A 57,671-nucleotide genomic window follows, 5' to 3' on the forward strand; every position below is an offset into this window, starting at 1 on the left:
AACAAAATCAGGAGGAATAAGAAATGAAAGACAGACCTGTATTAGATAAAAAGCTGGATAGCAAAACATTTCGGGAGTTTTACTATTTAAAGGAAGAACTAGTGGATTTTTGCAGAAAAAACGGATTGCCCGCTTCAGGAGGGAAGATAGAAATCACGGACAGGATTGCTTACTTTCTTGATACAGGAAAAGCGATGCCGGTTTCGGCTGTACGGAAAAAAGTTTCGGCTATGGGGGAAATTGATGAGGATACAGAAATAGAACCGGACTTTGTCTGCAGTGAAAGGCATCGGGCTTTTTTTAAAGAGCACATTGGGGAGAGCTTTTCTTTTAATGTGGCATTTCAAAAGTGGCTAAAGAACAATACAGGAAAAACCTACAGACAGGCGATTGAAAGCTATTATCAGATCTTGGAAGATAAGAAAAAGGGTAAAACTGTTATAGATAAACAATTTGAATATAATACATATATTCGTGACTTTTTCGCGGATAATAAGGGAAAATCATTGGACCAGGCAATTAAGTGCTGGAATTATAAAAAACAGCTGCAGGGACATAATCGATATGAAAAGTCGGACCTGGCAGCATTGGAATGACAAGTTGGGATACCTGGGGTGGGGAATATTAAGAATGAGACCGTGGGGAAATACTGCATAATCTGAAAAAGGAGATGCTCCTATGGGAACATCTCCGCCGAAGGTACTCTTTTTAGGGATTATAATGGTCAAAATCTGTGATTTCCCGGTATCGGGCAGCGATGGCATCCGTGATGGGAATCAGCCGGCAGTCCTCAATGGTATAGATCTGGTCGCAGAGCTGCTCAATATCCTGAAAACGGTGAGAGGTCAGAAAAATAGTTTTCCCCTCTGCTTTTAACATACGGATAATGGCTTTGACATCCTCATAGGTTTTATAGTCCAAAGCGTTGAAGGGTTCGTCCAGAACCAGGATATCCTGGTTCTCCATAATTGCCTGTGCCAGTCCCAGTTTTTGTTTCATGCCCAGAGAATAGTTGTCTGTCTTCGTGGTATTATCAGGGTCAAGGCCCACCTTGACCATAGCGTCTCGGATTTCACGGTCACCGATTTTTCCCTGAATGTCAGCAAGAAATTTTAAATTACGGAACCCGCTGTAGATGCCGATAAATCCCGGCGAGTTAATAAATACCCCCATATTTTCAGGAAAATCCATGCCGCCTTCTCCAAGCTGTTTTCCCCGCACGAATACGTTTCCCGTGTCCGGCCTTTCAAATCCGCATAATATCTTGAATAATACTGACTTTCCGCTTCCGTTGGCGCCTATAAGCCCAACGGTTTTTCCTTGTTCCACGCACAGAGAAACATTTTTAATGATTTCATGTTTGCCGAAGCTTTTTGATATATTCTGAAGTTCAATATATGGTTTCACATTACATCCTCCTGATTCCATTATTTTTTATATCCATATTTTAATAACCATCCAAGCATAAGTACAAGTGCGAAGACCAGAATACCTATTGCAGTAAGGGCTGGAATTCCGGCTTCTGTTTCAAAAAGGCCGGTTCGGGCTGTGCAGGAAAGTCCCAGCGGGAGATAGGCGGTACACGATATGGGTATCACGCAGAGCAGATTTCCGGCAAGCAGCACCAGGAATCCCGCGGTGATCTGTCTGCACAGCAGGTATACGGCAAACATGATCAGGAACTGCAGCATGGTGTCAAGAAATTTCATAGTCAGGGCAAACAGCAGTATTTTTCCTGAAATTATGTGGATTCCTCCGCCAAAGACACAGGAACTTATGACTGCGCCCAGAAACCAAATGACAGTGTACAGAAAAAGGAATTGCCCGCAGACTGATAAGATACCACCCATCAGCTTTTTTCGGCTTTTTACGCGAGTCAGCAAAAAGAGAGATTTTCCGTTTACTGTCTGCTCTATAAATATCGCCAGTAAATAAAGAGGCGCGCCGTTTACGATCAGCATTTCAAGAAATGGAAGAATCTGAAAATAGCCTGTTCCATGTCCCGAAAATAAATAGTTTATCCATTCCTCATCCGGCATAGAACCGGAAATTCTCAATCTTTTGTACAGGATAACGACTGCGGCAGTAATACACAGGATAAGGAAATTCCTGGACGTCATGAGCTGCCGGCGGTAGTACGGTGCGATTCCGTGACATTTCTTCGGAAACGTGATATTGAAACCCCACCAAAAGCCCCTGACAGAAACCAGGATCACAGAAATCATTGCACATACCGTAAAGCAGGTGATCAGAAAACGATGTGGTGTACCTATGTTATGATGCAAAATCAACAGATGGTTTAACCCTGTAAAGGGCATATCCTGCAGGATTGGGGCTTTTATCCAAAGAGCTGCAAACAGGTATAGCACAATAATGATTTTGGCAACACATCTCCGCTTCCAAAAGTGACCCATCCAAAGGAAAAGCCCAAACACCATCCATGTTCCAAAGAATTGATAGACAGAGCAGAGGAGAAAGGCCTGCAGGGGAGATGAAAAGCAGTGCTGCAGGTATTCAAACAATTCCGCCTGTCCGCTGCTCCCCTTGATCGCCCACTGATTCCCGCCTAAAAGCCCAATGCCGGATGAGAGAACTGCCGCTGTCTGTACACAGAGCAGGACTGCGGCGATGACACCGAGGGCCAGCCATTTTTGGGAGAAATAGGCGTGGTAACTGCCAAACCTTGATATGGTAAGCGGGCTGTCATCCTCTATGAATGGAAAAACACTTAACAGCACAAGCGGCAGCATAAAGTAGGTCAGATAATAGTGGTCGGATACAGCGGATAGAAGGTGCTGTTCAAAGCTCAGGGGAGTGTTTACACGTTCACTGAGGGAGAAGACCAGACATCCGAGAAACAGCGCAAATGCCTTTCCGAATCCCCATATATGAACGTTTTTCCGTATCAGCGCTCTCATAATGGCCTCCTATACTGTGACAACGGTGTATTTCCTTACCTTTTTCAAGAAAAATACAGTGAGAAAAATTGCGGCAGCCAGCAATGCAGGCCCTGCAAAAAAGCTTCCGGCAGATACGGCATCACTTGAAATACAGGTTGGTTCAAAGGCCACAACCAGGCGGTACTGCGCCAACTGGAGAATGGAGAGTACGAAGTTTTCCAGCATAACATAGACAAAGGGCCCGGTCAGGATCACAAAAATGTTCTTTAAATACATAGAAAAGACAAACCCTAAACTCATGACCAGGATGCCAATAATTCCCTTCCAACAGGAGAGCAGAAGGGCATAGAGAAGAGGGTTTTGCGTAAAAGTATTTAGAAATACATGGTCAAATGCAGCGCTGCCGGCTGAAGCATTTAAGTGAACAGGGGGATTGATGTACAGCGCACATAAGGCGGAAAGCAGGTAGGGAACAAACAGGATAAAAAACGCACTTAAAGCGTAGACCAGCCATTTTGCACCCAGATATTTTTTCGCCGGTACGCGGGGCAGCACATATAGCATAAAATTGTTCCTTCGCTCGTAATACAGGTTCCAGCACAGGGGCATTACAACAAATAAAGGAAACAGCAGACTGAATATCTCAGTTCCGATTTCCCAGGCGTCCAGGCTGTACTGCAAAGTATAGCTTTTATATAGGGTAGTGGACAACACGCAGGCTGCTGTTGTCAAAAGAAATGCGGATGCAAGTACCGGCAGGCGGATTTTTTTCCACTCTGATTTTATAAGATTCCACATGGATTCCAGCTCCTTTCTGCAGCTTTTTTCTATCATAACACTACTTTTTCGTCGGTTCAATCCTCCGGAAACGAGAGAGGGCTTTAAGGGAACGAAAATAAGTTCATTCCCTTAAAGCCCTCATTGGTACCCGTAGGTATGTGACATTATGGCATCAGGACACCAAATACCACATAGTTTCGGCCATCAACAGATTCATTGCGTGTGATGATCCTGCCGTGGTAACGCTCCGTTATACGCATAAGATTGTACAGGCCGAAGCCATGCAGTGCAGAATCCTTTTTTGTTGTGGTCCCTTTGCGGAACAATTCCATAAATTCTGTATTTGACAGAGCTGCGGAAGGATTGGAAACCAGCAGTTCCGTATACTTTTCACACTGCCGGCTTTTGATATAGATCACATCTTTCCCGGAAGAAGCTTCAATTGCATTATCCAACAGGATTCCAAGGAGTTCGATCCATTCTGTTTCCGGTACTGATCCTTTTTTAAAGAGGGCATGAAGTTCCATCTCCATACGGACACCGGAGGCTTCGGCCTGCTTCATTTTGCCGAAAAGCATTCCAGCAATGATCTTGCTGTCGCATAATAACAGCTCCTGGTCATTTGGATTTATGCCGAGACCTTGGGTGAGCAGATATATATTTTCCTTTGCTTCTTCCAGTGTGTTTGCGGAATCAATGGCTGTTTCAATGGCAAGCAGACGGTTATTAAATTCATGCTGTCTTGCCCGGACCTGAGAGATCAATTCTTCTACGATTGGTACATACTGCTCTATCATGTGGATATGTCTGCGCTCCTGTGCTCTGCGCTGGTCGAAAATAAGCAAGATGCTGTCTGCCGTTAGAAGGATCAAAAGAAGAGCAGCGGTTATTCCCATGTGTGCCGAAAAAGCTGTGACATCAAAGGAAAAAACAGTGAGTGTCATGATCATGAAAATGGCAATACTTGCAGAAATAAGCCGGACAGTGAAGCTGCCTGATCGGAGCGCGCGCTGTAACCAGGAGAAAACCGGGGTAAAGAGTAATATAAAAATAAATAGAAGAGACCCAATGCGGCTTCCCATAGAAAGCAGAGGGCCGTCTGCTCCCAAAAGGGCAAAAAAGGCTACATTTATGCTGCGCACAGACAGGTAAACAGAGAAAGCTGTCATGGTTCCACAAAAAACGAAGCCGTTATCCTCTGCGCCATAGAATAAGCTGTTAAGTAAGAGTACGCCAAGCATGAGAAACAGTAATATCACGGTACTGTCTGCAGGAGCCAGTTCAAAGCCTGATAAAGGAAATAGGATATGGAATTCGTTCCCTGCTGTGATTACGGACCTGGATGCCATGCAGAGCACCAGAAGGACAGGAAAGAGAAAGAAGTCTTTCATTTTTGCCGTATTCCGTGTGCGGAAAACAGACTCACAGCAGAGGGTAAGCATAGCGGCATCCAGACAAAGCTGCAGAACGATTATGATGGTTTCCATGATCCCTCCCATAATACAGACTGATATTTATTTCCGATGGGGATCGTTTCGGGAAAGTGCCTTAGTATAATTTCCCGTTTGGTCTTGTCTATTTTCTGGATGTATGCGGTATTTACCACATAACTTCTATGACACTGGACAAAGAAGGGATCCTCCAGGAGCGACAATATTCCGGCCAGTGTGTAACCGGAAATAGTGTCGGATTTTATTCCAAGCGAGGGGCTGTTGGTGTGGATAATAACCTTTTTTCCAAATGCTTCTATATAAGCAATCTCCGGCACACGGTATTCCAGGATGAACTGCTTCTGCTGAAGCCGAATGGTTTTTGCAGAAGGGCTGATCCGGTCAGACAGTCCCAGGGCATCACAAAAGACAGACTGAAACTCAGTCTCATGAAAAGGCTTTATAAGGAATCCGTAACATTTCACATCCCGGTATGCAGACAATTCTTCCCCGGCTAAGGCAGTTTCAAAAATAATGGGTGTATATTTGTATTCCGGCAGTTCCCGAAGCTGTTTTGCAAGATGGGTTCCTTTATAATCTTCCAACTGTATATCAATGATGAATAAAGTGACGGGGTTGGACCTGGCGTATCCCAGCGCTTCCCCTGCTTCGGAAAACGCAGTAACGTCTAAGTCAGCCGAAATATTTTTAATGTACTGCCGTATACGTTTGACAGCAGATTCATTGTCTTCAACTAATAATATTTTCTTCATCTGCTTAATCCCTTCTCAGGCTTTGGAGTATTAATATTATTATTTAATATACTTTGTTTCTTGGGAGAAATCAAGAAATATAGTGGTAACAAAGGAAAACGGCGTTATGTATCTTTAAAGGAACAAAGAAATGGCGCAGTAAACAAGCAAAAGAGCCATAATCATATTTACCGTTTTTGTGTGTTTAGAGAAGAATTTACAAAATGCCGATCCGAACAACGCCCACACAAAAGAACCGGAGGCGCCTATTAAAGATAATATAACAGTAAACCCTGCTAATGCCGAAACGGAATGACAGACCGGCAGGATATAAAGTGACATAGCAGTAATTGCATATATGTAAATTTTAGGATTGGCAAACTGCAATACCATGCCGGAAATGAAGCTGGCCTCTTTGCCTCCGCCTGCATTTAATTCAGAAGAACTTTTCCAGACTTTCCACGCAAGGTACAGCATATAGGCAGCGCCTAATATCTGCATGACAATTTTTACTTTGGGGAGATACGAATAAAGCGTTGCACTAAAAGCGGTGCATGCAGACATAACTACTGTAAATCCGGCCAGTATGCCCAGATTAAAGCATACACTCCGCCGGAACCCCAACCGTATTGCGTTGCTCATGGAAAGCAGATTATTTGCACCTGGAGTATAAGCTGTAATAAAACAATAAATCAGAAAATCATATAAATGTAGCATAGCAGCCTCCTTTCTTCTTTACAAACTTAAATTGAAATTGTATAATAATACAAAATGGTTATTATATTGCACTAGTACGATATAATAATACAACTAGTGCAATATGATGTCAAGAGGAGGCGGAAAATTTTTGGATTCAATGAATATGATTGTCGCTAAAAATATTAAGCGGCTGCGTGAAGAGAATAAATTAAGCATGGATGAGCTTGCAAAGCTGAGCGGTGTCAGTAAGAGTATGCTTGCACAAATAGAACGCGGTGACGGGAATCCGACTATATCTACATTATGGAAAATCTCAAATGGAATGAAAGTACCATTTGATGCTTTAACCGTTCGCCCCAAGAGTCCCTATGAGATCGTAAAGACATCAGAAATTCAGCCTTTACTTGAAGATGGCGGGAAAGTAAAAAATTATTCCATTTTCCCGGATGATGAAAACCGAAGATTTGCAGTTTATTATCTGGAATTAGACGAGGGCAGTTATTGGGAATCTGAACCACACTTAAAGGGGACCACTGAATTTATCACAATCTTCACGGGGAAAATTGAGATTTATGCTGATGGGCAAAGCTTCGTGATCGGAAAGGGCGAGAGCATACGATTTAAAGCTGATACGGTTCATTCGTACAAAAATGCCGGCAATGGATCGGCAACCTTGCACATGATTCTTTTTAATCCCTGATAGTATCATTTGAAAATCAGTGTTTTGACACCTAAAAACACTGCCGGTGTTATATCCTTCAAGAAATGTTTCCATTTGTATGATAAGATGGTATTTATAGCAGAAGCAGAAGGGGCTAAAAATAAATGATGATACATGAAATAAATGATAAAATATGGGAACATATGAAGTCGGACTGTTCAAAATGTTCAGGATTGTGCTGTACTGCTCTGTTTTTTTCAAAAACAGACGGCTTTCCAAAAGATAAAGCATCAGGGCAGCCATGTATAAATTTATTAAAGGATTACCGGTGTAAAATACATTCGCAACTTGAAAAGCAGAAGATGAAAGGTTGTATTGGCTATGACTGCTTCGGTGCCGGGCAGCAGGTGACACAAGTTATTTATCAAGGTCAGACCTGGAATGATATACCAAACCAGTCAACAGAAATTTTTGACGTTTTTGTAATTGTGTTTAAGCTTTATCAGATCAGATATTATCTGATAGAAGCATCGTCACTTATTTCAGCGCAGCCACTTAAAAAATCCATTCAGTATTTGATTGAGGAAAATATAAAAATGTGCCATTACCGCCCTGATAGTATCTTATCTTTAGATTTAGAGGAATACAGGCACAGGGCGAATCAGAGTTTAAAGCAAGTGTGTAAGCTGCTTCAGCAAAGTATTCATAGTGAGAGTAAAAAAGTTCCAGCTAATTTTCTTGGAGGCAATTTCAGGGGACAGGACATGAGCGGAGCAGACCTTAGCACAAAACTTTTAATAGCTGCAAATTTTGAAAAGAGCCTATTTAAAGGAACAATATTTTTAGGAGCTGACACAAGAGACACTAACTTTAGTGATGCGGATTTAAGTGAAGCTGTATTTTTGACTCAAGGACAGGTTAATGCTGCAAAAGGAAACCGTAATACAAAATTACCCTATCAATTGGATTATCCGCCTACATGGAAGTAGAGAACAGATTCCGGGTGCAGAGGATAGATATGGGCATGGTAGAAAACAGATGACTGCCGGAGGAGAATATTGTATGAATAAAACCAGAGGGTGGAATTATATGTGTCTTGCATTGTATGCATTTGCAGGGCTGGGATTAGAAGCGCTTCTTGCATTTCTTATAGAACCCTTTTTGTACAGAAGTGCGATGAGTGAGTGGACCGTTTTACAAAATATTGTTCATTGGATCATAACATGTGTTCTTTGGGGAATTGTTATTATCCTTCTAATCAAACAGGCAAAACATAAATATGGTTTTGACGTATTTGCAAAAAGCGGGAAAATGAAACCCTGGCAGTGGGCCGTTGCCGTTGCATGTCTGATATTTACATTGTCAGTGTCATACATTGACTGGGGTGGGTTTAAAATTGTAAAAGAATTTTATTACAACGGGGTGCTTAAATTTATATTTCAATATATTTATTATGTTTTTGAAACAGGTTTATTTACCCTCATTATTGTCTTTGGACAAAAGGCATTTGAGAAGTGGTTTGGGAATTCCCAAATTCCATATGGCGGAATCGTGGTTGCGTTGACATGGGGGATGGGACATATACTGACAAAAGGGTCACTTTCCGCAGGATTATTAGCGGCGCTTAGCGGCTTTATATACGGGGTCACATATCTGCTGGCTAATAGAAATATTAAGAAAACATATCTGCTTTTATTTGTGATGTTTGTGCTTTGAACCAATACATAAGGTGCTGTCATTCCGATAAAAATCTATAGGATTTCATGGGCAGGCGATGACTGAGAATATCACAGGATACTTTGGAGATTTGGCATCAATATGATTATCACAGACTTTTTTAAATTTAATATATGGATTGATCGGGAGACATGATACGTCACCATTATAAGAGCGCAGCTGTGGGAAAAGCTCTGTTAATGTGATGCTGAGTGTGTCCCTTTTTTGACGTTCCTTCCCATATATTAAGGTTTTTTTCTGCTTTTTTCATCTCAGCGCACATTTTCCCTGCTCATCCGTTATACTTAGTGAAAGGAGGTTTCCAGATGGCCATCGATTTAGAAGAAGAATATGACAAGATATACCGGTACTGCTATTTTCACGTGAGGGAGCAGTATCTGGCGGAGGATATTACTCAGGAAACTTTCCTTCGCTATTTTAAAAGGGCGCCCCAGATAAACCATGGAAGCAGGACAGCCTATCTGTATACCATAGCCCGGAATCTGTGCACAGACTATTTCCGCCGAACGGGGACGGAGGAACTGACTGAGGAAAAAGCGGAGGCAGTGTCCGGGACGGAGAGGCCCATGGAGGGACTGGAAGACAGTATGGATCTGAAGGAAGCCCTTAAGACGCTGACGGTGGAACAGCAGGAGCTGCTGATGCTGCGCTATGCCCAGGAATTGAATGTGTCTGAGGCGGCCCGGATTCTTGGAATATCAAGATTTGCATTTTACCGCAGGGAAAAAGAAGCGCTTAAGGTATTAAAATTAAAACTGGAAGGAGGGGATGCTCAGTGAGACAACTGAAAAAAGAGTTAAAAAAAGCATTTGAGGCCCCGCAGCCGCAAAGAAAGGAAGAATTTCTGCGCCAGCACGGGAATGGGGGCGGCAGTCTCACGGGATTTCTGATGGTACAGCTGTCTTATATAGGAAAAGGCACCTGGGGGATGATGGCGCTAATATTTATCATCTCAATGCTGGCAGGCAGATGTATGTACTTTCAGGACGCCAGCCAGGCTCTGGGGATATTGGGAGCCATTATGCCCTTTTGGGCAGGATTATTTATGAGTGAAGGCCTGAAGTCTAAGAGAAACGGGATGGCGGAACTGGAGCTTTCATGCAGGCACAGCATACTTCAGGTGACTATGGCAAGATTTATCATACTGGGGATTGTGGAGCTGGCGGCACTGCTGGCAGTAGGGGCAGGAATAGGAAATGCCTGGCGGGCAGGGTTTGTGAGAGGGACTGTATATATTCTTGTGCCGTGGATGGCCACCAGCTTTTTGTCCCTGTGCCTGATCAAAAGATCAGGTCGGGAAAATGAAGCCTGGTATTGTCTTGGCGCTGCGGTTCTGGTGAGCATTACATTAATGTCCTGCGGAAACATTTGGAAAGAGATGTACAGCCCTGTGTTTTTCGGCTGCTGGCTGCTTCTCTTTGCACTTCTGCTGGCAGGGAACGGATATAAAATAAAATGGTTCAGACAACATATGGAGGATTATTTATGGAACTTGAATTAGACTGTATTAAGAAGCAGTTTAAAAATAAGATTGCCGTGGACAGGGTTTCTTTCAGGATGCGTCCTGGAATATACGGACTGCTGGGCGCAAACGGTGCAGGAAAGACAACATTGATGCGGATGATGGCGGGAATCTTAAGGCCTGATGAGGGGCGGATACATTTGGATGGAATTGATGTGTCTGAAGAAGCCTACAGGGATAAGCTTGGATATCTGCCCCAGGAGTTCGGTTACTATCCGAATTTTAAGACAGAGGATTTTATGATGTATCTGGCCTCGCTCAAGGGGCTTACAAAAACCAGGGCGAGAGCGGTGACACGGGAACTTCTGGAACTGGTGGGTTTGTCAGATGTATCAGAAAAGAAAATAAAGACATTTTCAGGGGGGATGAAGCAGAGGCTTGGCATCGCACAGGCCATGCTGAATAATCCCCGTCTGCTCATACTGGATGAACCCACGGCGGGCCTTGACCCAAAAGAGAGGGTTAAGTTCCGCAATATGATATCCAGGCTGGGAAGAGACAGGATAATCCTGCTCTCCACTCATATCGTATCCGACGTGGAATATATTGCGGATCAGATACTTATTATGAAGGACGGCAGGATACTGCACGCAGGAACCCTGAAGGAAATCCTGTCTGAGATAGAGGGAAGAGTCTGGGAATGTGTTGTCCCAAGAGAGGAGCTGACCCGCCTGGCTGAAGAATTTGCCGTCATTAATGTGAGAGAAGAGAAAGACGGGATATTCCTGCGGCTGGCGGGTGACAGGAAGCCTTACCCTGCGGCGTGGCCTGTTGAGGCTGCATTGGAGGATCTGTATCTGTTTTACTTCAGACAGGAAGGGGAGATGTACGTATGAGGATACTGGAATTAATGGGGTATGAATATAAAAAAATGTTTAACAGGAGGAGTTTCTGGCTGAATATTATAGCCGGATTTTTGCTCATGGGTACATCAGGGTTTTTGATGCTGACAGGTAAAGTTTACCTGGAGGGAGAGTTTGCCTATACACATATGGAATATATAAATGCTGAGAAGGAGGCGGGAAGTTCCATAAATGGGATCAGGCTGGATGAAAAGACTCTTACAGAGGCACAGAAGAAATGGAATGAGAGACAGAAGCTTGTGCCGGGGAAGGATATTACAAAGGATAATTTTCTGGAGATCCAGAGGGAGTATCTGCCTTATGTATTTATTTCCAGACTTGGACGGTGGGAGGAGGATGAACAGAATGCGCAGATGTTCTATGAAGACAGGGCAGAGAGGCAGATGGCTTTATGGAACAGCGGGAAGCTCAGCGACGAAGAGATAAAATATCTTAAGGAACAGGACAGCAGGATAGAGAGGCCGTGGAAATATGCGTATAATGATGCATATGGACAGTTTCAAAGCCTGAATTTTACAAATATCATGATTCTGTCAATCCTTATAGTTATTTGCCTGTCACCGGTCTTTGCGGAAGAGTATACCACACATGTAGATGCCCTGATGCTTTCGGCTAAAAACGGCAGGAAAAGAGTGATTACAGCTAAGATACTCACAGGCCTCAGCTTTGCGGCTGTACTATCCCTTACAGGATATCTTGCAATGCTGGCAGAGCAGGTCATTATCTACGGAAAAGGTGATCTGTCAGCGCCAATGCAGGTGATTCTGGAACTGGAGGACTATGCATATCCTTTTTCCACGGGTAAAATGCTTTTGATCACATTGGCATGCAGTGTACTTGCTTCTCTGCTTTCGGCTGTGATCGTGATGATGTGTTCAGCCAGGATGAAATCATCCTTCGGGCCTGCTGTGACGGGGATTCTGATGGCTTTTTTGCCGGTTTTCTCAGGAATCGTTCCGGAATCCTTCAGAGGAATCCATATGTTTGTGCAGGCATTTCCGGGAAACTTCGGCACCTACAAGTCCATATTCTCAAACCAGCTGATGGGAATTGGAAATCTGCTGTTTCCGGCATATATCTATGTGCCTGTCTTTTATGCAGCAGCGGCGGCTGTAATGATCGCTCTGGCAGCCAGGGGGTATTTAAGGAGGCAGTTATAAGAACATATTCCATTGACATCCTTCCTGCTCTGAGTTAAAATTAGTACAAATGTTTGGCTGCACAGAAGATGGAGGAAAAAGGATGGAAAAACAGGATCTGATTATCTGTGACAGGACTATTCCGGCAAGGGAAGGCAGGTATGTGCCTTTCCCGGCAGGACTGAACAGGGATATTGCGGAATATCTGATATCCAGGGGTATTGAAAAGCTCTACTGCCATCAGGCGGAGATGTTTGAGGAGGCGTCAGAGGGTAAGAATGTGGTGATAACCACGCCTACAGCCAGCGGGAAGACTTTGGCCTTCCTGCTTCCTGTGCTGCAGGAGATACTGGCTGATCCCCTCACCAGGGCAGTCTTTATTTATCCGACAAAAGCTCTGGCAGGCGATCAGTACAGAGCGATGAAGCCCTGGATCGATTATTTCGGGGAGGGCAGGATAGAGGCCGGCGTCTATGATGGTGATACACCGGCCAGTGAGAGAAGCAGGATCAGACGGGGGGCAAATATTATCCTGACAAATCCGGAGATGCTTAATGGCTCCTTTCTGCCCAATCACAGCAAGTATGGCTTTGATTTTATTTTTTCGCATCTGAAATTTGTGGTGATCGACGAGCTGCACACTTACCGGGGGGCTTTTGGATCGCATCTGGCAAATGTTTTCCGCAGATTGTCCAGAATCTGCAGATATTACCACTCTATGCCGCAGTTTCTCTGCAGTTCGGCCACGATTGCAAATCCTGTGGAGCTGGCTGAGGGGATCTGTGGCAGGAGTTTTGTGAAGGTGGATGAGGATGGTTCGCCTGCATCGGCCAGAAGGTATATGCTTGTTCAGCCACCGAAGATCATGGGATCGGATAAGAACTATTATGGGCAGGTCCAGGCTGTGACAGTAGCGGCAGAGATGCTGCCGGGGCTTGTAGAAGCGGACAGAAGCTTCATCGCCTTTGCCAAATCCAGGAGGACCGTTGAGATCGTTCTTAAGGAGGCCAGAGACAGGCTGGAGGCTGCGGGATTTCTGGGAAGATCTGAGAGTGACAGGATATCAGGTTACAGAGGAGGATACACGCCCCAGGAGCGCAAAGAGATCGAGTCAAGGATGATAAGCGGCAGCCTGTGCGGGCTGGTTTCCACGAATGCACTTGAACTGGGGATTGATATCGGTAAGATCGACACTACCGTGCTGATCGGATATCCGGGAACAAGGGCTTCCTTCTGGCAGCAGACAGGGCGGGCCGGCAGAAATCTGAGGGAGTGCACGAATTACCTGATACTGGATAATCTGCCCTTTGACCAGTATATAGCGCTGGAACCGGGCTGGCTGTTTGATGGGAGCAGTGAGAACGCTGTAATAGATAAGAACAATCTTCTGATAGAGCTGGCTCATATCCGGGCCGCTGCTGCAGAGATTCCCCTTACCCTGGATGATATCTCATTATTTCCAGACCTGGGGGAGGCTATTCCTGTCCTCCTGGGAGCCGGGGAGCTGGCGGGACAGGGCGGCAAGTTTGCGTGGTCAGGCGGGGAATATCCGGCGGGGGACTACAGCCTGCGAAATATTGACAAGTCAAGATACAAGCTTTTGAATCAGGAGAACAGCAGAGTGATCACAGAGATGGATGAGATGCAGGCCTTCAGGGAGCTTCATGACGGGGCCGTCTATATGCATGATGGTGATTCTTATCAGATAGTCAGGCTGGAGCTGGAGACAAAAACTGCATTCGCACTTCCTTTTAACGGAAATTATTATACTGTGCCGGGAGGGGAGACAAATATCCAGGTCATACACTCTGACAGGCAGCAGGAGCTGGGCAGGGTGGAAATCCAGTTTGGTGATGTAAATGTGAATGATTATATCTATATGTATAAGAAGCTTCAGTTCCACAACCACCAGAATCTGGGATTTACCCAGCTGGAGAGGCCTTTGGCGAAGGAGTATGACACGGAGAGCACATGGATCAGGCTGCCTGCGGATGTCACCAGGACATTCCGCTCTTATCTTCAGAAGGGGCCGGACGGACAGAGCGTGAGGAATGACCATTTTGAGGGCTTGTGTTTTGCACTGCAGAATTCAGCCAGAATGGTGACAATGACAGAGCAGGATGATATTGGTGTGACTACCTCCAATCTTTCAACAGAACTGGCAGAATATTTTTCGGACAGTGTCTTTGTGTATATCTATGATAAATACGTGGGAGGCCTGGGATTTTCGGAAAAGATATACGAGCTTATGGAGGAAGTTATCAGTAATGCAGTTAAAATGGTGGGAGGTTGCAAGTGCCAGGATGGCTGTGCTGCCTGCGTGGGGGACTACAGGCTGGATAAGGGTCTCATCCTCTGGGGGCTTAAGAGTCTTTTGGTAGAAGCCGACCCGCCAAAAGGGATCAAAAAGGCCGCCTTCTCCCCGTCTACATTTACAGCCAAAAAGTTTAAATTCAGTGAGCTGCCTGACAGGTGGGGCGAGTTCTGCAGTTATGTAAAGGAAAATGGCGATCCATTTGCCGCATTTTTAAATTCAGTGCCGAGAGCTGCAGTGGACGGCAGCAGGCTTGTATTGTTTATGGACGGTATATTTTTCAGGGAGTGGGTGCAGGAAGAGAATAACCAGAGGGCGCTTAAGAATATTATCAGCTATTACGCAGAGGCGCCGGCGGGGCTGACTGTGTCCGTCCGGGCGGAGGAGTCCGGGGCAGATGCAGAAGGAAGAAAGGAAAAGCTGAGACGCAGATATGACAATCTCAAAAATAAAGGAACTGAATGAATACCAGAAGGCTGCTGTACAAAATGAGAGCAGGGCATGCCTTGTCAATGCAAATGTAGGGAGCGGCAAGACTACAGTCCTTATTGAAAAGATCCTGCACCTTCATAATAAAAAGAATATAAGATTGCAGGATATGGTAGTGCTCACATTCACAAATAAGGCGGCGGATGAGATCAGAGAGCGCCTGAAGGGTGAGACTGCAGAAAGCTCTGAGCCGGTGGGGTCAGATGAGCTCTGGGGGTTCGGCACCTTTCACAGCGTAGCTCTCAGACTTCTGAAAGAGAAGCTTTCAGTGGAAGAGCTGGGGTATACGAAGGATTTTTTTGTCATCGAGCCGGATGAAGAGCTGGAGATAGCCGAAAGCCTTATAAGTGAAAACAAACTGAAGATAAAGTATAAGAACAGGCTTAAAAAGCGGCTTGAGGAAGAAATGTCCGGCAGCAGCCAGGGAAGACGGAAAACGGGCCCTCAGGACGATCTTTCAGAACTGGCAGGCCTGCTTCGGGAGGAAAAGAGAAGGCAGGATAAGATGACCTTCCAGGACCTGCTGGCAAATGCATGCGCCCTGCTGAGGAAAGAGCGGCGAAAGCCCGCCTGGATCATCGTTGATGAAGTTCAGGACTGCGATGAATGGCAGCTGGAGATGATAGACTGCCTTATGGGAGAAAAGACCTGCCTGTTTGCAGTGGGAGACCCGAATCAGGTGATATACAGCTGGAGGGGCAGCGCCTTTCAGGTATTCTATACACTGAAGACAAAGTACCAGGCAGATGAGCTTTCCCTGCCTGTCAACTACAGGTCAGGAGGCATTATCCTGGAGGCGGCCAGGCGCTTTTTGCAGAGCAGCCAGGAGCTTACAGGCGTCAGGGAGGCAGGGGAAAAGATTGCCGTAAGGAACCATTACGATCCGTTTCAGGAGGCTGACTACCTGTCAGATAAGATTGCAGAGCTAAACAGCAGGGGTATTCCATACAGTGATATCGCGGTTTTTTACAGGCTGCAGAGCCAGTCCGGAATACTGGAAGATATGATGGCCAGAAAAGGGATCCCTTATGAGGTCTCATTGAAAAAGACTATTAAAGATATACCTGTTCTGAACTGGCTGGTAAAACTTCTGCGATTTTCTTTAAATCCCCGGGATGTGCAGGCAGGAGTCTGCGTTCTTTGTGACAGGGATTACGGAGCAGGTATCACTGTAAAAGAGGCGGACAGATATATCAGGGCAGGATTGGAGGAAGCAGCTGACCAGGGCTTAGACGGCCCGGTGTTGGCCGGGACGGGAGAAGAGAGGAAATTATCAGGAAAAGCGGGAATTCTTCTTAAGGCTATGCTTGGATTTAGGAACAGGTGGAAAGAGTACAGTAAAGCAGGACCGGAGGACTTTGCGGACAGAGTGATGGAATATTTTGACCTGGATACATATCTGCGGCCTTCCTTTGCCAGCTTTGCCGCCGACAGGGAATCGGTGCGGGAGCTGCTGAAGATCACAGGGGATTATATATGCGAAGAGGGGGCGGAGGAACTGGCAGGAATGGGTGAATTCCTCAATTCTTCAGCGCTCTATGGCATAAATATCTTAAAGAAGGAAATCCACAGTGAGACAGACAGCGTAAAGCTCATGACTCTTCATGCATCCAAAGGCCTGGAATTTTCATATGTCTTTATCATAGGAGTGAATTATGGACTGATCCCTCTCAGAACGAAAAGCTTTGAGGAGGAGGAAGAGGAGCGCAGGCTCTTTTTTGTGGGTATGACAAGAGCAAAGGACCATCTGGAGATCTCCTGGTATACAAGCCCTGGCCAGCCAAATGTCATGCCAGGCCCCGGCAGATATCTGAACATGATCCCTGCACATCTGAAAGAGGGGGGAGGTATTGGCCCCGGACAGGCTGCGGCCTCCGGTGAGGTGAGGCTTCAGGAATTAAAGAGAGAGATTTTGAAAAACAGGGAGAAAAAAGAGGAACCCAACATCAAAGAAGAGAGCAGCAAAGAGGAGAGCAGCAGCACGAAGCGCGTGTCCCACAAAAAATATGGCCCGGGCACCGTGGAAAAAGAGGATGACACTATGATCACGGTGTTATTTGATGATTACGGGAGAAAGGAATTTATGAAGATGTTTTCTGAACTGGAAAGTATATGATGCTGCTTCAGGAGTTTCAGCCATGGGATATAGAAAATATTTCTGTATCTCATGGCTGAAGTTATTTATGCAAGCCATAGTCAGGCCAGCTTTTGGAACATTGTTTTTATATGGGCCAGAAGCTCTTCTTCTGGAACCATGAATACAATGGCGGCGAGGCAGAGAGTGATGTCAGGAACCTGTGAAGATTTTCTGGTCACTTTTTCTTCTGTCACAGAATACATCTCGGCCCGGTGGATATCAAGAGATGCTTTGATATGTCCAATTATGCCGCCATGGGCGTTGATCTTAGATGCCAGCTCTTCAAGAAGCTCTGTGAGTCTTATCCCCAGCGCCTCTGCATCCATACATGTATGATACTGGGCGGAAACAATACATGCCCCATCCTGGAGATGTGAGGATATTGAAGGGTTTTTATTTTCAGTTTCGTGCCGGCATTCATTGCAGGCACATCCATCTTCATGTGTATGGGCATGTCCGCTGTGGTCATGTCCTGTATGGATATGGTCATTCATTCTTCCACCCCCAGTACCTTTTGCCAGATCCTGCTGTCTATTTTATCCAGAGCTGATGTGCGGATGATCTGTGCATCCTGATTCATTTCACGGAGTTCTGCCTCCATTTGGGACAGTGCGTCCTCTGATGCCAGATCTGTCTTGTTGATCAGGATAATGTCCGCCCTTTCCGCCTGGCCCTCCAGAAGAGCATGCATTGGTATGCGCAGGCGGCTCCAGCGGGAAGCATCTGTGACAGTGCAGATCCGGGAATACATCCCTATTCCGCCCGCCAGATTATCCTGGATCAGTTCGGGATAAGCAAGCCCTGTAGTTTCTATGACCAGCCAGTCAGGATGGCAGCTTTCTGCTATGCCGGCAGCTGCGGCCACCAGCTCTCCCGAGAGGGTGCAGCATGCGCAGCCATTGAAGAGATTCTCCACATTGAATCCATTCCCGCGCAGCAATTTATCATCAATTCCCTCTTTACCCACCTCGTTTTCCAGGATAACCACTTTATAAGCGGAATCGGAATCTGAGGAATCTGTCATATAGCGGGCCAGCTGCATCAGAAGAGAAGTCTTTCCCGAGCCGAGGAAACCGCCGAGAATTAAAACTTTCATTAATATCACATCCTACTATTTATAAAAGGAATCCCCATATTTGTATACTTCATCAAATAGGATCCCATTTTTGCGGATCATGTCCTGGTCATCCATGGCTCCCAGATATCCTCCGCACCAGCAGAAGCCGCCGCCTTTGGCATACATATCCATAGTGTCCCTCACAGACTGGCGTATTTCTTCTTCTGTGACGTCAGGGGCGCCCAGACGGTCTCTGGCATCCCAGCAGCCCATAAGTACGATCTTATTGCCGTACTTTTCTTTGATCCCCTTCAGGTCATTGCAGGTCTGGGCAGGATCCCAGGCATTGATGCCGATGGAGAGCCAGTCGTCGATCAGCCCCTCTGCCCTGCCGCAGTTGTGCATAGTCATGGGGATGCCTGCGTCACGTCCGAATTTGGCCTGCCGGTCGTGGAATGGGAGGACCAGGTCGCGGTACATCTGTTCAGATATAAACGGAGCCTGCCAGGCTGCTGTGTCGTCCATGAGTGTCAGCACATCAGGCTGGACATAGGGCATTATATTTCTTGTAACCTCTGTATAAAAGTCACACATATAATCAAAAAGTGCATAGACCTCCTCAGGCTCTTCATACATGGCGCACAGTCCTTCTGTGAACCCCATAAATGCCATAAGATTCTGGAAATATCCAAAATGGAGGTTTAGTGCGATGGCAGTGTCCTCTCTGTTTACGCCCATTTTGAAGAAGCCTTCCAGCTGCCTTTTTGCCATAGCCTCCCAGTCAATACCATCCAGGGAGGGGGCCTTGATGACATCGCGCCAGCGGCGGATGTCATCAAGAATGTAGTTGCCGGGTTCAGGGAGCAGAGCTCCGCCTGTTTCTTTGGTTGGGACAAAAGTAGTGCCCCAGACGTCTTTTCCGCCGCCCTTAAACCGGAAATCCGCCAGTATCTCAGGCTCCAGCATGCATGAAGTGCAGGGCCTTTCCATTCCGGGCATGGGGCCGAAGCTGTATACAGGGATCCAGTCAGGCTGTTCGCCCCGGAGAGTCTTCAGATAATTTGTTTTTTCTGTTGGTTTAGCCATTGCAGTACCTCCTATTTTCCGGCAGCTTTTTTGGCATTTTCAGCTGCATAGAATTCAGCATCTTTATCAGTGATCTTATATCCTGCCTGCATGATCAGAGCGCCAATGAGAACAAGCGCGGCGGGGATCAGCGAGAGAAGGATCATAAACTGGTTCTGGAAGGTCTCGGTGATCTCAATGCCATAGTGATAGCCTATAATGGACAGCCCGTAAGTGGCGATGGCGCCTCCGAGGGCCATACCGATCTTCATAGGAACAGAGTACATGGAGATGGCAATATCTCTTGTATCCTTTCCAGTCTTATAGAGATGATACTCCCCGCAGTCGATAAAATAATTAGCTCCAAAGCTGCTGAACAGATAGACGGCACCTCCGCCGATGGCTCCGATGATCATATAAAGGATCCAGTTGCCTCCGATGAAGTAGACAAAAGCGTAGGCGATACCGTATATCAGCAGGGCAGTGACAAAGGATTTCTTTTTGCCGAGTTTTCCGCCCAGCTTGGGAATGAACAGAGAGGCGGCAAAACCTGTGATCGTGCCTATTGTCATGGAGTAGCTCATCTTCATATAATCGCCCACGATATAGCTGAAGTAATAGGCGCCTAGGCCTGAGATGATATATAATCCTACATAATAGATTGTGTAAGCCATAAAGAGCACAAGCAGCTGTTTATTCTGTACAACAGATTTAATCATATCAGCCAGGGTGACTGTTGATCTGGGCGTGCCCCCATGGCCGGCTTTGCCTGAAGGGTCACATTCCTTACAAAGGTTTGATACCATCTGGCAACCGAAGATATAAGGGATAGCAAATATAACTGCTACTATCAGGTATGCAAATCCGCCGCCCACGATAGGTGTCAGCCAGGTTACGAGGGGGATCGTGAGGGCTGATGTGAGAAGCATGGCGACACACATAAACTGTGCTCCTCTGGTGCTCAGGCGGAAACGGTCTGTAAGGTTAGCCCCTGCCAGCGCAGGTCCAAGGCCGTAATATGCGTTTGTTGTAAAGCTCATTCCTACGTTGAGAAGGATATATCCGATAAAAGATACACCGATCCTAAATGCCATAGGCCAGCCCGAGGTGTCAAAGAATGAACATACGATCGCAAATACGATCACCCAGCGGAGAACGAGCAGCCAGGAACGGTATTTGCCCCAGGGCATGCGCACCTTTTCAATAATGCCTCCGCAGATGACTCCTATGACAAAATCAATGATACGGGCAACCAGCAGGGTAGTGGCAACTACAGCCGGGTCGATCATCAGCTGGTCTGTCATGAAAATGGTCAGATATGTCATCTGTATCATAGCGGCCAGTGATGAAGTGAAGAGATAAAAACCATATTTATTAACTTGTTTTCCGGTCAGATCGCCTTTTGGCATAGCCGGTTTAGCAGTCTTATCTGACATAATAACCCCTCCTTTATCTGCTTAAGACCTCGCGGCTGTAAGCATATAATTCTTCTTCTCCATTTACTTTTCTGTTCATGTTCATATCACCAAACCATGCGATATAACGTCCTGTGGCTCCCAATGTATCTACCTTGCGGCGGATCTCATCTATGAGCTCCTCATCAGTGAGGGACGGGTCTGGCAGGAACATGCTGGTCTGGCCAAGGCTGCTTCCGTATTTTTCCATAAGAGCCGTTTTATCATTGCAGGTGTCCTGGCCTTCCCAGAAATCAAAGCCTGCCTTGATGAAGTTTGGAAGCTGTACACCCACATTTCCGCAGGAGTGGAAATTGATGTACATGCCCTCTGCATGGATAGCGTCATTCATCCTCTTGTAGTGGGGGAGCAGTACTTCCTCAAAAGTGGAGGGCGACATAAATGCATTCTGCTGTGAGCCCATATCATCGTGGAAGGTGATACAGTCAGCATGATAATACTTTTTGGCTATCCTGATCAGATCAATGTGGAAATCACAGAGCTTTGTGTAGAATTCATTTAAGGCCTCCTGTTCTTCCAGGAGATAATAAAAGGTGTCCTCGAAGCTGGTCAGATCTGCCGTCCTTTCAAAAAAACCGTTTACGATCACAAAAAGAGTGGGACGGTCGGGATCCATGACAGCTTCATAATTTTTTTTGTAGTCCGCCTCCCAGTCGATGCTGCTCAGATCCGGCCATACAAGCTCTTCTTTCCATTTAGTAATGTCAGAAAGTCTCCTGGTCCCCGGTTCTACCATAGCAGCTGCGGAGAGCGGTTCGTATTTCCACTTGATCCCAAACCAGTCAGTTCCTCCATAGCTTCTGGCAGTGGCATCCGGCATGACTTCGGGCTGAAGGACATTGAAATCAGACCCCATATTTGGTACCCAGACCGGTTTTTCGCCCCGGCACATCCGGAAAAAGTTTTCTTTTGGCGTGATGGGAGTGTGGAACCTCCTTGTTGGGAAAGCTGGCATTCCATAGATGCCTGGGACCGCCTGACGGAATTCTACAGGAAATAATTCTTTTTCGCGGTCAAATGGATAAGCTGTTGTCATAATACATTCCTCCTGGATTTTAAATTTCCGAACTATTAATTGTATTAATTATAACTTTTCGGTTTTTTGTATACTACGTATAGTTGATACAAAAAAGAATTGAAAAAATCGGGCATAATTTGTACGATTTGTACTTCTAAGGAAAAGAGGATTGTGATAAAATGTTAAAGAATGGATCTGAACAATAAAATTTCTGTTGTATTTACATGAAGGAGCGACGTGAATTGAAATTAAGCATGTGGATGATTGCAAACCGCCTGTCTTCCCTGGACCTGGATCTGGATATCCGGGAGGAGGCAGGACCTGTATTGAAAAGTGCCAGGAGAGTTTATGCTACAAATTGTGTCCATGTATACCAGTCTGGAAAAGATGTGATATGCAACGGTGAGGGCGACTGTATCAGGATAAAAGATACAAGGATAACGGAAGCATTTGAGATTGTGCAGTGTGTGTTTGATTTTTATGAGGACTGGATGTCGGACATCATGGACCTTATAAAAGCAAAGAACTACCGGGAGCTGGTAAACAGCTGCTGGTCAGTCTTCCACAATCCAATGGTGTTATTTGACGGCAACTGCAGGGTCCTGGGGCTGAGTGAGCAGTATGCTGCGGATGATCTGGATGAAGAGTGGAGGTATCTGTCTACATATGGCTATACTTCTGTCAAGGCGATCGACTGCATGAAATATAACGGCCAGAATAAAGATTTTACAAAAATGGGGATGCAGAGGTTTGAGTTTGATGAGGGGCTTATGTACCCGGGGATCACTTACAGCCTCTATTTTCAGGATGTGCTCTGCGGAAGGATCAATCTGCTTGAAAAAGAGAGGCGGCTGAATAAAGGCGATTATCAGATCCTGGAGCTGCTGGCTGACCTTTTAAAGACAGGGATGATGGAGCATGAGGCAGGATATCTTGTGAGCATGAATGAGAACCTGTTTTACAGCCTTTTAGACGGGGGAAAAGTGGACGAGAGCCAGATGAAGATACAGCTGGACTATCACCACTGGGATCCTCTGGATGTGTTTCAGCTGTATCTGATAGAAATGGGGGAAGAACAGAAGGATAAGATGGCGATCCTGGCCCATACTATATTGCAGCAGCTTCCGTCCTGCTGTATAATACAGAGGTTTCCTGAAATAGTCGTCATATGTGACGTGACGAAATATAATGGGAAAGACGCGAAGCAGACTCTCAGGCTGCTGGCAGGAGAGAGCGGCGTCCACGTATCCTGCGGAATACAGAGCAAAGGAATCTATAATGTACATTACCTGCTCAATCAGGCCAGAGCAGCCATCACTTACGGCAGAATGCAGAATCCTGATGAGGTATTTTACCCTTTCTACAGACATGCCATGGATTACATTATAGAGTCGTCCAGCCTGGAGGACAGTGTCATGGCCTGCCATGCGGATGTGAGGGAGCTGTGGAGAAGAAAGCAGCAGGGGGATGATATGTTTGAGACGCTGAAGTGTTATCTGAACAATGAAAGATCTCTTGTGAATACTGCCCAGGCCATGTATCTGCACCGCAATACCCTTGTCTACAGGGTGAGAAAATTGACAGAGTTTTTAAATGATGAGCTCAATGATGTCTATTCCAGAGACTATATGAAGCTTTCGATCAGGACGCTTGAGCTCTATGAATGGAAAATGAAAAGGAGATATGATGGAAAAAATATTGAAACGGGAAGAAGCAAAGACGGAGGATACATGGGCTCTGGAGGATCTGTATCCCTCTGTTGAAACATTCAGGGCGGACGCAGCCAGGTTAGAGGAACTGTACAGGGCTTTTGAAGGATATAAAGGAAAGCTGGGTGAAGGCGGGGCCTTATTTCTGAAGATGCTGGATGACTACTGCGAAATGAACCAGCTCTTTGAAAGGCTGTATGTATACGCAAATCAGAAGCTGCATGAGGACCTGGGAAACAGTGAGTCGCAGCAGCTGGCAGGGGAGACGCAGGTAATGATGAACATCCTGAACGGCGCCTCTGCATTTATGGTTCCTGAGATCCTCAGCCTTCCGGCAGAGAAGCTGGAGGAGTATTTTCAGGAGGAGGCAGGACTGTCAAAATACAGGTGTTTTCTGGATGATATCATGAGGCAGAAAGCCCATACGCTTCCGCTGGCCATGGAGGAGCTGCTTGCAAGGGCTGATGAGCTGGGACAGGGGCCGTCCAATATCTACTCCATGTTTAATAACGCTGATATCAGATTCGAAGACGTGAGAAATGATAAGGGCGAGGTTATGCCGCTGACACAGGGCAGATATATCATGTATCTGGAGAGCGCCGACAGAGAGCTGAGGAAGCAGGCCTTCCAGAACCTGTATAAGAGCTATTCAGGTTTTCAGAACACTATGGGAGCGCTCTTTGACGCAAACGCCAGACAGGCTGATTTTTTTGCTAAAGAGAAGAAATATGCAAATGCCCTGGAAGCAGCCCTGGATGCCTCAAATGTGCCTCTTTCTGTATATGAGAAGCTGATAGAAAGCGTACACAGGCACCAGCCTGTGCTGCACCGTTATATGCGTCTGAGAAAAAGGGTGCTGGGTGTGGAAGAACTTCACATGTACGATATGTATGTGCCCATAGCCAGACAGGCAGATAAGAAGTTCACGTTTGGGGAAGCAAAGGATATGGTTTTAAAAGCTCTGGAGCCCCTTGGAAGTGATTATGGGGACAGGCTGAGAGAAGGCTTTGAGGGCCGCTGGATCGATGTATATGAGAATCAGGGGAAGAGAACAGGCGCTTATTCCTGGGGCGCTTACGGTGTCCATCCGTATGTGCTGCTCAATTACCAGGGGAATTTGAATAATGTCTTCACACTTGCCCATGAGATGGGGCATGCCCTGCATTCCTACTATTCTGACGAGGCCCAGCCATATATATATGCAGGATACAAGATATTTGTGGCGGAGGTGGCGTCTACCTGCAATGAAGCCCTGATGATCGACTATTGTATAAAGAATGCAGAAAGCATGGAAGAGAAAGCTTATTTTATCAATTACTTTCTGGAACAGGTCAGAACCACTCTGTTCAGGCAGACAATGTTTGCGGAGTTTGAAAAAGCCGCCCACAGTGTGGTAGAGAAGGGAGGAACACTGAATGCCCAGGTTCTCTGCGATACCTATTATAATATGAATAAGAATTATTTTGGGGAAGATGTGGTGTGTGACGACGAGATCAGGTATGAGTGGGAGAGGATACCGCATTTTTATACACCGTTTTATGTGTATCAGTATGCCACGGGATTTTCAGCTGCTGTGGCAATTAGCAGAAAGATCCTGGCCCATGAACCGGGGATCGTGGAGAAGTATAAGGAATTTTTGAGCGGCGGCTCTTCCAGGGATCCCATCGAGCTTCTGAAAATCTGCGGTGTGGATATGACATCTCCCCAGCCGGTGGATGATGCCCTCAGGATGTTTGGGGATTATCTTGGTGAACTGGAGCGTTTGGTTTAGGCTGAAAGAAAAAAAGAATAGCACTGGAAAAACGCCGTACTGTATGTTACAATAGTGTTACAAAATAGTTAAAGGTGATAAAGATGACTTTATATGAAGCGATATATGTACGGCGTTCTATCCGGTCATTCAGGATGGAGCCTGTCACTGATGATATATTAAAAGGGATCATGGATCTGGTGGCGGAGATGACACCTCTGTTTCCCCAGATAAAGTTCAGGGTTGACATTGTAGACTGTCTGAGCAGGAAGGGGAAGGTAGGAGGAGTCTTCACTAAGACGGCCCCTTATTATCTGGCTGTATTTTCAGAGCCTAAAGAAAAATATGATATGAATGCCGGCTATGTGATGCAGCAGATATCCCTCTATCTCACTACAAAAGGAGTGGGGACCTGCTTTCAGGGCATGGGAAAGATGAAGGAGAGTCCGGCGGACGGGATGAAGTTTGTCATGCTGATGGCCTTCGGGCTTCCCAAGGGCGCTCTCATACGCCACGAATATGAGGCAAAACGGCTCAGCCTGGAGGAGCTTTGTGTGTACAAAGAGAGGCCCAGGACATGGGTAAAGGAAATGCTGGAGGCTGCCAGGCTTGCGCCTTCCAGTTTTAACAGCCAGCCGTGGAGATTCGTTGTGTACGAAAACAGGGTGCATGTATTTTCGAAGAATCCTACCACAACAGCCAGCAAGAAGGGAAAATTCAATGAATTCAACTTCGGGGTGATGCTGGGGAATGTGATGGTGGCTGCGGAAGAGATATGGGTTGATCTGGACTTGATCAAGCTCAATAATATTACCCATAAATCAATTCCCAACAACCAGTATATGCTGAGTATTTTACTTAAAGCGTAAACAACAGAAAAAATTTAAAATAAAAATTGAAAAAAAGTATTGACAAAATAAAGTGTTTGAGGTATAGTATCTATTGTCTTTGTGAGATAGAAAATATCCCGAAAGACAGAGAGATGCACGAGTGGCTCAGTGGTGGAGTATCGCCTTGCCAAGGCGAGGGTCGCGGGTTCGAATCCCGTCTCGTGCTTTTGCAACAAATGTGTTGACAAAATAAATAATATAGTGTATAGTATTTTGTATCGCAGTAATACATAATATATACAGCATGCACGAGTGGCTCAGTGGTGGAGTATCGCCTTGCCAAGGCGAGGGTCGCGGGTTCGAATCCCGTCTCGTGCTTTTTTTGTACCTAAAATTCAAATTCTTTTAACATCCAAAACTTTTCTGTTCATTCTCTTAAGATTTCCAAAAGTGGCTGTACAAATGAAAATCTCCTTTGTATAATGGTGGAGATGGATTAAATTACCTGGAAAAAAGTTAATTATTTTTCAGGTTGATAATTTATTGATTATTATATGGAAGAATACTATATATAAAATAATAATTAACCAAAGAATATGAGGCGATAAAATGGCAGACGGATCTAACCGGGGCCTGACCAAAGCAGAAGTAGAAAAAAGGATACATTTAGGCCAGGTCAATATTATCAATAACAGTATCTCCAAATCTAAAAAAGAGATTGTTATGACACATACCCTGACATATTTCAACTTCCTGAATTTATTTCTGGGAGTGCTTGTTATTATATCAGGACAATTTAAGAATATCACGTTTATGGGCGTTATCATAGTCAATTCGCTGATAGGCATAGCCCAGGAGTTTAAGGTAAAGAAGCTGATCGACAAGCTGTCAGTGATCACAGCGTCAAAGGCCAAGGTGATCAGGGACGGAGCGCTGTTCCAGATTCCCATAACCCAGGTGGTCATGGATGATTTGATGATAGTGGAAAACGGCGACCAGGTCTGCTCCGACGCTGTTGTACTTCAGTCTGACGGCATGGAAGTAAATGAATCCATGCTCACAGGAGAATCCAAGCCTGTAAAAAAGAAACCGGGAGACCAGCTGATGTCGGGAAGTTTCCTGGTGGCAGGAAGCGGTGTTGGACGGGTAGTGAACGTGGGCGAAGACAATTATGCGGCTGTCCTGGCCAGAAAAGCCAAGACTAAGAAGCGTGCCACGTCTGAAATGCAGCAGACGATCAAAAAAATAATCCAGGTTATCGGTGTGGCGCTGATACCTATCGGAATACTGCTCTATCTCTCCCAGAGCAGAGTGGAAGGCAGCACATTTTCAGATTCACTTGTCACCACTGTGGCAGGCGTGATCGGAATGATCCCGGAAGGACTTGTACTTCTGACGAGCGTCTCGTTTATTCTGGGTGTGGGGCGTCTGGCCAGAAAGAGGGCTCTTGTCCAGGAAATGGAAGCTATAGAGGCTCTGGCAAGGGTGAACGTACTCTGTCTTGACAAGACAGGCACTATCACCACGGGCAAGCTGGAGGTCGTGGAAGTAGAAGGCCTGGGTGATGTGGAGAGTTCTCAGGTGGAGACTGTCATGAATGAGGTGGCTTTTGCTTTTGATGATGTGAACAACACCCAGGAAGCCCTGATGAAGAGATTTAAAAAGACCGGAGCATGGTCTGTCTCAGAGAAGATTCCATTTTCTTCAGACAGAAAATACAGAGCGATCCGTTTTGCGGACAAGGGCTGCTATGTGCTGGGGGCTCCGGAATTTTTAAATAAAGATGATGAAGAACTCTCATTGAAGGTAGAAGGATATTCTAAGGAAGGCTTGAGGGTGCTGCTGCTGGGCAGCTGTGAGGATATGGATACGGAAGACGGCAGCGTGTCAGGTGTGAAGCCAATGGGGCTGATAGTGATATCAGACTGTATTCGCCCGGAAGCCCCGGCCGTGTTTGAATATTTCAGGGACCAGCATGTGGATATTAAAGTTATCTCAGGCGATAACCCTGTGACTGTCTCCCAGATAGCCGTCAAGGCGGGCCTGGAGGGCGGAGAGCACTTTATAGATGCATCCACTCTTCCGGAAAATTTTGAGGAACTCAAGAGCATGGTGGAGGGCTATTCTGTATTCGGCCGCGTGAAGCCGGAGCAGAAGGAGCAGATCATCAGGGCATACCAGGCAAACAATAATGTAGTGGGTATGGTAGGTGACGGTGTCAATGACGTGCTCGCTTTAAAGGATGCGGACTGCGGCATTGCCATGGCGGCAGGAAGCGATGCTGCCAAGCAGGTGGCACATATCGTGCTGCTGGATTCAAATTTTGCTTGCCTGAAGAATATTGTAAGTGAAGGCCGTATGATCATAAGCAATATAGAAAGGGTAAGCTCTCTGTATCTGACAAAAACTATCTATTCGGTATTCCTGTGCATCATATTTATATTGCTGGAGCGGTCTTATCCATTTATACCAATACAGCTGTCGTGGATCAGTACGGCGGCGATAGGGCTGCCAAGCTTTATCCTGACACTGGAGCAGTCAGAATCAGTGAACAGCAACGGGTTCCTGCGGCATGTGTTAAGAGTCGCGCTTCCCTGTGCTCTGACAATGGTACTGAGCATGTGTATGATACAGGGGCTTGTACCGTTCTGGGGCGGTGATGAGATGCTCACTTATACGCTGAACATGCTGATCGGCGGTATGGTAAGTATCATGGTAGTTTACAGGGTGTGTATGCCGATGAACTGGATGAGAAGGTCACTATTTGCGGCAGTACTCATAATCTTTGCGGCAGGAGTACTGATAGCGCCGGGATTCCTGGGGATCTATCCTGTATTCCGCTGGGAGATGCTTCTGGCCATCCCCCTGGCATGTATGGTGATAGTCTGTGAAGGCATCCTTTCCAGACTGGTGAAGGAATGTTTTGTCATGAAGGAAAAGTTTGTTAAGAAGATCAAGGCAAAGCGTGCTGAGAGGGCAGGAAACCCTGCCTGAAGGCATCAAACAAAATAGAAAATAAAAGATAAGAAAAACCTGGCTCTTGGGGGAAATGCCCTGCGGAGCCAGGTTTTTTGCCGGATGGATGCACAGAGCGCACTTTTGGTAACAGTTGGGCCTTTGTTCTTAACAGAATCTTTATACAGAGGGCGGAATCTTTATGGTTTCCTAATGCGTAAAAGATCAATATTAGCACGGCCTTAACGCCTGTTTTTTTATAATAGAGACAGGAAGAGAGAAAGGCGGTGGATATTATGCTGCAGGTATTATTAGTGATAGCAGGAGCACTTATTGTTTTGTTCGGAGGCATGTATATCATGTCAGGGATAGATAAGTGGCTGAGGGAGGATGGATTTATAAAGGAGGAGGCTGCTCCGGCTGAAAAAAAGAAGGCGGGTGGCAGGGCAGAAGACAGATATGAGATGCTTGTTTTCGGAAGCACAAGGGAGGCTGAAGAAATCTGCAGGTGTGCGCGGGAATCGAAGCTGAGTGCTGTATTCTCAGACGAGGTTCTCTTCAGAAAAGAGTGGGAGGACATCAGATATATTGTGGCTGTATCAGATTCAGATCTGGATAATCTTCTTTTATGCAATATAGGGAAGAAGCTGTATAATCTCCAGGGAGCTTTTGGTATCTGTTCTTTAAAAGAGAACAGGAAGCTTTTTAAGAATTCCGGGATAAAGATCATTGAGAAAAGGGAAGATATGGGAGAATATATCCTGGGACTTCTGGGCAGAAGGGAGTCTTTGGCATGAAGATGTTCTATAAGAAACTGACCCAGACCCAGATGATAGCTATAGGGTTCTTTTTGATCATAATAACCGGGACACTGCTTCTTACATTGCCGGCAGCCAGCAGGAGCGGGCAGTCAGCAGGCTTTCTGAATGCGCTGTTTACAGCTACGTCAGCTTCCTGCGTGACAGGGCTGGTAGTGGGGGATACATTTCAGACTTGGACACTTTTTGGGCAGATCGTGATCATTGTCATGATCCAGATAGGCGGTCTGGGATTTATGACAGTGGGAGTGTTTTTCTCAATCCTCCTGCGCAGAAAGATCGGGCTGCGCACCAGGGGGATCCTCCAGGAGAGTGTCAATACTCTTCAGATAGGCGGTATTGTGAGGCTGGTGAAGAGGATAGTCATAGGAACGGCTGTCTTTGAGGTCACAGGGGCTGTACTTCTATGTACCAGGTTCATACCCCGGTTTGGATGGGGCAGAGGGATCTATTATGGTATCTTCCACTCCATTTCGGCTTTCTGCAATGCAGGGTTTGACCTGATGGGAGAGGGGGCGCCGTATGTCTCATTTACTGGATATGCGGATGACTGGGTGATCAATATAACTATCATGGCTCTGATCGTCGTAGGCGGAATCGGATTCCTGGTCTGGGACGATATTTATACTAATAAATGGAAAATCAGGAAATACAGGCTACATACAAAGATCGTGCTCAGCGCGACAGGTGTTCTTATTTTTGGCGGGGCCGCCCTGTTTTTATTATTTGAGAACAGTCATCTGATGGATGGCATGAGTGTGCACGGAAAGGTCTTAAGCTCCCTGTTCAGCTCTGTAACGGCCAGGACAGCAGGTTTTAACACGATTGATACGGCAGCTCTGCAGGAGAGCAGTAAAATGCTGACGATCATACTGATGTTCATAGGAGGCAGCCCCGGTTCTACAGCCGGAGGTGTAAAGACCACCACAATGGTGGTGCTTCTCATGTATCTGAAAGCAAATGTAAAAAAGGAGAACAGCTGCAACATATTTAAAAGAAGCCTGGAGGCAGAGACGATAAAAAAGGCAAGCGCAGTATTCTGTACGAACCTGTTCCTGGCAATAGCTGCGGTAGTGGCGATAACCGCGATCCAGCCCATAAGCCTGACAGATACAGCATTTGAGGTATTTTCCGCCATAGGCACGGTTGGGATGTCCACCGGGATCACAAGGGAGCTGACAGCTGTATCCAGGTGTATCATCATTTTCCTGATGTACTGCGGTAGGATAGGGAGCCTTTCATTTGCACTCTCCTTCAGGAGCAATAAAATAATAACACCTGTTTCACAGCCTGTAGAGCGTATAACAATTGGCTGACAAAGAGAGGAGATTAAATATGAAGACAATACTTATAATAGGCATGGGGAGATTTGGCCATCATCTGTGCAAGGACTTTTATAAGCTGGGCAATGAAGTGATGATAATAGACAAATGCCAGGAAAAGGTGGAGGACCTTCTGGCATATTCCACAGCCGCAAAAGTAGGCGACTGTACAAATGAAGAAGTGCTCAGAAGCCTTGGGATCGGGAATTTTGACTTGTGTTTTGTATGTATAGGTTCGAATTTCCAGAGCAGCCTGGAGATTACCAGCATGGTAAAGGAGATGGGCGGCAAGTATGTCATCAGCAAAGCCAGCAGGGATATACACGCCAAATTTCTTTTAAGAAACGGAGCGGATGAGGTGATCTATCCTGACAGGGATATTGCAGAGAAGCTGGCTGTGCGCCATAGCGCCGACCATGTATTTGACTATATAGAGCTGACAAAGGGATATTCTATTTTCGAGATCCCTCCCATGCACAGCTGGCTGGGAAAAAGCATAAGGCAGGTAGATATCCGGGCTAAATTCCATGTGAGCATCCTGGGGATCAAGAGAGATGGAAATCTTGAGCTTATGCCCCATGCTGACTATATCCTGCGTGATAAAGAGCATCTTATGGTTATCGGGAAGAAGGAAGATATTGACAGAATATTGGCAAATATGCGATGACGTGTTATGATAGGGGAAAGTTAAAAAAGGAGCAGAGAGATGAAAAAGCTTATCCGGCACCCACAGGTGGTCTATATAGCGCGCCTTCTTGTCATTATGACTGCGACAACTGTATTCTCCATCTGGCTGAGTAATTTTGGTATAGGAAAAGAAAATACGCTGATGGTATTTATGGTAGGAGTACTGCTTACAACCACTTGTACAGGGGGATACCAGTACGGTATAGTTGTGTCTGTTATCAGTGTCATGATCTTTAATTATTTTTTTACTGTTCCCCTGCATACCTTTGCCATCACAAATACGAATGATATAGTCCTGATCTTCTTTTTCCTGACAGCGTCTGTTATCTCATCAAGCCTGACAGTCCGGTTCCGCAAACAGCTGGAAATAGCTCAGAAGAATGAGCAGACTGCCAGGCTTTTGTATGAGATGTCAGAAAGCTTTATCAATGTAACAGGCAAGGATAATATCATCCAGCTGGGTATCCGCTATATCTATGAGCACACAAAGTATGAGAGTGCGGTGGAGCTGCAGGATGAGACTGTGGTGGACGGGTCTAACGGGAAATATACGTCAAAGGATTACATGATGGTGCCGATCATTGGGCTGACAAAACAGATTGGTGTCCTGAAAATATATAATCATAACCAGGGCCTGACGACAGAGCAGGAGCTTCTCATCAAGACGGCGGCAAATCAGATCGGAATCGCTCTCGACAGAGAGCTTATTTATTCTGAACAGGAAAAAATTAAGCTGGATATGGAGCGGGAGCATATGAAGGGCAGTATGCTGCGCAGCATATCCCATGATTTCAGGACGCCGCTGACAGGGATCATCGGGGACTGCGGCCTCATTCTGGAGTCTGACGGACAGGATATGGACAGTATCCGGCAGCTGGCAGGGGATATTGATGAGCAGGCGGCATGGCTCATGAAAATGATGGAAAATATCCTGAATATGACTAAGATCGAGAGCGGCAAATTCGAGATCACCAAAGAGCAGGAAGTGATAGAGGATATTGTTTATGAGGCAGTGCGCCATGTAGCAGGACTCCAGGAGCACAGGAAATTCACGCTGACCATGCCTGAAGAGATACTCCTGGCTGAGGCGGATGGAAAAATGCTTGTACAGGTCATTATAAACCTGCTGGATAATGCCATGAAGCATACACAGGAAGGGGGGAGGATATCCCTCTCTGTGTCCTGGCGGAACGGCAGGGCTTATGTGCAGGTGGAGGATGACGGGGACGGTATATCAGATGATATGATGGGACATCTTTTTGATGAATTTACTACAAGCTCAGAAGGAGGATCTGACCAGGTCAGAGGTATTGGACTTGGGCTTGCCATCAGCAGGGCTGTGGTCACTGCCCACGGAGGTGAGATATGGGCGGAAAACAGGCTTGAGGGCGGAGCCAGATTTATATTTTGGATAAAAGCGGAGAAGGTTTGATTGATGGAAGATAAGAGGACGATCCTCATAGTTGAGGATGACAAATATATCATAAATTTTATATCTATGAGCCTGAAAAAGGAGAATTACAGGTATTATGCCGCCAAATCGGTGGAGGAGGCAGTCAGTCTGTTTTATGCCAACCAGCCGGATCTGATAATACTTGATCTGGGCCTGCCTGACGGGGACGGGATAGAGGTGATAGAGCGGGTACGGGAGAAATCCCAGATTCCCATAATAGTCGTGTCTGCCAGACAGGAGGAGCAGGAAAAGATCAGGGCGCTGGATATGGGGGCAGATGATTACGTGACTAAGCCCTTCTATATGGGGGAACTGATGGCGCGCATAAGAGTTGCCATGCGCAAGCATATACAGGTGCCCGGCAGTCAGATGAAAGAGGATGTATTCACATGTGATTATTTAAGTGTGGATAATGAAAAAAGGAAGGTTTTCATAGACGAAGAGGAGATACATCTTACGCCTATTGAATTCAGGATACTGAACCTTTTGATCGCAAACAGGGGAAAGGTGCTCACACATCACTATATCATGGATGAAATATGGGGAAGCACGGAGGGCGTGGAGTCAGGAAATCTGAGAGTTTTCATGGCGGGCCTGAGAAGGAAGATAGAAAAAGAACCGGCGCACCCCAGGTTCATCCTGACGGAAGTGGGGGTTGGGTACCGGTTCTCATCCTAGCACAATAATTAAATCAGTCGTTTGGACGCTGGTAGAAGCGTCCTGTTATCTGGTCGGTCCTGATGGAGTTGATAAATGCATGTTTATCCTCCTGACGGACTTTATTTACTATAGTCTTGACTTCATCGCTGGAGACTACTGAGTAGACCATCTTTCTCTTTTCCTGTTCATAGCAGCCTGTCCCTGTGAAAATAGTGGCGCCGTGATTAGTATTGTCTGCAATTATGTGGTAGACCTCATTCGGGTGGTCAGTGATGATGAACAGTGTGTGCTTCTTATACCTCTGATGGAGCATCTGCACTATCTGGGTGGAGGTGTACTGGAAAATGATAGAATACAGTGCTTTATCCCATCCAAAGAGTACGCCGGCTACAAGAAGCATGGCAACATTTCCAAGGAGCATGTAATTCCATGTGTCGATCCCGTGCTTTTCTGAAAAAAAGATGACCAGGATATCCGTGCCTCCTGCACAGGCCGCGCCTATCAGACAGAGGCTCATGGCGAAACCATTGATGATACCGCCGAATACGGCTATCAGCAGGACATCGGAGGTGACCACAATGGAGGGGATGAGGTCCGTAAAAATACCGGTCAGGACGATCATCAGTGTGGTATAAAAGGTAAACTTTTTTCCAATGACCTTAAATGCAAGGACGATGACAAATGCATTTAAAGTATAGTTGATGACAGAGAACGGAAGAGAAATGTTCAGGAATTCTTTTCCAATCTTCTGGAGCAGGAGTGTCAGCCCGTTAAATCCGCCGGGATAGAGGCCTCCCGCATGGACGAACGTGTTGATGTTGACTGCCATAATAAGAGATGCGGCTACAATAAAGACGAGCCGTTTTATATCACTTTTCAGGGCTGAGGTTTTCATGTTTCAATCTCCTTTATTCGCACTTTTTCGTTCTTTTATTATAGCATAGTACGGCATTTTTTGCCACTGCAATCCTTGATATTTTCGGCAAAGGAGGCATCAGCGTATTACTGTTCACGGAGTGAACAGTAATGTGTCAACCTGGAAGGTTCCCGCATATGCTGGTTATAAAGAAGTAATTTTGAGGATTATTATGACAAGGATTGTAGTGGATGCAGGTCACGGCGGAAGTGATCCCGGGGCTGTCTATCAGGGAAGGCAGGAAAAGGACGATACTCTCCGCCTGGCGTTGGCAGTAGGGAGGATACTGGAGGATAACGGTGTGGACGTGGTTTTCACAAGGACAGACGATATTTATGAGACTCCGTTCCAAAAGGCAACAGAGGCTAATCAGGCGGGCGCGGATTTTTTAGTATCTATACACCGCAACTCAAGTCCGCTGCCCAACCAATACTCAGGCGTGGAGACGCTGGTGTATGATGATTCCGGCATAAAGGCAGAGATGGCTGAAAATATTAATAAGGAACTGGAAAGAGCGGGGTTTGCCAATCTTGGGATTTCTGAGCGTCCCGGCCTTGTAGTGCTGCGCAGGACCAAAATGCCGGCAGTATTAGTAGAGGTGGGATTTATTAACTCTGACGAGGATAACAGGATCTTTGATGAACATTTCGATGAGATAGCCCAGGCGATAGCAGATGGAGTGCTGGAGACGATCAGGGGCACGGATGCGCAGTCAGAGAGCGCTGACAGGGACGAAGAGGCAAATACAGATGATGACAGCGCCGAATGGGGAATGGAGGATTACCGGGGAGATGAGGAAGTTCCCTACTACAGAGTGCAGACAGGGGTATTCAGACGCAGGGAGAATGCCCAGGAGCAGCTCTACCAGCTTCAGCAGCAGGGCTTTCCGGCCTATATCATCAATGAGGACGGATATTACAAGGTACAGGTAGGCGCTTTTGAAAAACTGGATAACGCCATAAGGATGGAATCTGTTCTCAGAAAGAATGGATACTCCACATTTCTGACAACATAGAAAAAAGACAGAGGTGTTTCACCGGCGAATTATGCGGGACGCCGGTGAAACATATTTACTTGTCATGGCGCGGGCCGTAATGAATAATGGCGCATACGTGTATGAAATGTAAAAAAGATGTAAAATATGTTCATATATTCCTATATTTGGTTGACGGGACAAGCCTTGTTAAATATAATCTGTTTAAAGACTTTTATGAGATGAAATGACATGATTTAAATTGTTACTATTCATGGACTGCTTTGAATTTTTCAATCAGGATGGCCGGTATAGATTCAGGTGAGAATGCAGATGCTATAGAAAAGCACAGACCTGCTGAATAGTTACGAAGATATTACTCCATCCGGAGCTTATATTTCTCATAGAAAATCTTAATAATTTCGAAAGGTGCTTTTTCATTTTTACAGGAGATGGTAAAATCAGGTTAAACTATAAATGGCAAAGCATATGAGGTTATGGAATGAACGATAAGTTAGAAGATAAGGTTGGCAAAGAGGATGAGGCAGCTGTGGGTCCCGCATCCCCGGATGCAGCGGAAAATGAACGAATTGATAATGAAAATCATGCGCCCGGAGGTGTGAATGAGGCGGAGGGCAGCCAGGATGCCGGAGATTCTAAAGCAGCCGGGACAGATAGGGAGCAGGAAAGCCCGGAAGGGAAACCGGAGAACTCAGACAGAGAGCAGGCTGAAGGGAAGCCGGAGAATTCAGATAGTGAGCAGTCTGAAGAGAGACCGGAAAACTTAGATAGCGTGCAGCCTGAAGAGAGGCCGGAGAACTCAGATGGTGAGCAGTCTGAAGAGAGGCCGGAAAACTTAGATAAGGAACAGGCTGAGGTGCAGATACGGAACTCAGATGAGAAGCAGTCTGAAGAGCAGCCTGAAAAGTCTGCAGAAGATTTAAAGGAGCAGAAGCCTGGAGGTGAAAAACTGCCTGAGGCGGAGCTTGAATTTGTTTCAGGGGATGATGTGCCTGTCAGGAAGAAAAAACGGTGGAAGCTGGCAGTGGGAATTGTGTTTATCGTGCTGCTTCTGGCAGCAGGCGGCGCTTACGGGGCGGGTATCTATTATTTTCAGGACAAGTTCCTTCCCAATACAACTATTAACGGCATAGATGCTTCTTATGCACTGCCTGAGGACATAGAAAACCAGATTGCTGCCGGAGTGAAGAAATATAAGATCCAGGTGGAATCAAGAGGAGGAAAGAAAGAGACTCTCACCTCTGACCAGATTGGGTATCACTATGTATCAAAGGGCGAGGTGGAAGGCTTTAAGGAGAGCCAGAACCTGTATAAATGGCCGTTCAGCTTCTGGGATGATTTTAATTATACATTTGAATCCAGCACGGCATATGAAGAAGAAGCATTTAACCAGGCGGTAGAGAATCTGGAATGTCTGCAGCCTGAGAACATGGAAGAGCCCAGTGATGCCTATATGGAATTTGACACAAAAGATTCAGAGTATGTCATTGTGCCGGAAGAGCAGGGGGCAAAGCTGGATACTGACAAAGTCAAACAAGTCATAGGAGAGGCTGTCACAAAGAGTGAAGACGGTATTTCACTGGAAAAGAAAGAATGTTACTTAAAGCCTGCCGTTACATCAGGTGATAAGTCCCTGAACAGGCTGGTGACTAAGCTGAATAAATACTGCCATACAAGGATAGAATATGTCTTTGGAGAGAACAGAGAAGTTCTGGACGGGGCAACGATTAACAGCTGGGTCAGCTATGATGATAAAGGCAATGTCACGCTGGATGAAGAACAGATCCCCATTTTTGTCCAGGGGCTTGCGGAAAAATATGACACATATGACAAACCAAGGGAATTTAAGACGAATGATGGTTCTTATGTGACAGTCAGCGGCGGAAGCTATGGATGGATGATAGACCAGGAAATGGAGGTTCAGGAGCTCACGGCTCTCATACAGAGCGGGGCACAGACAGAGAGGTATGCGGCGTTTGCACAGACTGCGCTCAGCTGGGAGAACAGTGACCTGGGATGGGATTATATAGAAATAGACTTGACGAAACAGCATATTTGGATGTATATTGGCGGAGAAGTCGCCGTGGAATCAGATTTTGTATCAGGTGATATCCGGTCTGGGGACAAGGCCACTCCGGAGGGGACTTATACGCTGTATTATAAGAAGTCACCTGATGTTCTGAAAAGTGACAAGCCTGGTGACTCTTATCAGACGCCAGTCACATTCTGGATGCCTTTTAACGGCGGTGTGGGTATGCATGACGCTACATGGAGAGGAAGCTTTGGCGGAAGTATCTATACCTATGATGGATCGCACGGATGCATCAATCTCCCCTATGATGCCGCCAGTCAGATATATAATCTGATCTATGATGGCTTTCCGATCATATGTTTTTACCGTTAGGATATTATGATGCCAGGGTCAAAAGGTCATACAATGCATGCTTGCATGCAATTGTATGACTTTGACCCCAACATTTTATAAAACAGGGGATAATAATGAAGTATAACAATATAAAAGAGGCAGTCTTTCTGGAACGTCCGAACAGGTTTATCGCACATGTGATGCTGGACGGACACAGGGAGATATGCCATGTTAAGAACACGGGGCGCTGCAGGGAACTGCTGACGCCCGGTGCTTCTGTATTTATAGAGGAATGCAGCAATCCGGCCAGAAAGACGAAATATGATCTGATAGGGGTCAAAAAAGGACGTCTGCTGATCAATATGGATTCCCAGGTCCCTAATAAGGCTGTGGAGGAATGGCTGCTGAAGAAAGAGTTATTTTTAGACCTCACCCTGGTGCGGCCGGAGACAAAGTACGGCAGTTCCAGGTTCGATTTTTATATAGAGGCAGGCGGCAGAAGGATTTTTATGGAGGTAAAGGGGGTCACTCTGGAGGAAGAGGGTGTGGCCAGATTTCCGGATGCCCCCACACTGAGGGGGATAAAGCATATCCATGAACTTATGGAAGCCATAAAGGAAGGATATGAGGCGTATGTTCTTTTTGTAATACAGATGAAAGGCGTAAGCAGTTTTGAACCTAATTACAGGACACATCCGGAATTTGGCGAAGCGCTGAAGCAGGCGGCGGAGGCCGGGGTGCATATTCTGGCATATGACTGCATAGTTACAGAGGACAGCATTGAAATAGACAGACAGGTGAGAGTAGAAAAATGCTAAAAGGAATTGTGGAACCACTGCTAAAGTGGTATGATACTTGCAGACGTATTTTGCCCTGGAGGGAGGAACCTGATGCATACAGCGTATGGGTGTCGGAAATTATGCTGCAGCAGACCAGAGTGGAAGCAGTCAAGCCGTTTTATACAAGATTTATGGATGCGCTGCCTGATATAGAGGCTCTGGCATCATGTGAGGAGGACAGGCTCCTGAAGCTCTGGGAAGGGCTTGGATATTATAACCGTGTAAGGAATATGCAGAAGGCAGCCAGGATCGTGGCAGAGGAATACGGCGGCAGGATGCCCTCAGACTATGAAAAGCTTTTGAAGCTTCCGGGAATCGGCCCGTACACGGCCGGGGCTGTGGCCTCTATTGCATACGGGATACCCGTACCGGCTGTGGATGGAAATGTGCTGCGTGTGCTTTCAAGGGTAACGGCAGATTATGAGGACATAATGAAGCCTTCTATGCGCAGGAAGCTGGAGGAACAGATAATGGAAATTATCCCTCCGGATAATGCAGGGAAGTTTACTCAGGCTCTTATGGAACTGGGAGCCATCATCTGTGTGCCAAACGGAGCCGCAAAATGCGGAGAGTGCCCGCTAAAGGACATGTGTCTGGCAAGAGAGAAGGGGATCGTGACAGAACTTCCCCAAAAGGCGGCAAAAAAACCGAGAAGGATAGAGCAGAGGACGGTTTTTGTCTTAAAAGACGGTGAGAAGGCGGCTATAAGGAAGCGGCCGAAAAAAGGGCTTTTGCCCGGGCTATATGAACTTCCTAATACGGAGGGACATCTGGGTATGGATGAGGTGGTGCAGTTTGTAAAAGAACAGGGAATGTCACCGATCCGGGTAAAGAGGCTGTCGGATTCCAAACATATTTTCAGCCATGTGGAATGGCAGATGATTGGTTACGCAGTCTGGATAGAGGAGCTGGAAAAACAGCCGGAAGACGGCCTCATCTTTGTAGAACCCCAAAGGACAGAAAGGGAATTTCCTATACCGGCGGCTTTTGGAGCATATACAGATTATTTGCAGATCAAGCTGGGGCAGGAAAAATATGAATCAGTAAAAGGCAGGAAAGAAAATGAAGATTTTATCAGTGGCAATACCGTGCTATAATTCAGAAGCTTATATGAGAAAGTGCATCGAATCCCTCTTACCGGGAGGAGAAGATGTAGAAATACTGGTGATAGACGATGGGTCAAAAGATAATACCGCTGACATTGCGGACGAATATGCAAGAGAATATCCAGGGATCGTAAAGGCCATCCATCAGGAGAATGGAGGGCATGGGGAAGCTGTAAATACAGGGATCAAAAACGCTACAGGATTATATTTTAAAGTAGTGGACAGCGATGACTGGGTGGATGTACACGCATTTACTGAGATACTGGCAAATCTTAAGGAGCTGGTGGGAGGACCTGATACTGTTGATATGCTTATCAGCAATTTCATCTATGATAAGGTTGGCGTAAGGCATAAAAAAGTAATGCGTTACCGCTCTTCATTCCCGCAGAAGCAGATCTTTACCTGGGATGAGGTCCATAAACTGAGAAAGGGACAGTATATCCTGATGCATTCTGTAATTTACAGGACAAATCTGCTCAGGGAGTGCGGCCTGGTACTGCCGAAGCATACCTTCTACGTGGACAACCTGTTTATTTTCCAGCCCCTTCCCTGGGTAAAGAAAATGTATTATATGGATGTTAATTTCTATCATTATTTTATAGGGCGTGAAGACCAGTCGGTAAATGAAGAAGTAATGATCCGCAGGCTGGACCAGCAGATCAGAGTCAACAAGATCATGATTGATTTTATGGCAGGGCAGAAGATAACTAATAAAAAGCTGAAGAAATATATGCTGAATTATCTTGATATCATTATGACAGTATCTTCGATCATGGCCCTGCGTTCAGGGACAGACGAGAATTTTGAGAAAAAACAGGAGCTGTGGCAGTATCTGAGGCAAAGCGACTATCCGCTCTATCTGAAGCTTCGGACAGGTCTTCTTGGGCGTGCCATGAATCTGCCCGGCAAGAGCGGACGGCAGGTATCTGTTGCCGCTTACAAGGTAACAAGAAAGTTTTTTGGTTTTAACTGACAGGATAAGGGGCTGCTGCGTGTGCAACGGCCCCTTAAGTTATGTCAGCCTGTTATGACTTTTAATGGGATTGCTTCTAATGAAATATCAAGTGAATCCCGGCAGCCAAATGATTCCCCGTCTGTATGTACGGCGAGAGATCTGTCGGTCCGGACGGACATCCTGCGGCAGCGGAATATATGTATCCCCTTAAAATGTGTATGTTTGCCGTAATATGCTGTAGGAAGCGCCATGAGGACTTTCAGTTTGCTCATTTTTTCTACAACGATAATATCCAGCCATTCATCTGATGAATCTGCCTCAGGACAGAACATGAATCCTCCGCCCTCATACTTCAGGTTCATGGCGGCTGTGAAGTAGACCTTCGGATAATGAAGTTTTTTCTCACCGTCAAGTATGATATCCATAGGTGAGGCCTTCAGCAGAAGCAGCTGTCTGAGTGCGATCCCTGTATAGGTGAGCTTGCCCAGCTTCAGCTTATTCAGGAAATCCTTGATTGGTGAGTTCAGGGCTTCGTGACAGATGGCAGCATCATATCCGATACCTGAGCTGACTGCAAAATTTCTCCGTTCTCCTTCTGAAGTGCTTACACCGATGCGCAGACTGTGATAAGAGGAAGGATGAAGTATCGCTTCTAATGCTTTGGCAGGATCTTTTTCCAGATTCAGCCCCCTTGCCAGATCATTGCTTGATCCTGTGGGTATGTAGGCAAAGACAACTTTTGAATAATCTTCAATGCCGTAGATGACTTCATTAGCTGTTCCGTCACCGCCTACGGCTACCAGTACACAGGGGGATTTCTCTGTGGAGATATACTTGGCCAGCCTGGTCGCATGGCCTTTTTCCCTGGTAAACAGAACCCGGTAATCACATTTAACGGATGTCAGCCTGTGCTCCAGAGTGTCCCATATTTCACGGCCTTTGCCTGAACTGGATTTTGGGTTAACAATAAAATAATACATGGACTGCCTCCCGGAAACTTTATTCCCGCGGGCAGCGAGCCAGGTGAACATGCCTGCATGTGCATTTGGCGGCTGCCGCGGGGGGCTTTTGTTGATGTATTTATTGTAGCAGGTTTTCAGTAAAGGTGCCAGAGGAAATTATTGTGCCTCCTGCGGTATGTGGTGTTAAGAAAAAGATGATGTTACACTGATCATGCGTCCCCGCCGTTTTGGAAAAACACTGACTCTCAGTATGGTGGAGCAGTTTTTCTCAGTAAATTATGCAGGGATAGACATCTTTCATGGAATGAATATCTGGAAGGAAGAAAAATACCGGAAGCTTCAGGGAACATACCCGGTGATTGCGCTGAGTTTTTCCAGTATTAAGGAGACTTCCTACAGCGAAGTGAAGAAGAAAATATGTATATTGATTCAGCTCTTATATAATAAATACGATTTTCTGCTCAAAGAGAGTGTTCTGAATGCAAAAGAAAAAGAGTATTTTTTAAGTGTATCGGCTGATATGGAGGAGTATGAGGCTTCTTTAGCAATACATCGGTTATCGGATTATCTTTACCGATATTATGGTAAGAAAGTCATTATTCTTTTAGATGAATATGATACGCCCATGCAGGAAGCTTACATCGGAGGATACTGGAACCAACTGGTATCATTTACCAGAAGCCTGTTTAATGCAACTTTTAAGGATAATCCGTATTTGGAACGTGCCATTATGACAGGAATTACAAGAGTTAGTAAAGAATCTATTTTTTCAGATTTAAATAATCTGATGGTGGTAACGACAACATCAAATCAATATGCAGATGTCTTTGGATTTACACAAGCAGAAGTGGATGAGGCATTGCAGGAGTATGGATTATATAAAAGCAAAGAAGAAGTAAGACGATGGTATGATGGCTTCAGATTTGGAAATAAGGAGGAGATATATAATCCGTGGTCTATTATTAATTATCTGAAAAGCCATAAAGTAGGTCCATACTGGGCGAATACCAGCAGTAACAGGCTGATCAGCAGTCAGCTCCAGAAGGGAACCGGACAGATAAAGGAATCCTTTGAACAGTTATTAACCGGGGGGACGATTACGGCAGAAATCGACGAGCAGATTGTTTACAACCAGTTGGATTTTGACGAGAAAGCAATATGGAGCCTGCTGCTTGCCAGCGGCTACTTAAAGGTATGCGGCACAAAAGAACAGGATTCTTTGTATGGATATTGGAAACAGGAATATATATTAGGAATTACGAATTTTGAAGTTACGTTAATGTTCCGGAATATGGTAAGAGACTGGTTTTCTTTGAGTGCCTCCAATTATAATGGCTTCATTCAGGCCTTGCTGAAAAATGATGTGGAGGCTATGAATATTTATATGAACCGTGTAGCCCTTGCCACTTTTAGTTCCTTTGACAGCGGCAGCCAGCCATCTGAAGACAGTGAGCCGGAACGTTTCTATCACGGATTTGTTCTGGGGCTTATGGTTGAATTGGAAAACCGCTATGTGATTACCTCTAACCGGGAAAGCGGTTTTGGCCGCTATGACGTTATGCTGGAGCCTCGGGGCTTAAATAAGACGGCAATGATTTTGGAATTTAAGGTGCAGGACAGGAAAGAAAAGGATTTGGATGATACAGCCCGGTCAGCGCTGCACCAGATTGAAGAGAGAGATTATGCCGCCTCTTTGGAGGCAAAAGGAATCCACAGGGAAAAAATCCTTAAATATGGATTTGCCTTCCGGGGTAAAAAGGTGCTGATCGTAAATGGAGAGTGATAAGAAAAGGGACGGCTGATGAATGGTCCGAAATAAAGAGAAACACCTTGTAGGGTAGTATAAATAATTTGTATTTAGAGGATGTATTTAGTAATGATGTCTGGGTAAAGGAGGACACCACATGTCTAATTCGAGCTAAATTAGTTCGCTTTTCGCAAAAAAGACTGCGATTTTAAATCACTGTAGTTTTGTAATATAAAACAAAATCAGTTAAATTTTAATGAAAATATTGCATATAATAATGGTATGGTATATACTATTAAATAATAGAAGGGAGATATGAATATGACATTAGCTGAGTTCACAGAAAAACTTGTGCCCATATCTGATTTCAGCAAGGGCAAGGCCGGGAAGATTTTTACAGATGTTGAGGAGAACAATAACGAGTACATTGTTTTAAGAAATAATCAGCCAACGGCTGTGCTGATATCTCTTAAGGAGTATAAAGAAACTCAGGAGAAAGCCGCCAAACTGGAAAAACTGCTTGAAACAGTGGAAAATATGAATCTACTGAAACTTGCCAAGAGCAGGGATAATACAAATACAACTTCTTTTGAATCTTTTGTCGCTGAAGAAGGATACTCTTTGGATGAGTTAAAAGAACTTGCTGAAAGTGTGGAATTTGAATAATGGCATGGAAAATACGGATTACAGATGAGGCCAAAAAGGATTATAGGAAGATTGAGAACAGTGTGCGAAAGCAGGTATTATTAAGGTATCAGAAGCGCCGCTGCCGAGCCCTGATGGGTATGGTAAACCTCTTGGGCATAAGGGAAACAATAATCTGACCGGATTTTTTTAGATCAAGTATAGAGGGATTGGGATTCGTGTAGTCTATACACTTGCCTTAGAGGAAAAAGCCATGAATATTATAGTTATCTCTCAAAGAGACGATGATTTTTGCTATGAGATGACTGCTAAATTATATGAGAAGTATGGTAATGATATTTTTAAAAACATATTTGGAGAATTTTGATAAAGAACTCGGACACCAGCGGGGTAAGCAGCTAATCCCTAGCTGGTGTTTTTGTGGGGCAAACCCATAATTTAATCCTTGCGGATGGGCGCGCTTCGCACAATAATGTATGGGATGCACGAAGGTGTATAATATTTCCGGCTAATCGGCAGTTGTGTATTTCCCCGGCAAGGGAGCTGCAGAGGGTTTAGAGGAAAGTATAAATAATTAAATAAGGGTTTATTTAAGAATTATTTATGGTTTTTTGAAAGCGGTTGTAGTATAATAGCCGCAAGCATGTGAGTCAATCGCTTCAATATGCCGGGATACAGCGTAAAAACGGCAGAAAACGGAGAGTATATGTTTGGATATTTGACGATCTATAAACCGGAATTAAAATTTAAGGAATTTTATAAGTATAAGGCATATTACTGCGGGCTGTGCAGGACACTCAAAGAAGAGTATGGTTTTTCAGGACAGATGACGCTGACTTATGATATGACGTTTGTTATCATCCTTCTCACTTCCCTGTATGAGTGCGGGACAACGCAGAGCCTTCATCACTGCAAGGTGCATCCTGTCAAAAAGATACCTATGCTGCAGAATGAGATGACGGACTACTGCGCCGCTATGAATATGGTGCTTTCCTATTACCATCTTCTGGATGACTGGAAGGATGAGAAGAGCATACCGGGCCTGGCAGGGATGAAGCTGCTTAATAAAAATGTGGGGAAAATAATTCACACATATAAGAAAAAGTGTGGTATAATACAAGATTGTCTGAGACGTTTGTCAGAGTGCGAAAAGCAGGGTGTAACAGATATTGACAAAGTATCAGGCTGTTTCGGGGATTTAATGGGAGAACTGCTTGTATATAAAGAAGATACGTGGGAGCCTGTCCTGCGCAGGATGGGGTTTTTCCTGGGAAAATTCATCTATCTGCTGGATGCCTATGATGATCTTGAAAAAGATATCAAGAAGAAGAACTATAACCCGTTAAAGCCTTTGTATGGAGAAAAAGATTATGAAGAACACTGCCGCGAACTGCTGCTGATGATGATGGCAGAGTGCAGCAGTGAATTTGAAAAGCTTCCGTGTATTCAGGACGAAGAGATATTACGGAATATCCTGTATGCAGGTGTGTGGACGAAGTATAATAAAATACAGAAGGAATTAAACGAAGGAAAGGAACAGAATAATGGTCAGCAACCCATATGAAATATTAGGAATTTCACCGAATGCCTCAGATGATGAGGTTAAGAAGGCATATAGAGAATTGAGCCGGAAATATCATCCGGACTCTTATGCAAATAATCCACTGGCAGATCTGGCAGAAGAGAAATTTAAAGAAGTGCAGGAAGCATACAACCAGATCATGGACGAACGTTCAAAGGGCTACAGCTCATCAGGCTACGGTTCGGGCAGCAGCAGCGGATATTCGGGAAGCAGTTCATCTGGAGGATCAAGTTCCTCAGAGATGACGGCTGTCTATAACTTTATCAACAGTAGGCATTACCAGGATGCATTAAATGTGCTCAATAGAATGAGCAATAGAGATGCCAGATGGTATTACTGCAGTGCGGTGGCTAACAGCGGACTTGGCAACAATGCTGCTGCTCTTGAACATGCAAGGCAGGCAGTCAATATGGAACCGAACAATCCTGAGTATTCTAATTTCCTCAACCAGCTTCAGTGGAATGGCCAGCGCTACCAGACTAATCCATATGGAGGCGGAGCGGGACGCCCGGCATATTCTACAGGAAATTGCTGCTGTGACTTGTGGATTGCGGATTCATGCTGTGAATGTATGGGAGGAGATCTTTGTCCATGCATGTAAATGCGAAAAAACTGGCTTTTTCAGGACTGGCGCTGGCGCTCTGTGTATTGGCGATCGTACTCAGCGGCATAATAGAATTTAATACACTATTTCTGCTGGGACTGGCGTCTTTCCTTATAGGTATTATTATACGGGAATGCGGTATGGGCCTGGGATTTGGGTTTTACCTGGGGGCTATTCTGCTGGGCGTGATACTGGCGCCTAATAAGCTCTATTGCATCACTTTTGGGGCCATGGGCCTTTATGTGGTGGCAATAGAATTTTGCTGGCGCCATCTGGGCCGGCTGCACACAAAAATGAACAAGCGTGTACTGTTCTGGATCATTAAGTATATTGTTTTTAATATCATATACCTTCCTATGTTGCTGCTGTTTCCAAAGCTGCTGTTTGCAGGAGAGATGAGCAATACCTTCCTTCTCATAGCTGCAGTGGGCGGACAGGCGGTAGTTTTCATCTATGACAGGGCTTATGAATATTTTCAGGGGCATGTCTGGACAAAGTTCAGGAAGAGGATAGGATTTGAATTGTAGGAAGAATGGTAACTGTGAAGGTACTGAACAGTTACGGAGAATGTATATTAATCATACATAAAGGCACCAGGGGTGTGTTTTGCATATTGCAGATCACTTTGGGTGCCTTTTTGTTTTAACTAAGAAGAACTTGTGTGACTATTTGCGGCACTGCGCTTTTACCGGGGCCGTGAATAGTCACACAAGTTCTTATTCACCACCTATTGAGGTGGGAGTTTTATCTGCTTTCAAGATAAAATTATTTTTCCGGTAATCGAGTATCCCATCCTTTTTAAGCTTGGACAGCTCTGCGGACATGGCGCTTCTTTCTACGCAGAGATAGTCGGCCAGCTCCTGACGGTCAAAGGGTATGGTAAAATGGCTGTTTTCTGCCTTTACTGCCTGTTCTGACAGATATGAGAGAAGTTTTTCTCTTGTGCTGCGCTTAGTCATATGCCCCAGCTTTTCCATAAGCATTTTATTTTTCATGGCAAGGATTTTCAGCATGTTTTGAATAAGCCCTGTGTGAAAAGTACACGCGGAGGAGCAGGTAGTGATAACTTTTCTGTAGTCGATAAACATGACTGTACAATCCTGGGCAGCTACTGCATTGACAGGAAGAGAAGTCGCCCCGGCACAGGCAAAAGCCTCTCCAAATAGTTCACCGGGCCCGATATTTGCGATTATCGAGCGGTTTCCCCAGAAATCTTCCTTTATAATATGGATATCCCCCTGGAGCACAAGCCCCACATCTCTGGCAGGACTGCCTGCGGAAAGGATATATTCCCCTTTGAAATAAGAAGAGCGGCTGGCCCTCAGGCATGTCAGCATGGCAGAAATGTCTTCAGGAGCGATTCCTGTAAAAAGAGGGCTTGATTTTATCACTTCACTGTAAATCTCAAAATCTTTAATTGTATTCATGAATTATTTTCCTAATCATTTCGGGATGTTCTCATCCACATTATTTTCGGTGGAGCCTGACAATTTGGGGTGCAGACTCGACGGAAGTATAGTAATAGTCTAATACTGTGGCCGGGATGTGTCAATTCTAAAGTCGGTCGTGAATGTTCAGAAATACTCACTACGGTAAATGCACAGACTTGCTGAATAGTTACAAATTAATCTGAAAAAGGATAACCTCTTGATTGATAAAACTGCTTGTAGAGACAGTATAAAAATGGTATTCTTTTCATAGGCGGTGGCTGGGACAAATCCGTATTTGAAACAGGCCATCAGGCTGCGATTTTGTTTAATTGGAAAATGTGGAGGTATGCCAATGGCAGTGAGAATTTCAGAAAATAGAAATGGGTTGATAGAAACCGAACGCCTTCTCATTAGAGAAATGGAGCAGTCGGATTTTGATACATTGTGCAAAATATTGTGTGATGAGGAAGTAATGTGTGCTGCTTATGAAAGCGCATTCAGCTTAGAAGAAGTACAGAATTGGCTTAACAGACATTTTAAAAGATATGCAGAGTACGGTTTTGGACTTTGGGCTGTTGTTTTAAAAGAAACAAATGAAATGATAGGCCAATGTGGTTTGACGTTTCAAGGCTGGAGAGATAAAGAAGTATTAGAAATAGGATATTTGTTTCAAAAAGCGTATTGGCACAAAGGTTATGCAACAGAAGCAGCGATTGCTTGTAAAGAATACGCATTCAAAGTTCTTAATGCAAGTAACGTATATTCTATTGTCAGGGACACAAATATAGCCGCTCAAAATGTCGCTGTCCGAAACGGTATGAAGATTATTGATAAAGATACCAAGAATTTCAGATATATAGATATGGATTTTTATCTGTATTCTGCAGGTCAAACAGATGAGACTTGGTTCATTTAGATTATCAGTGCCGAATGATTACAAGATAAAATCTTGTTCAGTATCATTATTAGATTATGATTGATAAGGGGGATAAATTATGTTTTGTTTAGAATGTGGCGAAGCTATTCCAGATGGAAGTGTTACTTGCCCTAAATGTGGTGCAGTAATAAAGAAAGATATTGATAATTCAAGTGATGAACAGGCGGTTGTATATGCGTCTCAAAATGTAACTGAACAAGAGATCTCACAAAAGCCCCCACTTAGTAAAAAGTTGCCAAAACAAGTTTACATTGGAATTGCAGCCGTTGTAGGTATAGTGATTATATTCTTTATTGTAAATGCAGTGAATAAGGCAAATTTAAAGAAAGCACTTGTAAAAGAATGGTACGATACAGAGGATTCAATTATCAAAGTATTAGATATTGAGGATGGTAAAATGGAGTATCGGCTAGAGACAGGATATAGTTGGATGGATATGTCGATGGGCACATACGATTGGAAGCCTGCAGGAAAAAATAAAATCAAGATCAAAATGTACCAAGATAAATATGAAACATATACTATTGAATTTAATGATGATAAGACTTCATTCAAAATTAGCCCTGCTATAACAAGCGTGGATGATAATGAGCATTGGTATCATATAGACTAATTTAATATATCAAATTATTAATAGAGTTTATCCAGTTACTGTTCACGGAGTGAACAGTAACTTTATCCAATCCAAACCTTAGTAAAATCAAGACATTGCAGAATTATTTGTAACACAATATAATAGATTTTAAGTGTTATTAAAAATAAGTATTAGCAATCGTAATTTGACGGAGGAATTGTGTAATGAAAGTTACAATAGAAGAACTGCAGGAATATTTATTTGACCATTATAGCAGTGGCGGAATCGACCAGAGCTTATTTATGAAGCTGGTAGAAGAAATAGGTGAGGTGGCAGAGGTACTAAATAAAAAGGCTGGAAGAAAATCAACTGGCAGGGAAGATTTGCAGGCACAATTGGGGAATGAATTAGCTGATGTGATACATTATGCTGTAGCTATTGCAGCATTAAACGGGATTGATATGAATGATGTTATCATTAACAAGGATAAAGAGGCTTCTATAAAGTATAATCATAAAACAAATTTGGAGCAGTTTATCTTGAATAAAAGAGATGATAACACGAGCCGGTAGATTTCAAAATACTAAACATGATGAGTTTAAAAATGGACAGGATGAAATTAACGGAAAGACATATGACAGCCTGACTGTTTATTGGAAGGGATTTATAATGGATGAGAGGAAGGAGCCGGGAACTTATTGTTTCCGGCTCCGTTTTTTGACTTATATTTAAAAATGTTGTTTTTCCAACATACTTTTTAAAAGAAAAATAGTATCCTTGTCTCATCAGATGAAGGAGGAAAGCTATGCTGAGAAAAATCATTAAAATAGACGAAGAGAAATGCAATGGCTGCGGGCTTTGTGTGTCGGCGTGTCATGAAGGCGCTATAGAGATTATCGATGGAAAAGCCAGGCTTGTGAGAGAACACTTTTGTGACGGGCTGGGGGACTGCCTGCCTTCATGCCCTGAGGATGCCATTTCATTTGAAGAGAGGGAGGCTCCTGCTTATCAAAAACTGCCCTGCGGATGTCCGGTGACACCCGGTATACATGACAACGAATGCAGGGAAAGCCGGCTTTCCCAATGGCCGGTGCAGATAAAGCTGGTGCCTGCCAGAGCCGGATTCTTTGATGAGGCAGAGCTTCTGGTGGCGGCTGACTGTACGGCCTATGCTTATGGAGATTTTCATGAACGCTTTATGAAAGGCAGGATCACTCTTGTGGGCTGTCCGAAACTGGACGGGGAAGATTATGCCAAGAAGCTGACTGAAATCATTAAGAATAATGATATAAAAGATATGACTGTAGTCAGGATGGAAGTGCCATGCTGCGGCGGATTGGAGAGGGCTGGTGCAGCAGCGGTGAAGAACAGCGGAAAATCTATACCATGGCGGGTGGTTACTATATCTGTGGATGGAGAGATACTGAAAGAACAGTTAACAGATTAATGATCAAACAGGAGGATAATAAAATGGAAAAAATGTTTTGTTTTCAGTGTGAGCAGACGGCCGGATGCACCGGATGTTCAGGCAGCAGGGGAGTGTGCGGAAAAGGGCAGGATACAGCCAGACTGCAGGATGAGCTGACAGGCGTTCTGATAGGCATAGCCCGGGCGTCTGATGGAAATGAAGTGACAAAAAGCACAACAGAGATTATCATTGAAGGGCTTTTTGCCACACTGACAAATGTCAATTTTGACAATGATTCAATCAGGGAGCTGATAAGAAGAGCAGAAGAAGAAAAGGAGAAACTCATACCAAAATGTTCCGGATGCGGTTCACCGTGCAGCAGGAATGAGAACTTTGATATGGAAAGCCTCTGGGGGGACAATGAGGATATAAGATCCCTGAAATCTCTGATCCTCTTCGGAATCAGGGGGATGGCTGCCTATGCATATCATGCCATGGCGCTGGGATATGAGGATGAAGAAGTGAATCAGTTCTTCTATAAAGCTCTTTTTGCAGTGGGGCAGGAGGGAGATATGGAATATCTGCTGCCGGTGGTGATGGAGACAGGTGAGGTGAACTTAAAATGTATGGCTATGCTTGACAGGGCGAATACGGAAACTTACGGTATTCCGGCGCCTACGGAAGTTACATTTGCGGTAGATAAAGGGCCGTTTATCGTTGTAACAGGCCATGACCTGAAGGATTTAGAAGAGCTGCTCAGACAGACGGAAGGGAAAGGAATCAATATATATACACATGGAGAGATGCTGCCTGCTCATGCATACCCTAAACTGAAGGCATACAGCCACCTCAGAGGTAATTTTGGAACAGCGTGGCAGAACCAGCAGAAGGAGTTCCAAAATCTTCCCGGGGCAGTGCTCTTTACTACAAACTGCCTGATGCCTCCAATGGATTCATATGCTGACCGGGTGTTCACAACAGCCGCGGTGGCTTATCCGGGCCTGAAGCACATCCATGCAGTGGGCGGCAGGAAAGATTTTACCCCGGTAATAGAGCGCGCCCTGGAACTTGGAGGATATAGTGAAAGAACTGAGTTTACAGGTATCAACGGCGGGAAGAAGACAGTTACAGGATTTGGCCACAATGCGATCCTCTCGGCAGCAGATAAGTTAATTGAGGCAGTGAATAATAAGGCAATCCGCCACTTCTTCCTGGTAGGAGGCTGCGATGGGGCAAAGACAGGGCGCAATTATTATACAGATTTTGTGAAGCAGGCTCCGGACGATACAGTGATCCTGACGCTGGCCTGCGGAAAATACAGATTCAATGACCTGGACCTGGGAGAGGCGGGCGGACTTCCCAGGCTGATGGACATGGGGCAGTGCAACGATGCCTACGGAGCTGTAAAAGTGGCTGCTGCACTGGCGGAAGCTTTCGGGTGCCAGGTTAATGACCTGCCCCTGACCATGGTGCTGTCCTGGTATGAACAGAAGGCAGTCTGCATCCTGCTGACACTCCTTCACCTGGGAATCAGGAATATCTACCTGGGGCCAAGCCTGCCTGCATTCCTTTCAGAGAACGTTCTGGGCTATCTGGTTGAAAATTATAATATAAGGCCGATTAGCAGTGCAAAAGAGGATCTGAAAAGAATTCTTGCTGAGGAAGATTAAGTTGTAACGAATTCTCGCATAACAGGCCGCGTCTCCGTATATATTTAGTTAAAAATATACTGGACGTGTCGGATGGACAGAGCAGCTGAAATTTTGAGAAATATTGATAATATTGTTTGGGGACCCTTCCTGCTCCTGTTTATGCTGGGAACAGGAATCTACCTCACCGTAAAGATGCGTTTTCTGCCCCTCAGAAATCTGGGGTATGCGCTTAAAAGTGTTGTAACTAAAGACCCGAATGCAAAAGAAGGGGGGAAGGGAGATATCTCTTCCTTTTCTTCGCTTATGACAGAACTGGCAGCCACCATTGGGACAGGAAATATCGTGGGGGTGGCTACAGCCATGGTCCTGGGCGGGCCGGGAGCGCTTATATGGATGATGGTGTCAGCCCTGATAGGCCTGGCTACAAAGTTTGCGGAGAGCACGCTTTCTGTAAAATACAGGACGGTTAATGCAAATGGGGAGATATCAGGCGGTCCCATGTATACCATGCAGAATGCTTTTCCCAACAAAAAAGCGGGGAAGGCATTGGGCTGTGCATTTGCCCTTTTCGCAGTATTTGCCTCCTTCGGAATGGGAAATATGACCCAGTCCAATTCCATATCATCGGCGGTAAAAGAGACCTTCGGGGTATCAGAGGGCCTTACGGGACTCATAGTCACCATACTGTCTATACTGGTTATACTTGGGGGGATCAAGGCCATCTCAAAGGTGACACAGATCGTGGTTCCATGTATGGCTGTCTTCTATATGGCCGGGGCGGTGGCTGTGATCTTTATGAATATAGGAAATCTTCCGTCAGGCATATGGCAGATTGTATCCATGGCCTTCTCACCAAGAGCAATGGCGGGCGGAGCAGGGGGAACTATTGTTGTCTCCATGCAGCAGGCCCTGCGGTGGGGAGTATCCAGAGGTGTCTTCTCTAACGAGGCAGGCCTGGGAGCGGCAGGGATCAGTGCGGCGGCGGCCAATACGGATGATCCTGTCAGACAGGGATATATCAGTATGACAGGTGTTTTTTTTGATACTATCGTTATCTGTTCTGTTACAGGCCTTGCGCTGGCGGCATCAGGCGTGATTGGGATCACCGACGCTTCCGGGGAGCTTGTGACCGGCTCTGCCCTCACTATAGCTGCCTTTGCCACTACTTTTGGGGAATGGGGAGGTTATCTTGTCTGTATAGGAATCGTTCTGTTTGCCTTTGCCACCATCATAGGCTGGGAATACCAGGGGGAAAAGGCATTTGAATTTCTTGTGAAAAAACCGCAGTATTGTATTTACTACAGGTTTGTATATGCATTGACTGCCTTTGTGGGCGCCACCTGCGCTCTCGATGTGGTTTGGGACTTTTCTGACATCATGAATGGACTGATGGCTATTCCCAATCTGATCTGTGTTCTGGTCCTGTCAGGAACAGCCTGTAATGAAATCTTCAGATATGAAAAAAATAAGCGCAATAATAAATGACAAGAATAAGGGTCCGTGTTATGATAATAAAAAACAGGAGGACCATTTATGGAGATTGAATTTACATATACAAAGAAAGAATGGGTGGACGGCCGCAGAAAATATCTCTTCATTTCTAAGGTCATTACAAGGATGCAGCTGTTTGTTATGGCATTGATGGCAGTGTTTTTTATTATATCGGCAGCTGTTTATGGATTTGGAGTTATAAATATAGCTCTTGGAGTGGTCCTGGCTCTGCTGGCCCTGGAATTGGTTTTTATCTATGTGGTTCAGCCAGGCATGCTGTATAAGGCTACGGACAAATACCATAGCCGGTACAGGCTTGTATTCAGGGAAGACGGACTGCTCTTTGAAACACAGGGGATAGCTTCAGAACTGAAGTGGGATATTTATACTGGATATGCACGGAGCAGGGAATATTATTATCTGCTGCAGGGGAAGATGAATTATACTCTTATTCCCAAGAGGGCATTAAGTGATGAGAGGGGCAGGGAGGATTTTGAAAAGCTGGTGAAGTCAGTTCTTCCGGAAGTTAAAGCCCCTGCGGGTATAAAATAATTTGCATCTGAAAGGGACATTCACGGCATCATGAGCCGGAAGGTTCCTTTTTTGTGTAATATTTTACAAGAAATTTCTGCGGGCCGGTGTTAAGATGTTATAGGATGTTAAAAATAAACACCTACATAAGGGGCAGTGAGGAGAAGAAAATTATGCTGACACAGCAGGAACAGCGTCATGTCTATTATGACAGGGACCTGAAAATAGAAGCTTATAATCTGAGCGGGATCGTACAGAAGTTTCCGAATCATTTTCACGAGTATTATGTCATTGGATTTATCGAAGGCGGGAGGCGGCACACCTGGTGTAAAAAGGGTGAGTATGATGTGTCTGCCGGGGATATGATCCTGTTCAATCCCCATGACCATCATTATTGTGCCCCGATAAATGGGGAGCTGCTGGATTACAGGGCAGTCAATATCGGTGTGGATGTGATGAAAAATGCAGTCAGGGAGATTACGGGCCGGGAGTACACGCCGTATTTTACTGAGAATGTGGTTTTCCACAGTGACATCACAAAATCCATAAGTGATCTGTATAGCGCAATTGTGGAATGCAGGCCCCGGCTGGAGAAGGAGGAGGCATTATTTTTCCTGCTGGACCAGATCCTGCAGGAATACGCAGCACCCTTTGAGGAGGCCGATGTCTCAAAACCCAACAGGCAGATCAGGATACTGTGTGAATACATGGAAGAGCATTTTGCGGAAAATATTACCCTGGATGATCTGCTCTCCATGACGGATTTTGGAAAATCATATCTGCTTCGCTCTTTTACAAAGCAGACGGGAGTCTCACCCTACAGGTATCTGCAGGCGATAAGGCTGGACAGGGCGAAGAAGTTTTTGGAGGAAGGGATACCTCCTGTGGAGGTGGCGGATATGGCGGGATTTTCAGACCAGAGCCATTTCACAAATTTTTTCAAAGAATTTATAGGGCTGACACCAAAGCAGTATCAGAGGATTTTTACTGAGGCAGAGGCCGCTGTGCCGGAGGAGGACGAATGTGGATCATAAGATGATAAAGGGCCATGGCGCCGCATTGATAACAATACTGATATGGGGGACAACGTTTATTTCCACGAAGGTCCTTCTGGTGGATTTTCAGCCTGTGGAGATTTTATTTTACAGATTCCTGATGGGATTTATTGCGCTGATCCTGGTGTGTCCCCACAGGCTCCGTGTGGAGAAAAGGAAACAGGAGCTGACATTTATGGCTGCCGGCCTGTGCGGCGTATGCCTGTATTATCTGCTGGAGAATGTAGCGCTTACATATACTCTGGCGTCCAATGTAGGCGTGATAATTTCCATAGCGCCGTTTTTTACAGCTATCCTGACCCAGATCTTTTTCAAGGGTGAGGAAAAATTAAAAGCCAGCTTTTTTGTGGGATTTATTATAGCGATCGCAGGCATCTGCCTGATCAGCTTTAACGGTTCCAGGCTGGAATTAAACCCTATGGGTGATCTGCTGGCGGTCCTGGCAGCATTTGTATGGTCGTGCTATTCTATCCTTACAAAGAAGATAGGAAGCTTTGGATACGGAACAGTTCAGAGTACACGCCGTGTATTTGCCTATGGACTCATATTCATGGTGCCCTTTTTGTTTTTCACAGATTTCCGGCTGGGACTGGAGCGGTTTGCGCAGCCTGTCTATCTGCTGAATATTATTTTCCTGGGCCTGGGGGCATCAGCCCTGTGCTTTGTCACCTGGAATCTGGCGGTGAAGATACTCGGTGCCGTAAAGACAAGTGTATATATCTACCTTGTCCCCGTCATCACTGCGGTGACTTCAGTGCTCATACTGGATGAGCATATAACACTGATGGCAGGGGCGGGTACATTGCTGACTCTGGCAGGACTGCTGCTGTGCCAGTCTAATCCTAAAAATCTGAAGAGAGGTATTCAAAATGGACAGAGAAAACGAAAAATGTGTCATGGTGATTGATGAATCACTCCCACTCGGCGTTATAGCAAACACAGCTGCGATCATGGGGATCACTTTGGGAAAAGAGATGCCCGGCGTGGTGGGCAGAGATGTGGAAGATATGAGCGGAAGAGAGCATCTGGGGATAATAGAGTTTCCGGTGCCTATTCTGAAGGGAAATCCTGAAATTATCCGCAGTATCAGAAGTAAACTGTATGAACCGGGCTACAGTGAGCTTACAGTGGTGGATTTCTCAGACCTGGCCCAGGGGTGCAGGACTTATGAAGAGTATGAAAAGAAGCTCCTTGGAGTGCCGGAGGACAGTCTCCAGTATCTGGGTGTGGCTATCTGCGGACCAAAGAAAAAAGTGAATAAACTGACAGGGAGTATGGGGCTGCTTAGGTAGCCCTTGTTTTTTTGCATGATATGGTATATAATACCAATGTGTTCACGAAAACCAGAATGGAGAATTACATGAATATACAAGAATGCGATTTAATGAACATTCTGCTTCAGACGCCCTACACGAACCAGAGGACGCTTTCAGAACAGAGCGGTTATTCACTGGGAAAAGTAAACAGCTCGCTGAGGCAGCTGATAGAAAAAGGCTATCTGGATGAAGAGATGCATTTTGAGAAAAAGGCGGCGGCTGAGGTTGAGAGAAAACGGCCCAGACATGCGGTGATACTGGCGGCAGGATTTGATCTGAGAATGGTCCCTGTCAATACTACAGTGCCAAAAGGGCTGCTTGAGGTCCAGGGAAGGCCTCT

General features: G+C 45.4%; 53 protein-coding genes, 2 tRNA genes and 1 pseudogene (1 of these 56 only partly in view). 42 read left to right on the forward strand and 14 right to left on the reverse strand.

Translation table 11 applies throughout. The features are described from left to right. The first annotated feature begins 23 nt into the window (after positions 1 to 23). Positions 24 to 596 (forward strand): DUF6434 domain-containing protein, encoded by a 573-nt coding sequence (locus tag NSB28_RS04560; protein ID WP_109625387.1) that lies wholly within the window; start codon positions 24 to 26, stop codon positions 594 to 596. 112 nt (positions 597 to 708) lie between these two features. Here the strand turns inward: NSB28_RS04560 and NSB28_RS04565 are convergent, their stop codons facing one another. The 6 genes from NSB28_RS04565 to NSB28_RS04590 all read right to left on the reverse strand — a co-directional run bounded on the left by NSB28_RS04565 (position 709) and on the right by NSB28_RS04590 (position 6,579). After that, positions 709 to 1,407 (reverse strand): ABC transporter ATP-binding protein, encoded by a 699-nt coding sequence (locus tag NSB28_RS04565; protein WP_109625388.1) that lies wholly within the window; start codon positions 1,405 to 1,407, stop codon positions 709 to 711. 20 nt (positions 1,408 to 1,427) lie between these two features. After that, the gene (locus tag NSB28_RS04570) at positions 1,428 to 2,918 is read right to left on the reverse strand and encodes a hypothetical protein (RefSeq protein WP_109625389.1); all 1,491 of its coding nucleotides are present in this window, start codon (positions 2,916 to 2,918) and stop codon (positions 1,428 to 1,430) included. Positions 2,919 to 2,927: 9 nt separating this feature from the next. Further along, positions 2,928 to 3,698, reverse strand: coding sequence for a hypothetical protein (locus NSB28_RS04575; protein WP_109625688.1), 771 nt, complete (start codon positions 3,696 to 3,698; stop codon positions 2,928 to 2,930). A gap of 146 nt (positions 3,699 to 3,844) precedes the next feature. Then, positions 3,845 to 5,167 carry a sensor histidine kinase gene (locus NSB28_RS04580; RefSeq protein ID WP_257497453.1) on the reverse strand — a complete coding sequence of 441 codons (1,323 nt, stop codon included), beginning with the start codon at positions 5,165 to 5,167 and terminating at the stop codon, positions 3,845 to 3,847. After that, positions 5,152 to 5,883, reverse strand: a complete 732-nt coding sequence (locus NSB28_RS04585) for a LytR/AlgR family response regulator transcription factor (RefSeq protein WP_109625391.1) — start codon at positions 5,881 to 5,883, stop codon at positions 5,152 to 5,154. Before NSB28_RS04585 ends, NSB28_RS04580 begins: the two co-directional genes overlap by 16 nt. A gap of 114 nt (positions 5,884 to 5,997) precedes the next feature. Next, positions 5,998 to 6,579 carry a LysE family transporter gene (locus NSB28_RS04590; protein WP_109625392.1) on the reverse strand — a complete coding sequence of 194 codons (582 nt, stop codon included), beginning with the start codon at positions 6,577 to 6,579 and terminating at the stop codon, positions 5,998 to 6,000. Positions 6,580 to 6,718: 139 nt separating this feature from the next. On the opposite strand from NSB28_RS04590, the gene NSB28_RS04595 reads away from it, so the two are divergent. The 9 genes from NSB28_RS04595 (at position 6,719) to NSB28_RS04635 (ending at position 17,402) form a co-directional block, all read left to right on the forward strand. Continuing rightward, on the forward strand, positions 6,719 to 7,261 hold the full coding sequence (locus NSB28_RS04595) for a helix-turn-helix domain-containing protein (RefSeq protein WP_330581476.1): 543 nt from the start codon (positions 6,719 to 6,721) through the stop codon (positions 7,259 to 7,261). A gap of 125 nt (positions 7,262 to 7,386) precedes the next feature. Beyond that, positions 7,387 to 8,211: a pentapeptide repeat-containing protein gene (locus tag NSB28_RS04600; RefSeq protein WP_109625394.1), complete on the forward strand. Its 825-nt coding sequence runs from the start codon at positions 7,387 to 7,389 to the stop codon at positions 8,209 to 8,211. 73 nt (positions 8,212 to 8,284) lie between these two features. Beyond that, complete coding sequence (locus tag NSB28_RS04605) at positions 8,285 to 8,938, forward strand: hypothetical protein (protein ID WP_109625395.1); 654 nt, start codon at positions 8,285 to 8,287, stop codon at positions 8,936 to 8,938. A 326-nt stretch (positions 8,939 to 9,264) separates the two neighbouring features. After that, positions 9,265 to 9,738: an RNA polymerase sigma factor gene (locus NSB28_RS04610; RefSeq protein ID WP_109625396.1), complete on the forward strand. Its 474-nt coding sequence runs from the start codon at positions 9,265 to 9,267 to the stop codon at positions 9,736 to 9,738. Then, on the forward strand, positions 9,735 to 10,460 hold the full coding sequence (locus NSB28_RS04615) for a hypothetical protein (RefSeq protein WP_109625397.1): 726 nt from the start codon (positions 9,735 to 9,737) through the stop codon (positions 10,458 to 10,460). Before NSB28_RS04610 ends, NSB28_RS04615 begins: the two co-directional genes overlap by 4 nt. Further along, on the forward strand, positions 10,445 to 11,317 hold the full coding sequence (locus tag NSB28_RS04620) for an ABC transporter ATP-binding protein (protein WP_109625398.1): 873 nt from the start codon (positions 10,445 to 10,447) through the stop codon (positions 11,315 to 11,317). Before NSB28_RS04615 ends, NSB28_RS04620 begins: the two co-directional genes overlap by 16 nt. Next, entirely contained in the window at positions 11,314 to 12,504 is a 1,191-nt protein-coding gene (locus tag NSB28_RS04625) for a hypothetical protein (RefSeq protein ID WP_109625399.1), read from the forward strand. The genes NSB28_RS04620 and NSB28_RS04625 overlap by 4 nt, the downstream gene beginning before the upstream one ends. A gap of 82 nt (positions 12,505 to 12,586) precedes the next feature. Further along, complete coding sequence (locus NSB28_RS04630; RefSeq protein ID WP_109625400.1) at positions 12,587 to 15,262, forward strand: DEAD/DEAH box helicase; 2,676 nt, start codon at positions 12,587 to 12,589, stop codon at positions 15,260 to 15,262. Beyond that, the gene (locus NSB28_RS04635; RefSeq protein ID WP_109625401.1) at positions 15,231 to 17,402 is read left to right on the forward strand and encodes an ATP-dependent helicase; all 2,172 of its coding nucleotides are present in this window, start codon (positions 15,231 to 15,233) and stop codon (positions 17,400 to 17,402) included. Before NSB28_RS04630 ends, NSB28_RS04635 begins: the two co-directional genes overlap by 32 nt. 80 nt (positions 17,403 to 17,482) lie before the next feature. Here NSB28_RS04635 and NSB28_RS04640 read toward each other — a convergent pair whose 3' ends face one another. From NSB28_RS04640 to NSB28_RS04660, 5 genes are read right to left on the reverse strand one after another with little or no spacing between them, the layout of a single operon-like run. After that, positions 17,483 to 17,917, reverse strand: coding sequence for a hypothetical protein (locus tag NSB28_RS04640; RefSeq protein ID WP_109625402.1), 435 nt, complete (start codon positions 17,915 to 17,917; stop codon positions 17,483 to 17,485). Then, positions 17,914 to 18,519 carry a GTP-binding protein gene (locus NSB28_RS04645; protein WP_109625403.1) on the reverse strand — a complete coding sequence of 202 codons (606 nt, stop codon included), beginning with the start codon at positions 18,517 to 18,519 and terminating at the stop codon, positions 17,914 to 17,916. Before NSB28_RS04645 ends, NSB28_RS04640 begins: the two co-directional genes overlap by 4 nt. A 15-nt stretch (positions 18,520 to 18,534) precedes the next feature. After that, the gene (locus NSB28_RS04650) at positions 18,535 to 19,566 is read right to left on the reverse strand and encodes a uroporphyrinogen decarboxylase family protein (RefSeq protein WP_109625404.1); all 1,032 of its coding nucleotides are present in this window, start codon (positions 19,564 to 19,566) and stop codon (positions 18,535 to 18,537) included. A gap of 11 nt (positions 19,567 to 19,577) precedes the next feature. Beyond that, complete coding sequence (locus NSB28_RS04655) at positions 19,578 to 20,981, reverse strand: MFS transporter (protein WP_109625405.1); 1,404 nt, start codon at positions 20,979 to 20,981, stop codon at positions 19,578 to 19,580. 13 nt (positions 20,982 to 20,994) lie between these two features. Further along, complete coding sequence (locus tag NSB28_RS04660; RefSeq protein ID WP_109625406.1) at positions 20,995 to 22,056, reverse strand: uroporphyrinogen decarboxylase family protein; 1,062 nt, start codon at positions 22,054 to 22,056, stop codon at positions 20,995 to 20,997. Positions 22,057 to 22,280: 224 nt separating this feature from the next. Between NSB28_RS04660 and NSB28_RS04665 the strand changes: the two genes are divergently transcribed. The 11 genes from NSB28_RS04665 (at position 22,281) to NSB28_RS04715 (ending at position 34,240) form a co-directional block, all read left to right on the forward strand. Further along, on the forward strand, positions 22,281 to 23,801 hold the full coding sequence (locus tag NSB28_RS04665) for a PucR family transcriptional regulator (RefSeq protein ID WP_187374348.1): 1,521 nt from the start codon (positions 22,281 to 22,283) through the stop codon (positions 23,799 to 23,801). Next, the gene (pepF, locus tag NSB28_RS04670) at positions 23,725 to 25,518 is read left to right on the forward strand and encodes an oligoendopeptidase F (protein ID WP_306812114.1); all 1,794 of its coding nucleotides are present in this window, start codon (positions 23,725 to 23,727) and stop codon (positions 25,516 to 25,518) included. The genes NSB28_RS04665 and pepF overlap by 77 nt, the downstream gene beginning before the upstream one ends. Positions 25,519 to 25,601: 83 nt before the next feature. Next, positions 25,602 to 26,366: a nitroreductase family protein gene (locus NSB28_RS04675; protein WP_109625408.1), complete on the forward strand. Its 765-nt coding sequence runs from the start codon at positions 25,602 to 25,604 to the stop codon at positions 26,364 to 26,366. Between the two features lie 115 nt (positions 26,367 to 26,481). Continuing rightward, positions 26,482 to 26,553 (forward strand) — tRNA-Gly (locus NSB28_RS04680). A gap of 80 nt (positions 26,554 to 26,633) precedes the next feature. Further along, positions 26,634 to 26,705, forward strand: a tRNA-Gly gene (locus NSB28_RS04685). A gap of 231 nt (positions 26,706 to 26,936) precedes the next feature. Then, on the forward strand, positions 26,937 to 29,321 hold the full coding sequence (locus NSB28_RS04690; RefSeq protein ID WP_109625409.1) for an HAD-IC family P-type ATPase: 2,385 nt from the start codon (positions 26,937 to 26,939) through the stop codon (positions 29,319 to 29,321). Positions 29,322 to 29,578: 257 nt separating this feature from the next. Continuing rightward, positions 29,579 to 30,079, forward strand: a complete 501-nt coding sequence (locus tag NSB28_RS04695) for a hypothetical protein (protein ID WP_109625410.1) — start codon at positions 29,579 to 29,581, stop codon at positions 30,077 to 30,079. After that, positions 30,076 to 31,416: a TrkH family potassium uptake protein gene (locus NSB28_RS04700; protein ID WP_109625411.1), complete on the forward strand. Its 1,341-nt coding sequence runs from the start codon at positions 30,076 to 30,078 to the stop codon at positions 31,414 to 31,416. Before NSB28_RS04695 ends, NSB28_RS04700 begins: the two co-directional genes overlap by 4 nt. A 19-nt stretch (positions 31,417 to 31,435) precedes the next feature. Further along, positions 31,436 to 32,089 (forward strand): potassium channel family protein, encoded by a 654-nt coding sequence (locus NSB28_RS04705; RefSeq protein WP_109625412.1) that lies wholly within the window; start codon positions 31,436 to 31,438, stop codon positions 32,087 to 32,089. A gap of 39 nt (positions 32,090 to 32,128) precedes the next feature. Further along, positions 32,129 to 33,541: an ATP-binding protein gene (locus NSB28_RS04710; RefSeq protein WP_109625413.1), complete on the forward strand. Its 1,413-nt coding sequence runs from the start codon at positions 32,129 to 32,131 to the stop codon at positions 33,539 to 33,541. 3 nt (positions 33,542 to 33,544) lie between these two features. Beyond that, entirely contained in the window at positions 33,545 to 34,240 is a 696-nt protein-coding gene (locus tag NSB28_RS04715; RefSeq protein WP_109625414.1) for a response regulator, read from the forward strand. Positions 34,241 to 34,253: 13 nt separating this feature from the next. Here the strand turns inward: NSB28_RS04715 and NSB28_RS04720 are convergent, their stop codons facing one another. Further along, positions 34,254 to 35,117, reverse strand: a complete 864-nt coding sequence (locus NSB28_RS04720) for a YitT family protein (RefSeq protein ID WP_109625415.1) — start codon at positions 35,115 to 35,117, stop codon at positions 34,254 to 34,256. A gap of 193 nt (positions 35,118 to 35,310) precedes the next feature. Here NSB28_RS04720 and NSB28_RS04725 point away from each other — a divergent pair, with 193 nt between their 5' ends. The 5 genes from NSB28_RS04725 (at position 35,311) to NSB28_RS04745 (ending at position 41,415) form a co-directional block, all read left to right on the forward strand. Further along, positions 35,311 to 36,153 (forward strand): N-acetylmuramoyl-L-alanine amidase, encoded by an 843-nt coding sequence (locus tag NSB28_RS04725; protein ID WP_109625690.1) that lies wholly within the window; start codon positions 35,311 to 35,313, stop codon positions 36,151 to 36,153. 460 nt (positions 36,154 to 36,613) lie between these two features. After that, complete coding sequence (locus NSB28_RS04730) at positions 36,614 to 38,536, forward strand: L,D-transpeptidase family protein (RefSeq protein ID WP_109625416.1); 1,923 nt, start codon at positions 36,614 to 36,616, stop codon at positions 38,534 to 38,536. A 95-nt stretch (positions 38,537 to 38,631) separates the two neighbouring features. Next, positions 38,632 to 39,315, forward strand: a complete 684-nt coding sequence (gene sfsA / locus NSB28_RS04735; protein ID WP_109625417.1) for a DNA/RNA nuclease SfsA — start codon at positions 38,632 to 38,634, stop codon at positions 39,313 to 39,315. Further along, entirely contained in the window at positions 39,309 to 40,433 is a 1,125-nt protein-coding gene (mutY, locus tag NSB28_RS04740) for an A/G-specific adenine glycosylase (RefSeq protein WP_109625418.1), read from the forward strand. Before sfsA ends, mutY begins: the two co-directional genes overlap by 7 nt. Next, on the forward strand, positions 40,399 to 41,415 hold the full coding sequence (locus NSB28_RS04745) for a glycosyltransferase family 2 protein (protein ID WP_109625419.1): 1,017 nt from the start codon (positions 40,399 to 40,401) through the stop codon (positions 41,413 to 41,415). The genes mutY and NSB28_RS04745 overlap by 35 nt, the downstream gene beginning before the upstream one ends. 44 nt (positions 41,416 to 41,459) lie before the next feature. On the opposite strand, the gene NSB28_RS04750 is transcribed toward NSB28_RS04745, so the two are convergent. Beyond that, a complete protein-coding gene (locus NSB28_RS04750; protein ID WP_109625420.1) occupies positions 41,460 to 42,377 on the reverse strand; it encodes a diacylglycerol/lipid kinase family protein in 918 nt (305 codons plus the stop codon). 175 nt (positions 42,378 to 42,552) lie between these two features. Here NSB28_RS04750 and NSB28_RS04755 point away from each other — a divergent pair. The 5 genes and pseudogenes from NSB28_RS04755 to NSB28_RS04775 all read left to right on the forward strand — a co-directional run. Beyond that, positions 42,553 to 44,142 (forward strand): annotated as a pseudogene (locus tag NSB28_RS04755) (AAA family ATPase); the annotation flags it as partial. A gap of 285 nt (positions 44,143 to 44,427) precedes the next feature. After that, complete coding sequence (locus tag NSB28_RS04760) at positions 44,428 to 44,772, forward strand: type II toxin-antitoxin system Phd/YefM family antitoxin (RefSeq protein ID WP_257497686.1); 345 nt, start codon at positions 44,428 to 44,430, stop codon at positions 44,770 to 44,772. A 685-nt stretch (positions 44,773 to 45,457) separates the two neighbouring features. Next, a complete protein-coding gene (locus tag NSB28_RS04765; RefSeq protein WP_109625691.1) occupies positions 45,458 to 46,315 on the forward strand; it encodes a DUF5685 family protein in 858 nt (285 codons plus the stop codon). Next, positions 46,296 to 46,934, forward strand: coding sequence for a J domain-containing protein (locus NSB28_RS04770; protein ID WP_109625423.1), 639 nt, complete (start codon positions 46,296 to 46,298; stop codon positions 46,932 to 46,934). The genes NSB28_RS04765 and NSB28_RS04770 overlap by 20 nt, the downstream gene beginning before the upstream one ends. Then, positions 46,925 to 47,464 carry a hypothetical protein gene (locus tag NSB28_RS04775; protein ID WP_109625424.1) on the forward strand — a complete coding sequence of 180 codons (540 nt, stop codon included), beginning with the start codon at positions 46,925 to 46,927 and terminating at the stop codon, positions 47,462 to 47,464. The genes NSB28_RS04770 and NSB28_RS04775 overlap by 10 nt, the downstream gene beginning before the upstream one ends. Positions 47,465 to 47,653: 189 nt before the next feature. Here NSB28_RS04775 and NSB28_RS04780 read toward each other — a convergent pair whose 3' ends face one another. Continuing rightward, positions 47,654 to 48,364, reverse strand: a complete 711-nt coding sequence (locus NSB28_RS04780) for a Crp/Fnr family transcriptional regulator (protein WP_109625425.1) — start codon at positions 48,362 to 48,364, stop codon at positions 47,654 to 47,656. A 355-nt stretch (positions 48,365 to 48,719) separates the two neighbouring features. Between NSB28_RS04780 and NSB28_RS04785 the strand changes: the two genes are divergently transcribed. The 11 genes from NSB28_RS04785 to NSB28_RS04835 all read left to right on the forward strand — a co-directional run. Further along, entirely contained in the window at positions 48,720 to 49,283 is a 564-nt protein-coding gene (locus NSB28_RS04785) for a GNAT family N-acetyltransferase (RefSeq protein ID WP_109625426.1), read from the forward strand. A gap of 79 nt (positions 49,284 to 49,362) precedes the next feature. Next, positions 49,363 to 49,917 carry a zinc ribbon domain-containing protein gene (locus NSB28_RS04790; RefSeq protein WP_109625427.1) on the forward strand — a complete coding sequence of 185 codons (555 nt, stop codon included), beginning with the start codon at positions 49,363 to 49,365 and terminating at the stop codon, positions 49,915 to 49,917. Between the two features lie 185 nt (positions 49,918 to 50,102). Beyond that, positions 50,103 to 50,450 (forward strand): MazG nucleotide pyrophosphohydrolase domain-containing protein, encoded by a 348-nt coding sequence (locus NSB28_RS04795; protein WP_109625428.1) that lies wholly within the window; start codon positions 50,103 to 50,105, stop codon positions 50,448 to 50,450. A gap of 233 nt (positions 50,451 to 50,683) precedes the next feature. After that, the gene (locus NSB28_RS04800) at positions 50,684 to 51,325 is read left to right on the forward strand and encodes an ATP-binding protein (RefSeq protein WP_109625429.1); all 642 of its coding nucleotides are present in this window, start codon (positions 50,684 to 50,686) and stop codon (positions 51,323 to 51,325) included. 32 nt (positions 51,326 to 51,357) lie between these two features. Beyond that, the gene (gene hcp, locus NSB28_RS04805) at positions 51,358 to 52,956 is read left to right on the forward strand and encodes a hydroxylamine reductase (RefSeq protein ID WP_392391499.1); all 1,599 of its coding nucleotides are present in this window, start codon (positions 51,358 to 51,360) and stop codon (positions 52,954 to 52,956) included. Between the two features lie 72 nt (positions 52,957 to 53,028). Beyond that, a complete protein-coding gene (locus NSB28_RS04810) occupies positions 53,029 to 54,423 on the forward strand; it encodes an alanine/glycine:cation symporter family protein (protein ID WP_109625431.1) in 1,395 nt (464 codons plus the stop codon). 48 nt (positions 54,424 to 54,471) lie between these two features. Beyond that, entirely contained in the window at positions 54,472 to 54,981 is a 510-nt protein-coding gene (locus tag NSB28_RS04815) for a YcxB family protein (RefSeq protein ID WP_109625432.1), read from the forward strand. 152 nt (positions 54,982 to 55,133) lie between these two features. Then, the gene (locus NSB28_RS04820; RefSeq protein ID WP_109625433.1) at positions 55,134 to 55,994 is read left to right on the forward strand and encodes an AraC family transcriptional regulator; all 861 of its coding nucleotides are present in this window, start codon (positions 55,134 to 55,136) and stop codon (positions 55,992 to 55,994) included. Between the two features lies 1 nt (position 55,995). Beyond that, a complete protein-coding gene (locus tag NSB28_RS04825) occupies positions 55,996 to 56,922 on the forward strand; it encodes a DMT family transporter (RefSeq protein ID WP_109625692.1) in 927 nt (308 codons plus the stop codon). Further along, a complete protein-coding gene (locus tag NSB28_RS04830) occupies positions 56,885 to 57,307 on the forward strand; it encodes a DUF2000 domain-containing protein (RefSeq protein WP_109625434.1) in 423 nt (140 codons plus the stop codon). The genes NSB28_RS04825 and NSB28_RS04830 overlap by 38 nt, the downstream gene beginning before the upstream one ends. 68 nt (positions 57,308 to 57,375) lie before the next feature. Next, positions 57,376 to 57,671, forward strand: partial view of an NTP transferase domain-containing protein gene (locus NSB28_RS04835; RefSeq protein ID WP_109625435.1) — the 5' portion only. The gene runs 1,465 nt beyond the window's last position; only the first 296 of its 1,761 coding nucleotides appear in the window; it begins with the start codon at positions 57,376 to 57,378; its stop codon lies off the right edge, out of view.

Origin of the sequence: Murimonas intestini (assembly GCF_024622195.1) — a bacterium.
Taxonomy (GTDB): Bacteria; Bacillota; Clostridia; order Lachnospirales; family Lachnospiraceae; genus Murimonas; species Murimonas intestini.

What these genes read in the sequence shown, in the direction of transcription:
- NSB28_RS04570 (WP_109625389.1), bottom strand. Translation starts at nt 2,918, where the DNA reads ATGAGAGCGCTGATACGGAAAAACGTTCATATATGGGGATTCGGAAAG.
- NSB28_RS04715 (WP_109625414.1), top strand. Translation starts at nt 33,545, where the DNA reads ATGGAAGATAAGAGGACGATCCTCATAGTTGAGGATGACAAATATATC.
- NSB28_RS04810 (WP_109625431.1), top strand. Translation starts at nt 53,029, where the DNA reads ATGGACAGAGCAGCTGAAATTTTGAGAAATATTGATAATATTGTTTGG.
- NSB28_RS04705 (WP_109625412.1), top strand. Translation starts at nt 31,436, where the DNA reads ATGAAGACAATACTTATAATAGGCATGGGGAGATTTGGCCATCATCTG.
- NSB28_RS04830 (WP_109625434.1), top strand. Translation starts at nt 56,885, where the DNA reads ATGGACAGAGAAAACGAAAAATGTGTCATGGTGATTGATGAATCACTC.
- NSB28_RS04600 (WP_109625394.1), top strand. Translation starts at nt 7,387, where the DNA reads ATGATGATACATGAAATAAATGATAAAATATGGGAACATATGAAGTCG.
- NSB28_RS04625 (WP_109625399.1), top strand. Translation starts at nt 11,314, where the DNA reads ATGAGGATACTGGAATTAATGGGGTATGAATATAAAAAAATGTTTAAC.
- NSB28_RS04560 (WP_109625387.1), top strand. Translation starts at nt 24, where the DNA reads ATGAAAGACAGACCTGTATTAGATAAAAAGCTGGATAGCAAAACATTT.
- NSB28_RS04775 (WP_109625424.1), top strand. Translation starts at nt 46,925, where the DNA reads ATGCATGTAAATGCGAAAAAACTGGCTTTTTCAGGACTGGCGCTGGCG.
- NSB28_RS04730 (WP_109625416.1), top strand. Translation starts at nt 36,614, where the DNA reads ATGAACGATAAGTTAGAAGATAAGGTTGGCAAAGAGGATGAGGCAGCT.
- NSB28_RS04720 (WP_109625415.1), bottom strand. Translation starts at nt 35,117, where the DNA reads ATGAAAACCTCAGCCCTGAAAAGTGATATAAAACGGCTCGTCTTTATT.
- NSB28_RS04605 (WP_109625395.1), top strand. Translation starts at nt 8,285, where the DNA reads ATGAATAAAACCAGAGGGTGGAATTATATGTGTCTTGCATTGTATGCA.
- NSB28_RS04820 (WP_109625433.1), top strand. Translation starts at nt 55,134, where the DNA reads ATGCTGACACAGCAGGAACAGCGTCATGTCTATTATGACAGGGACCTG.
- NSB28_RS04630 (WP_109625400.1), top strand. Translation starts at nt 12,587, where the DNA reads ATGGAAAAACAGGATCTGATTATCTGTGACAGGACTATTCCGGCAAGG.
- NSB28_RS04575 (WP_109625688.1), bottom strand. Translation starts at nt 3,698, where the DNA reads ATGTGGAATCTTATAAAATCAGAGTGGAAAAAAATCCGCCTGCCGGTA.
- NSB28_RS04725 (WP_109625690.1), top strand. Translation starts at nt 35,311, where the DNA reads ATGACAAGGATTGTAGTGGATGCAGGTCACGGCGGAAGTGATCCCGGG.
- NSB28_RS04695 (WP_109625410.1), top strand. Translation starts at nt 29,579, where the DNA reads ATGCTGCAGGTATTATTAGTGATAGCAGGAGCACTTATTGTTTTGTTC.
- NSB28_RS04760 (WP_257497686.1), top strand. Translation starts at nt 44,428, where the DNA reads ATGACATTAGCTGAGTTCACAGAAAAACTTGTGCCCATATCTGATTTC.
- NSB28_RS04650 (WP_109625404.1), bottom strand. Translation starts at nt 19,566, where the DNA reads ATGGCTAAACCAACAGAAAAAACAAATTATCTGAAGACTCTCCGGGGC.
- hcp (WP_392391499.1), top strand. Translation starts at nt 51,358, where the DNA reads ATGTTTTGTTTTCAGTGTGAGCAGACGGCCGGATGCACCGGATGTTCA.
- NSB28_RS04770 (WP_109625423.1), top strand. Translation starts at nt 46,296, where the DNA reads ATGGTCAGCAACCCATATGAAATATTAGGAATTTCACCGAATGCCTCA.
- NSB28_RS04790 (WP_109625427.1), top strand. Translation starts at nt 49,363, where the DNA reads ATGTTTTGTTTAGAATGTGGCGAAGCTATTCCAGATGGAAGTGTTACT.
- NSB28_RS04590 (WP_109625392.1), bottom strand. Translation starts at nt 6,579, where the DNA reads ATGCTACATTTATATGATTTTCTGATTTATTGTTTTATTACAGCTTAT.
- sfsA (WP_109625417.1), top strand. Translation starts at nt 38,632, where the DNA reads ATGAAGTATAACAATATAAAAGAGGCAGTCTTTCTGGAACGTCCGAAC.
- NSB28_RS04710 (WP_109625413.1), top strand. Translation starts at nt 32,129, where the DNA reads ATGAAAAAGCTTATCCGGCACCCACAGGTGGTCTATATAGCGCGCCTT.
- NSB28_RS04635 (WP_109625401.1), top strand. Translation starts at nt 15,231, where the DNA reads ATGACAATCTCAAAAATAAAGGAACTGAATGAATACCAGAAGGCTGCT.
- NSB28_RS04745 (WP_109625419.1), top strand. Translation starts at nt 40,399, where the DNA reads ATGAAGATTTTATCAGTGGCAATACCGTGCTATAATTCAGAAGCTTAT.
- mutY (WP_109625418.1), top strand. Translation starts at nt 39,309, where the DNA reads ATGCTAAAAGGAATTGTGGAACCACTGCTAAAGTGGTATGATACTTGC.
- NSB28_RS04795 (WP_109625428.1), top strand. Translation starts at nt 50,103, where the DNA reads ATGAAAGTTACAATAGAAGAACTGCAGGAATATTTATTTGACCATTAT.
- NSB28_RS04825 (WP_109625692.1), top strand. Translation starts at nt 55,996, where the DNA reads ATGATAAAGGGCCATGGCGCCGCATTGATAACAATACTGATATGGGGG.
- NSB28_RS04580 (WP_257497453.1), bottom strand. Translation starts at nt 5,167, where the DNA reads ATGGAAACCATCATAATCGTTCTGCAGCTTTGTCTGGATGCCGCTATG.
- NSB28_RS04815 (WP_109625432.1), top strand. Translation starts at nt 54,472, where the DNA reads ATGGAGATTGAATTTACATATACAAAGAAAGAATGGGTGGACGGCCGC.
- NSB28_RS04660 (WP_109625406.1), bottom strand. Translation starts at nt 22,056, where the DNA reads ATGACAACAGCTTATCCATTTGACCGCGAAAAAGAATTATTTCCTGTA.
- NSB28_RS04610 (WP_109625396.1), top strand. Translation starts at nt 9,265, where the DNA reads ATGGCCATCGATTTAGAAGAAGAATATGACAAGATATACCGGTACTGC.
- NSB28_RS04620 (WP_109625398.1), top strand. Translation starts at nt 10,445, where the DNA reads ATGGAACTTGAATTAGACTGTATTAAGAAGCAGTTTAAAAATAAGATT.
- NSB28_RS04785 (WP_109625426.1), top strand. Translation starts at nt 48,720, where the DNA reads ATGGCAGTGAGAATTTCAGAAAATAGAAATGGGTTGATAGAAACCGAA.
- NSB28_RS04690 (WP_109625409.1), top strand. Translation starts at nt 26,937, where the DNA reads ATGGCAGACGGATCTAACCGGGGCCTGACCAAAGCAGAAGTAGAAAAA.
- NSB28_RS04655 (WP_109625405.1), bottom strand. Translation starts at nt 20,981, where the DNA reads ATGTCAGATAAGACTGCTAAACCGGCTATGCCAAAAGGCGATCTGACC.
- NSB28_RS04640 (WP_109625402.1), bottom strand. Translation starts at nt 17,917, where the DNA reads ATGAATGACCATATCCATACAGGACATGACCACAGCGGACATGCCCAT.
- NSB28_RS04645 (WP_109625403.1), bottom strand. Translation starts at nt 18,519, where the DNA reads ATGAAAGTTTTAATTCTCGGCGGTTTCCTCGGCTCGGGAAAGACTTCT.
- pepF (WP_306812114.1), top strand. Translation starts at nt 23,725, where the DNA reads ATGGAAAAAATATTGAAACGGGAAGAAGCAAAGACGGAGGATACATGG.
- NSB28_RS04750 (WP_109625420.1), bottom strand. Translation starts at nt 42,377, where the DNA reads ATGTATTATTTTATTGTTAACCCAAAATCCAGTTCAGGCAAAGGCCGT.
- NSB28_RS04595 (WP_330581476.1), top strand. Translation starts at nt 6,719, where the DNA reads ATGAATATGATTGTCGCTAAAAATATTAAGCGGCTGCGTGAAGAGAAT.
- NSB28_RS04765 (WP_109625691.1), top strand. Translation starts at nt 45,458, where the DNA reads ATGTTTGGATATTTGACGATCTATAAACCGGAATTAAAATTTAAGGAA.
- NSB28_RS04585 (WP_109625391.1), bottom strand. Translation starts at nt 5,883, where the DNA reads ATGAAGAAAATATTATTAGTTGAAGACAATGAATCTGCTGTCAAACGT.
- NSB28_RS04700 (WP_109625411.1), top strand. Translation starts at nt 30,076, where the DNA reads ATGAAGATGTTCTATAAGAAACTGACCCAGACCCAGATGATAGCTATA.
- NSB28_RS04780 (WP_109625425.1), bottom strand. Translation starts at nt 48,364, where the DNA reads ATGAATACAATTAAAGATTTTGAGATTTACAGTGAAGTGATAAAATCA.
- NSB28_RS04675 (WP_109625408.1), top strand. Translation starts at nt 25,602, where the DNA reads ATGACTTTATATGAAGCGATATATGTACGGCGTTCTATCCGGTCATTC.
- NSB28_RS04800 (WP_109625429.1), top strand. Translation starts at nt 50,684, where the DNA reads ATGCTGAGAAAAATCATTAAAATAGACGAAGAGAAATGCAATGGCTGC.